Origin of the sequence: Campylobacter sp. RM9334 (assembly GCF_020138145.1) — a bacterium.
In the GTDB taxonomy this organism is placed as follows: Bacteria; Campylobacterota; Campylobacteria; order Campylobacterales; family Campylobacteraceae; genus Campylobacter_E.
The window spans coordinates 1-57,671 of sequence record NZ_JACGAX010000008.1; the positions used below are offsets into that span (position 1 = coordinate 1).

Here is a 57,671-nt window from a genome sequence, read left to right on the forward strand (position 1 = left end):
TTTATTTTATGTAGGCTAGAATTTAAAAACCCACCCATATCACAAATATTTAAATCCATATTTAACTCTCCTTTAACTAAACTTATATCGGTTAATTTTCTTTTTCTTTAAGAGTTTTTAGTAATAATTTACTAAATTTTAAAAAAAGGAGAGATTATGAAGAAATTATTTTCATCTGTTATTTTATTGTTAGCTTTAAGCTCAGTTGTATATGCTGCAGGACACGAATATAAAAAACCAGTAAATCACTGCACGATTACTTGGTATGGCAAATTATATTGCAGCCCACATATCAATGATTAATCAAAAGAATTACGAATTTATTCGTAATTCATATATAAGTTTTACTGCATTTATAAAATACAAAATTATTAAAAATTAAAAGAATTTAAATCTACTTATTTTTTATAAATATGCCTAAACCACAAATTAGCATAATCAATCAAAGCACTTCTTTTATTTTTTGCAAAAAACTCATCATATTCATTGATTTTTACATATACGCTTTTAATGAATTCTCCATTATCAACGCCACCACCAACTCCTACAATATCATCATCACTAACCCTAGCAAAAAATAAATGTTGAGTATTTACCCCACTACCAAATCCTGTATAAAATTTATTAATATAAACTAATTTTTTAGGCTTAAATCCTAATTCTTCTATACATTCATCTAAGGCGATTTCTTCTAAGCTTTTGTTTTTATCAATTATCCCACTACATAATTCAACCGAAAATCCACTCTCATAATCTTTACAATTTTCGTAATAATATAAAGGTGCTCTAAATTGTTTTACAAATATAAAACTATCCTTGCTCTCGTGATATAACATAATACTAACAGAATCAAAAGACTTTATAAAATCCCAATCTACCTTATGCTCGTTTATAACAAAACTAGCTCTTAAAGGTTTTATAAAATCTGATTTTTTAAACTCAACTATTTTAAAATCACTTATATCAATTTTCATTCAAGCTCCTTTAAAACCTTAAGCCCTATTTCATCAAATTGTTTATTTTTATAATGATTTTGCATTAGATTATCAATACTTGCAGCAAAAATCATATAAATATATGACAAATCTTGAGTATTTAATGCTTTATAAAAATACTCATCATCAAGCCCACTAGCTATAATATCTATAGCTTCTTCGTAATTATTAAACTCATAGCCTAATAGTTCTAAAAATCTTTTAGCATTTGAATTAACCACAAAAATAGGCTTTTTTAAAAGAAAATTACTAAGCATTAAAGCCGTATCAAAACCAATGCCTTTAATATCCATAATCCAATCAAAACTAGCATTATTAATAAAGTCATCAAAACTGCTAAAATCATTCACAATTGCCTTTGCTAAATCGCTAATTTTTTTTGCTTTTGTATTATAAAATCCACTTGCTTTTATTAACTCGGCTAGTTCTTTTACATCAATTAAAGCAAGTTTGTTTATAGAATTTGAAATAGGAATTTCAACATTTTTTAATGCTTTTTGAGTGTTTTGCCACTTGGTATTTTGACCTATTAAAAGAGCTAAAAATTTTGAAAAATCATCATAATTTTGCCATTCATAAGAACCTTGTAAATTATGTTTTAATAACGCTTTAAAAATACTAGCTCCATTAATCATTCAAATCCTTTTTTAGTTCATAAAATTGTTTAGCGATACGACCATTTTTTGTGCCTTTTAAATTTGCAAATTCTAAAGCCTTAGCCTTTATCTCATCACTAAATTCATCTTTAAATAATGATTTTACAATGCTTAAATACTGCTCTTGGCTCATTGAATAAAAATTAAGCCATATTCCAAATCTTTCTTTTAAAGCAAATCTATCATCGCTTTCATCTTTAAAATCAGCGTCTTGATAATTTGTATTACTTGATTTTAAAAGATTTTTATAATTTGAGCTTAAAATAAACATTATATTATCACTTAATTTCTCGCATCCACCATCTAAAATCGGCTTTAATGCCTTAAAACTATCATCATTTATACTAAAGCTTATATCATCTAAAAATATTACGAATTTGTATTCTAATTCGCTTAAATCATCAATAATATATCTTAAATGCGATAAATCTTCTTTAAAAACCTCAACTATTCTTAAATCACTTTTAATAAATTCATTAAAAATAGCCTTGATTAAACTAGATTTGCCACAACCTTTTGCACCGGCTAATAAACAATGCTGATAGGCTTTGTTTTGTAAAAAATTATTCATATTATTTTTTAAGATATTAAATTCTTTATCCAAAAACAAAAGGTCTTTAAAATCAACCAAATCAAGGTTTTTAATAGGCTTAAAGCTACTAGTTCTTGCTCTATAACTAGCAGCTTTAAATTCTTTAAACAATGCTATCAAAACTAACTTCTTTTAAATCAGCCACACAAGCAATGTGCTTATAAATGCTATAAACTAATGCTAAGCGATTATTTTTAATCTCTAAATCATCAACATTTATCATAACATTATCAAAAAACTCATCAATGATAGGTTTAAGTGCAAAAATCTTACCTAAATTATCACTCACATCATCACTAAAACTAATATCTTTATAAGCTTTATATAATTTAATCTCATATTCATTACTTAATTTGCTTTCATCACAATATAAATCTTTACTATCTTTTATGATATTTGCAAGTCTTTTAAATGTTGAGATTTTGCTCTCATAATCTTTATCTTTTGCTAGATTTATAAGTGCTTTTATATTCTCATCAATTACTACTAAATCATTATTATTCACATTTAAAACTGCTTTTATAAAAGATGAATTTACGCTATATAAAGCATTAAATCTATCTGTAATAAAATTAAGCAATTTAACTTTATCATAATCTTTATAAAGACCTTTAAACTCGTTTAATAAATCTAATAAATTAAATTTAACGCCTAAATCAATTAGAATTTTAATAATACTTAAAGCTGCTCTTCTTAATGCGTAAGGGTCTTTATTACCACTTGGAAGCTTGTTTATACTAAATAAAGCCATTAAAGTATCAAGTCTAGTTGCTAAGATTACAATTTTACTTAATTTTGTGCTTGGGATAACATCATATAAATATTGCTCTTTAATAGCAGTGCAAACTTCACTAGAATACCCCATATTAGCAGCATAATATGAGCCTACAATTCCTTGTAATTCAGGGAATTCGCCTACCATTTGTGTCCTTAAATCAGCCTTGCTAAGTGTGATTGCATCTTTTATATTTTTTGTATTTTCATAAGCAAATAATTTTGCTAATCTTAAGGCAATTTCTTCTTCTCTTTGCTCTTTTTGTGCTATTGTGCCTAATTCTTGCATATAAATTGTATTGTTTAATAATTCAGGTTGTAAGCCAAGTTTTAAGTCATTTTCCCAGAAAAACAACGCATCGCTAAGCCTTGCTCTTAACACCTTTTCATTACCTTTTTTTATAGTTTCTAAATCAGGATTGAATGAATTTGTAATTGTTATAAAATTATTGCTTAAAGAATTATCCTTATATACTGCAAAATAGCGTTGATTTTCTTTCATTGAAGTAATTATTACTTCAGGTGCAACTTGTAAAAATTCTTTATCAAAACTACCTAAAAGCGCTGATGGATATTCAGTAATTGCTACAACTTCTGCTAATAATTCTTCATCAATTTCAGCTTTTAAATTCCATAATTTTTCAATATTTCTTATCTCACTTAAAATGATTTCTAATCTATCTTTAGGATTTAAGATAACTTTGCCTTCTTTTAAAGTCTTAAAATACTCATCTTGGGTATTAAAAGATATTTTATCCATACTAATATTTCTATGAACGAAAGTACTTTTACTTGAGTTTATATTAAACAAACTTGCATTAATTAATTCATCATCCATCATAACGCATAGTCCAGTAATTGGGCGAATAAAACTAAAAGTATTTGCACCCCAACGCATACTTTTACCAAAATTAAGACTTGTAATAAAGCTTTCTAAAATATCATTTATTAATTCGCTAAATAATTTACCTTTTTCTATTTTTTCTACATATAAACAAACTTTTCCTTTAATTTCTTTAAAGTTAAGTTCGTTTTCACTAATATCTGCTTTTGCTAAAAAACTCTCACCAGCTTTACTTAATTTCCCATCTTTATAGGCTACTTCTTTAGGAGCTCCGATTAACTCTATAACGCTATCGTTTGCTCTTTCGTTTGCTTTAAATGTAAAAACAAATCTTCTAGGAGTGTATAAAAACTCTAAATTACTAAATTCAATATTATTTGCTTTTAAAACCACTTCTAATTTATCTTTTATATTTGGTTCTTCTTTTAAAAAAGGAATTGCAGGTAATTCTTCTGTAGTTATTTCTATTAAAAACTTTCTCATTTTATCTCCTTAAATGTAAAACCTTGCTCTTTAAGAATTTTTCCAACTTCTTCTTGATGAGCTTTGCCTTTAGTCTCAAGTGTGATTGTAATATTTGCATCACCAAAATCAGTGCCTAATCTATCATAATCAACTTTTATTATGTTTGCTTGTGCGTCTTTTAAAGCTTTAGTTAAATCAAGTAATGCCCCTGCTTTATCAATTAAAGTTACGCATATTTGCATTTTTCTATAACTTTTAATAAGACCTTTTTCAATAATATTATTTAGCATTGTAATATCTATATTTCCACCACTTAAAATACAAACTACATTGCCGCTTAGATTAGGAATTTTGCCGTGCATTACAGCAGCTACACTTGCTGCTCCTGCACCTTCAACTACTTGTTTATGTTGCTCTAATAAAAATAAAACCGCATTAGCTATTTCTTCATCGCTAACCATAACCATATCATCTACATTATTTTTAATTATATTAAAGCTATCTTCATTAACATCTCTTACAGCTATACCATCAGCTATTGTTTTTACCTTGTTTGAGTTTATGATTTTACCTTCATTAAAGCTATTTAGCATAGCACTAGCGCCCTTGCTTTGCACTCCTATTACTTTAATATTTGGATTAATTTGTTTTGCTGCACTAACAATACCACTAATTAAACCGCCACCGCCTACTGGAACGATGATATAAGAAATATTGTTTAATTCTTCAATTAGTTCTAAAAATATAGTCCCTTGTCCTGCCATTACAAACGGGTCAGCAAATGGGTGAATAAAGGTTAGATTTTTAGTCTTTTCTAACTCTTTTGCGTAAGCATAAGCTTCATCAAAATTATCGCCTTTAAGTATTACATTAGCACCTAAATTAGCTGTGCTGCTTACTTTATTTACTGGTGTTGATTCTGGCATTACGATATGAGCTGTTATACCAAACTTTGAAGCAGAAAAAGCTACTCCTTGAGCGTGATTTCCTGCACTTGCTGCAACTACTCCTAGTTTTTTTTGCTCTTCATTTAAACTTGCAATCTTATTATAAGCGCCCCTTATCTTATAAGCTCCAATTGTTTGAAGATTTTCACATTTTAAATATATATTATATTTATCATTTGATAAAAATCTTGAATAATTAAAAGGCGTTTTAATTGCCACATCATATACTTTTTCTTTAGCCGCATATATTTTGCTAAGCTCTATCATCTTTCTTCCTTTCTAGGTAAAATCCACACTCTAAATGCTCTGAATTTATAAACTGGTCAAACAAAACAAATCTTTTTAACTCGTGAGTTTTGCATAATTTTTCTAAATCTATTTTAGCCGTTAATGGATTGCACGAAATATAAATTATATTATCATAGTTTTTTACTAAATTAACACATTCGCCTAAACCGCATCTTGGAGGGTCTATTAAAATATGTGAAAAACAAAAATCATCTAAATTTAAATCTTTTAGCCTATTAAAAGCTCTTACCTTATTAAAAGCGTCTTTTACTTCACTATCTTTTAGCCTTGCTGTAAAAATATTATTTACATTATTTAATTTGCAATTTTTATTTAAAAATGCCACATTTTTTTTACTAAGTTCTGTTGCAAAAACTTTTTTAAAAAATGGTGCAAGTGCTAAGGTAAAATTACCATATCCACAATAAAGCTCTAATAAATCATCGCATTTTTTATCTTTAAGACAAGATTTTGCAAACTCAAGCATATTTTCATTCATACTTAAGCTAGGTTGGATAAAACACTCATCATTAAACTCATACTTAATACCATTGCTAAAATGCTCTAAAATATCGCTTGGATATGATATTCTTTGTTTTCTTGATTGCATTATTAAATTAAGCTTTAAATTGGTTAATTTGCTTAATTTTTCGTAATAATTTTCTATTTTAAATTCTTTTATGTCTTTATGATATAAAAGCAAAACATTTAAAGTATAAAAGCTCTTAAAAAATCTAATTTCAAATAATTTATCTTTTAAAACTTCATCTAAAGCCTTAAGTAATTTAGGCATAAATTCTCTTATCTCATCACATATAAAAGAAGTATCAAAATCAGTTATTTTTACCTTATCTTTAAACATAGCATAAGATATTTCGCCATTATTTTTATATAAAGCAAAATTAACCCTAGTTCTTAAGCCATCTTTATAAATCTTCTCGCAAGGAATTTGAAATTCCTTGCAAACTAAGTCAAATTTATTCAACTTTTTTTCCTATTAAGCGAAGTGCTAAGCTCATCATAACAACACCTAAAATAATTGTTAAATACACATTTAAGCCAAGACTTACAGGAATATATCCAAAAACTACGCTAATAGCACATACTAAAAGTGCATAAGGCATTTGAGTTTTAACATGCGCACTTAATTCGCATTTTGCACTCATTGCACTTAAAATTACGGTATCAGCTATCGGAGAACAATGGTTTCCAAAAATAGCACCTGTTAAAACACAAGAAATATTTATAACCATATATTCATGAAGTTCATTTCCACTCATACCAGCTTCAAGACCAACTGCATGTGCAAGTGGGATTGCTAAAGGCATTAAAATACCCATAGTTCCATAACTTGTGCCTATTGCAAAACTCATAGCCGAGCCGATTAAGAAAATTAAACTAGGAAGTAATACATGCGGAGTTGAGCCTGATAGTAATTGAACTATGTATTTATGAGTGCCTAATTCTTTTACAATTGCAGCTAAGCTCCAAGCAAAAAGTAGCATTGCAATTGTAAATATCATACTCTTCCAGCCATGTAGCCAAGTCTCTACTGCTTCTTTGTGATTAATTTTTTTGCGAACTAGACCTAAAATAACTGCAACAACACTAGCAAATAATGCAGCTTGAAATAATGCTAAGCTTGAGTTTGCTTCACCTAAAGTAGTTCTTATCGCATAAAAACTTAAATAATTTTCTTCAATCTTGCTTAAAATGTCTGCTTTATCAGGGTCATCTATAATTGCATTTAAACCACTAAAATAAAAACTTGCTAAAGCTGTAATAATAAGAGTTAAAATAGGAATTAAAGCATCACTAATTTTATGCTCTACTCCATCATTTGGTTTTAATTCACGCTCAAGTTCAGCTCCAACATCAAGTGCAGCTTCACTTACTATTCCTGCACGAGCATTTTTTTCAGCTATATACATTGAGCCAAATTCTCTTTGCTGAATAGCTGTTAAAACAACGAAAATTAGCATAAAGATATTATAAAATCTATAAGGAATTGTTTGCATAAATACTCCAAAAGCATTTACATCGCTAATTCCTACTAAAGAATAAGCAGTTTTAATAAGTCCAACTTCAATACCTATCCAAGTAGAAATTATTGCAATTCCTGCAACAGGTGCAGCGGTGCTATCAAGTATGAAGCTTAATTTTTCACGAGAGATTTTAAACTTATCAGCAATTGGTCTCATAATAGGACCAACGGTTAAACTATTTGCATAATCATCAAAGAAAATACAAAGCCCTATAAGCCAAGTGCTAACTTGAGCTGAAACAGGACCTTTTACAAAGCGAGTAAGCGCAAGTGCAACTGCGTTTATTCCACCCATTTTAGTAATTAATGCAACCACACCACCTATACAAAATACTTGCAAGATTACTCCTGCATCATCGCTATCTATCATAGCATCTAGCAAATGTTTTACTATATTTGAAAATGACGCTAAAAATAAATTTACCCAATCCATAAAAGATGGATTATTATAAGTAAATGTATAAGTATCATTTACAATATTTGCTGTGTAAAAATTAGCAAAAGCTAGAAGAAAAGTCCCCGTAAAAACACCTATAAATAAAGATAAAATTACTTCACGAGTAATAAAAGCTAAAATAATAGCCATTAAAGGCGGTAAAAGTGTTAAAACGCCATATAATTGCATATTGCTAACGCTTGTATCAGCTGCGTTTGCAAATATACTAAAAAACATTAAAAACAAAAATCTCATTTTAAATTCCTATTTTAAATTCTACATTCTTTTTGATACTAAACAAGCCGTAATAAAGGCAACAAATGCTACTAAAACTATATAAGCTCCACCACCGATTTGATATAAAAATGGTGGATTTTCACCAATTGCAACTTTGTTTAAAAACGGCAATAATATAGGAGTTATAAATCCTGCTATTGCGTAAGCTAGGTTGTAGCTAAAGCTAATTCCACTATAACGAATTTTTGCAGGGAAAATCTCAACCATAATTAAAGGCGTAAAGTTCATAAGTCCTGCACTAAGAGTTGCTAATAAATAAAAACTCACAAGTAAATTAATATCCTTGCCTATATACAACTCATAAAAATACAACGCACCAAAAACACCCCAAAGAATGGCAAAAATCTTATAAATCCTACTAATTCCAAATTTATCACTTAAAAATCCTGTTAAAACACAACCAATCATCATAGCAAGTATTCCATACATTTGAAGAAGGGTATTATCAACAGGGTCTAATTTCATAACAGCTTTTACGAAATTTGGAGCAATTAATAAAAATACAACCACACAAGCAGTTAAAACCCAAGTAACTAAAATAGAAATAAATATCCCAAATCTATGATTTTCTATAACATCTTTTATAGGAAGTTTTACTAAAGAATCGCTTTCTTTCATCTTTTTAAATACAGGAGTTTCATTTAAATATCGTCTAAGATATAAAGAGATTATTCCAAAAATACCACCTAAAGCAAATGGAATTCTCCAACCCCAATCCTTTAGCTCTTCAGTCGTAAAATTAAGCTGCATAATAAGTGCAACCAAACAACCAAGTAAAATTCCACCAACAACGCTTGAAGTTAATAAGCCTATAAATAGACCTTTTTTGTTATCTTCACTATGTTCTCTTACAAATACCCAAGCACCAGGTAGCTCTCCACCTATTGCCATACCTTGAAAAATACGAACAAATAAAAGTGCAATAGGGGCTGCATATCCAATTGTCTCATAAGTTGGAATAATAGCAAGTGCAAAAGTAGGAATTACCATAAGCAAAATACTTAGCATAAACATATTTTTTCTACCAAATTTATCTCCAAAATGTGCCATCACAACGCCGCCTAAAGGACGAGCTAGATAAGCTGCTGCAAATGCTCCATAAGTATTTAGCTCTTGCCAAAACGGGCTAAGCGTATTTGGGAAAAAATGATGTGCAAAATAAGATGAAAAAAATACAAATATAATAAAGTCATAAAACTCAAGAGTTCCACCAAGTGAGCTTAAGGCTAGAGTTTTTACTTCTTCTTTGTTTAATTTTTTTGTCATATATCTCCTTTTTCGTAATTTAATTTATCTCTATTAATAGCCAATTCTTCATAAGCTTCGCTAATAAATTTATTTATTTGATAATCAAATGATGAAGTATGAGATAAACCTACAATTACTTGAACTTTAGCACCTTTTACTCCAAAACGATTTTTCATAGCTTCTTGCCTAACTTCATCTATATAACTCTTAACTACAACCTCATCTTCATTAATAATAAAAACTAAAAACTCATTTCCACTCCAACGAGATATGTATTTTTCATAGTTTTCACTATTTTTTCTTAATATATATGCAAATTCTTTTAAGACTTCGTTGCCTAATTCTGTTGTGTATTCTTCGTTAATTTTTCTTAAGTTATTAATCTCTATTACTATTACACTAGCTTGAGTAATTACATCTTCATCAGCATTATGTTCAAGTTTTGCATTCATAATTTCTAAGAAAGAATATTTATGATAAGTTTCAGTTAAGGTGTCAAAACTAGTAAGTCTTTTTAAATGGCTCTTTCTGTTTTCATCATTAACAAATCTAATAACCTGACCTAATTCCATAATAATTTGGGTAAAAAATATAGCACTAACTACGCAAATTATATTGATAATATATATAAATACTTGTCCTGGCTCTTGATACGCCTTGTCGCAATAGAAAAATAAAAATAAATATAACAAGAAATAAACAAAAGGAAATATAAAAATTAAAGCAGAATATTTTCTTAAATTAAGATAATAATAAGATGTAAGCATAATTAAATATAAATCAAATCCATATCCCCAACCAATACTTAAAGAAAAATAAGTAGCTGTAAAAATTGATTCTAATTGAAATAAATACCAAGCATAATGCCTAACGCTTATAAAATTTACTCTTATAATTTTTTTAAACAATGATGATTTAAAAGATTTTTTACCATTTAAAATCTTTCTATATCTATTATAAAAATAATTTTTTTCTCCAAAACTCTTATAAAGTTTTCTACCAACAAACAATAAGAATAAAAAAGCTAAATAATATAAAGATGTTGCAAAAATTTCATAAGAAGTAATTATAAAACCATTGTAATAAAAAATCAAACCAGTAAAAAATCTAGCAAAAAATAAAAATAGACTATTTACTAATATCAAAACTTCATATTTAACCACTTTAAACCTTTTAATTTATATCGTCATATCCACTTTTATACAATATATACTCACGACCCATTGTTTTTGTTTCATATTTTAATTTTACGGTTTCATTTATTTTTTCTAATAAAACTTTAGGTCTTTTTTGAGTATCTATATGCTTGTGGTATTTTGCAACAATTTTTAAATAAATATCAAAATTATCTTTTTTCTTTCTAATCATCTTATCAAAATCTTTGCTTATTGATTCAAGTAAGAAATAAAACTTAGAGCTTTCTTCTTCTAAAATTAATACAAAAGTATTTAAATCCCATTTAATTATAATTTCATCATTAGGATAATAAACTCTTAAAAGACTTAAGAATTCATTCATTACTTTATTTTGGTAGTAGTAATCTATCTTAAAATATGAATCTTGGTCTTTTTGAACAAAAGCTATCTCAAATATACAAACATTAAGATTATTGTATTGATTTTGTTGTCTTTGTAAAAGCAATTGTGTGAAATCTTTTTTATCAATTAGATTGAATTTAGTATGTATTTTTTTAGTTATTTTTATATGACTTTTATTTACAGATAATTTTTCTATATCTTCTATTGATTTTAGACCTACTACATGGTTGCTAAATACTATGCTAGAAAAAACTACAAAAACAGAAATTATAAATAATAAATTAGAAAAAAAACTCTCCTTATAATAAGGATGCCAAAAATAATAATCAATTAAAAATAAAGATATAAATATAGTTAATAGCACTAAATAAGTAATATTTGCTATCAATAATCTTTTTTTAGAATCATTTATAAACATTATATAAATCAAAGTGGCTAGCAAAATAATATATAAATGAGCCCCGCCTGCCATAGAATATAAATATATATTACAACAAATAGCAATGATTATACATGCCCCACCACCCATAAAGCTAAACCAGTCAAGATACCTTGCTACTGATTTTTTCTTTCTATTTAAAAGTAAGGCATAAAATAAACAAGCACAAACAATATATAAACTTGATATAAAAAATTCTTTAGCAAAAAGCATAGTAATACCTAAAAAACCAAATGTAATAATTATGGTTAATATTAAAATTACATAAATTCTTTTTAAGGTAATATTATGATTTCTTATATCTTCATAGGTATCATAAAGCTCTTGTATAAATTCTACTCTTTGACTATCGTATTCTCGCATTATGCCTCGTCATAACTATAATCATCGTCATCATACATATCTTCATCATATATGTTATATTCATCAAGACTGCTTAATTCATCATCAAAATCTTGCTCAAATTCGTCATCAAACTCATCTAACTCATCGTCAAATTCGTCTAATTCATCATCAAAGTCATCATATTCACTAAAGCCATCTAACTCGTCATCTTCATAATCTAAAAACTCATCATCATCGTAAGCCATATAATTTTCCTTAATAAAATTAAAAATGCTAATATACCATTTTATTTATATTATTTGTTAAAATCTAAGCAAAAATAAAGGAAAAAAATGCAACTTACACACATAAACGAGCAAAATAATCCTACTATGGTTGATGTTAGTGATAAACAAATTACTAAAAGAAGAGCTTTAGCAAGTGGCAAAATCACAATGAACGAAGAGGCTTTTAAAGCAGTTTTAAACGGAAATGCTAAAAAAGGAGCGGTAATAAATACAGCTATTGTTGCAGCTGTTATGGGAGCTAAGCAAACATCAAATTTAATTCCAATGTGCCATCCACTACCAATTAGTAAAGTTGAAGTAGATATTGAGCCAATTGAGAATGAATTTGCTTTTAGACTAAATGCAGTGGTAATCACCGAAGGAAAAACAGGTGTAGAAATGGAAGCATTAAATGCTGTTAGTGTAGGCTTATTAACGATTTATGATATGGTTAAAGCAATTGATAAAACAATGGTTATTGATGATATAAAATTATTAGAAAAAGACGGAGGCAAAAGTGGTCAATTTAGAAGAAATTAAAGCTGATTTAAAGATAGAATATCCTTGCAACTGGAGCTATAAAGTAATACTTGATAAAGATGATGATATAAATGAATTAGTAAAAAAGCTAGATATTAAAAATGCAAAAATTGAAAGTTCAAAATCTACAAGTAATTATAAAAGCTATAACCTAAGCCTAGAAGTGCCAAATGAAGCTTATAGATTAGAATTATTTTCTACTCTTAAAAAACATTCTAAATTTGTTTTATAAGGAAAAACTATGAAGAATATATTATTTAATGAAATACAAGAAAAAGCAAAAAAAGAATTTATTAATTCAAACGATGATGGATTAATCGCTAGATTATATACCAAGTATTGTGAAGAGCTAGAGAATTTAGAAGCGCTTACAAATGAGAATAAAAATATAGTTTTAAAAGCCCTTTTAAGAGCAAAAATGTCTATAAAAGAGCAAGAGATTTATACTCTTACAAATGAGCTTGAGATGATTAGAAAAGAGATAAAGTCAAAAGAATTAGAGCTTTATAATATTACAAAATCAAGTTTTAATGAGCTAAGTAAGGTAGTTCAAAATGATATTCAAAAAGAATACCTTGAAGAACTTATGTTAAATGAAGCAAACTCATTACAAATTCTTTACGAAACTTCTCAAAATGCTTTTATAAATGTTCTTGAAACAAATGCGATGATAGAAGAAAGATGCTTTTTAATAAGTAATTTTATGCTAATTAACGCACTTGAATATGCTAAGTTTAATAAGGATAAAATAATTAATGCAGCTGAACTTATCTTAAAAGCAGCACTTGAACTAGCAAATGAATGGCAAAGCTATGCTGAAGAGCTTTTGACTGGAGTATTAAATGGACTTTTAGAAGGTATATTTGCTATCTTAGAAAGGCTTAAAAAGGATTTGGAAGTTAGCTTAAGTGATAATGAACTTGATAATATGAAATTATCTCTTCTAAGTCTTGAGCGTGATTTTATAGCTATGATTAAGACAAATCTAAATAACGATGCTTCTGGTAAGGCTCTTGAAAATATTTTAAACAATAAACTTGATAATAATTTTGCTAAATTTGCAAGATTAGTAAGAGAAAACAAGCAACTACTAAATATAAAATTAATCAAATTTCAAAATAGCGAGCTAAACGAAAAAATCAAAAAAGAATTAAATACTTTAGAAAAAGCTTATAATGAATTTGATGTAAAAAAATTAGCTTCAAATATTTTCACAAAATTTAAGAAGAACTAAAAAAAGAATTTGAAACTCTCGTTTCAAATTCTAAAAATTATTTAACTTTTATATTACTAAAAATTGCTGGAGTATAATTTACACCCATATTAAATACTTTTTCATCAACCTTTTTAGCATATTCATTTTTTCTATCTTGGTCAATTTTTTTGTATTCAACACCATCTTGATAATATTTTCTTAATATTGCGATTTTTTCTTCATCAGTTTTAGCTGTTTTGATTTCATCAAAAATATTAAGCGATTTATCTAAAGCATTCTCGTGCATTGGAAGTGGAGTTAAAACAAATTTAATATTAGTTTTTTTCAAATCTTCTTCTATATTTTTTAAATGTTCTCTACAATAAGGACAATCAGGGTCGCTAAATACTACCATTGCAGTATTGCTATTTTGCTTTCCTAGATTAATAATCATATCAGGATTTTCTTTAACAAAATCTGTTAATAATAAGCTTAATTTCTCTTGTTTTTCTTTTTCTTTTTTAGCCATAAAACTAGCTTTTAAATCTATACTTTCTTTCATATTAAGCATAGTTGGTGTTCCATAAACTCCATCACTAAAGAAAACATCAGAGCCAACTACAACTCCATCTTTTAATAAATTAAACTCTACCATTTCAAATTTTGAATCAGGAACTTTATCAACTTTTACTAATTCTACTTGAATATTTTCTGGTGTAATTGTTTTTACAAATTCTATAACTTTATCACTAATTTTACTAGCACTTAAAGCGCTTACAACCGACATTGCTAATATTATTTTTTTCATACTAATCTCCTTAAAAAAATAAAAGTTTAATTTTGCATTAAATAGCGTTTATTGTCAATATTTTTTACACCCTTTAAAGTGTCTAAATACTCAAGTAAAGCAATGGCATATTTTCTACTTAAGTCATATTCATTTTTAAGTTCTTGCACTCCTACACCTATTTTTAAAATAGGGCTTATGTTTTTTACAAATTCTTCAAGTGCTTGTGTGCTAATAAAATAATTATGAGCTAGTCTTTTTACCTTATTTTGAGAACATAATTTCTTCATAATATCATCACCACTTTTTCTATCTAAATTAAGCTCATCATAGATATTATAAGGAGCTTTTGGGGTTAGGCAATTTAATTCATCATATATTTTTTCTTCATTATTTTCTAATAATTTTTCTAATTTTTCGCCTTTTTTATAAAAAAGACCATTATTAAATTCTAAAAAATCTAAATCTTTTAAAGCCAAATCACACAAAAACTCATCAATTCCTAATGATTTTTCTAAGCTTTTTGCACTTTGTAATGAATAAGGGTTTTTAGTAAAAAGCTCTTTTATATTGTTTTTTGTATCTTCTAGGGCTTTTTTTGCATATACACAAGCACCATTTAAATCTACTATCTCACCTACTTCTTGAGCGTATTCTAAGGCTTTTTGCGTGCTTAGATTAAATCTTTGCGGCGCACAAAAAAGCCCAAAACCTGAACTATGATTTTGATTTAATAAAGCAAAAGCACTTTTAAAATCTTTTTGCTCTAAAGCATTTAATAATTCAATCATTTTTGATTTTTTAAGTGGCTCTGTAAGTGGATTTAACACCACTCCACCAGCAACAGCACGAGCATTTTTTAAGATTATAAAAGGCTCATTAAAACTTAGAGCAATTGGTTTTTTTAATACAAATTTTGCAAATCTATCGTATTGTAAAAATTTCGCTTCAATTTGCTTATTGGCAGCACAAAACAATACATTTTCATCATGCTTTAATTTACCTTCTAAAGTAGTATAAATCTCATTTGCACTTCTTAAATAACCCTTAGAATAAATGATATTTCCTACTTTTAAATTCCCTTTAAATACAAAAGCAACCCTAGCAGGTGCTACTACACTTTCTACATTTTTATGCTGAACTTCAATTGATTTTATTTGAATATTTTCTAATTCATCGCTTAAATAAGTTTTGCATTCTAATTTGCCACTTTTTAAAATACCCGTTGCTACAAGACCAATGCCTTTTACATTAAATACTCTATCAACATTGATTTTTAAAGCAAAATCTTCATAATTTGGAACTTTTAAACTCAATAAATATTTTTTAAGCTCATCTATGCCTAATTTGTTTTTAGCACTTACTAAAAATACTCTAATAGGCGTAAAATCAAGTTGCTTTAAAATCTCTTGCTTTTTAGCATCAATATCTTGGCATAAATCAATTTTATTTAAAACTAAAATTATATTTTTTACACCCATAATTTTTAAGATAAAAATATGCTCTAAGGTCTGTGCTTTTAGCCCTTCGTTAATATCTACAACAAGCATTGCGTATTCACTTTGAATACCACCTATCATTGTCTTAACCAAGCTTTCATGACCTGGCACATCAACAAATGAGATATGCTCTAAGTGTGAAAAGCTCAAATCAATAGTAATCCCACGCTTTTGCTCTTCAGGTGTATTATCTCCATCAAAGTCATTTAAAGCTTTAATTAATGAAGTTTTGCCGTGGTCAATATGACCTGCGGTTGAAATTATTAACATTTATAAAGTCCTTCCTTTCTCCATAGTGCGAAATTTTTTTCATATCCTATGCCGTAATCTTCGTAAAATTTAGGGCAATTAATAGCCATTTCTTGAGTTTTGTTTGGCTCATCGTGTGGATAAATATAGTATTTTTCTTTATCAGGATGATTATTGTCTAAATATGTCGGTATTTGTAAGGCTTCATTGCTATTTACAAATTCTAAGGCTTTATTGATTGCTTTATAAGATGAATTTGATTTTTTAGAATTAGCTAGAAAAACTACGCATTGAGAAAGCGTAATTCTTGCTTCAGGTAAGCCAATGTCCTTACATATTTGCAAACACGAATTAGCTATTACTAAAGCATTTGGATTTGCATTGCCTACATCTTCACTTGCAAATATACAAAGCCTTCTAGCAATGTATAAAATATCAATACCTGCATTTATCATTCTAGCAAGATATAAAATTGCTGCATTTACTTCACTTGCTCTTAAGCTTTTAATAAGGGCTGAAGTTAGTAAAAACTCATCTTCTTTATTACTAATATAATTTGGTCTTAGTGCTTTTAGCTTTTCTAGGCTAATATTTTTAAAAACATTTGCGTATCTTAAAAGATTTAGCATTGCTCTTGCATCGTTTGAGCTTGATTTGATTAAATAATCTTTTATTTCTGTGCTTAAATTAGGTTGAGCTTGTTCTAAAATCTCTTTTAATTCATCATAACTTAATGGCATAAACTCAAAAAACAATAACCTAGAGCATAAAGCCTTATTTAGTGAATACAAAGGATTATGAGTGCTTGCAGCTAAAAAATAAAAATTATTTTCTTCTAAAGGTTTTAATAACACATCTTGAACGCCTTTATTTAAGCGATGAATTTCATCAATAAATACAACAGGCTTAAAAAGGCTATCTTTTTTAATAACTTTTCTAAGTTCTTCAACGCTAAAGCTAGCACCATCAAACTCATAAAAATTAGTTTTTAATTCTTTTGCTATAAATCTTGCAAAAGTGGTCTTACCTACCCCGCTTGGACCATAGAAAACACTATGCGGAATTTCTTTTGCTTTTATAAACTCATCAAAAATTTCTCTTACTTTATCCTGCCCTACCATTACTATCCTTTAAGGGCATTGTAATGATTTATTTTAAAAACTTAGCAAAGCTTAAAGCAAAATTAATATATTTTCCAAATCCAAATTCTTTTAAAATAAACAATGATATTTCTTTTAAAATATCAGGTTTTACTTCTTTAACTTCTACTTCTTTTTTAGGCATAAATTTATTCACTAATTCACTTGCCTTGCTTACAATTACTTGAGTTTTTGTAGCTTTTCTAGGTTTTTTAAAAAGTGCAAAAATTGATTTTGCAATTCTTTTAATAAACGAAAACATTTTCCAACCTTTATTGATAATAATTTTACAAATTATAATTATTTTTGATTAATAAAGTGATATTATTTTTCATAATCTTTATTGAAATTATTTTTAAATTCATTTTTAACTTTAATTTACTAAAATAAGCGTTTTTTTAATTAAGGAAAGTATATGCAAAATAAACTAAAAGAATATGCAAAATTAGTTGGTAACACGCCTTTAGTTGAAGTTGAATATTTATATAAAAATAAAAAATCAAAAAGCTATTTTAAACTAGAATATTTTAATCCAAGTGGCTCTATTAAAGATAGAATGGCATTAGAAATTATGCAAAATGCTGTTAAAAATAATGAATTTAAAGCTGGTATGAGCATAGCCGAAGCAACTAGTGGAAATACAGGTATAGCTTTTTCTGCTTTAGGTGCTTTTATAGGTGCTAGTGTTGAGATTTTTATGCCTTGCTGGATGAGTGAAGAGCGTAAGAAAATAATTAGAAGTTACGGAGCAAAATTAAGAGAAGTTAGTGCTTGTGAAGGTGGCTTTAGTGGTAGCGTAAGACTTGCCGATGAGAGTGCAAAAAATGGCAATGTATTTTTACCTCATCAATTTGAAAACGAAAGCAATGTAAAAGCCCATGAAAAAACTGCAAATGAAATTCTAAACACTCTAAAAAAACACAATCTAAAGCCAGATTGCTTTGTAGCAGGAGTTGGAACAGGTGGGACTATAATGGGGATTGGCAAGGTATTAAGACCACTTGGAGTAAAAATATGCCCATTAGAGCCTGAAGGCTGCGCTAGTATGAGTAATCCTGGAGAAAATTCAGAACATAGAATTCAAGGCATAGGAGATGGTTTTGTGCCTGATATTGTAAAGCTAAATGAATTAGATGATATCATCATAGTAAATGATATAGATAGCGTTATAATGGCACAAAAGCTAGCTAAAATCGGACTTGGAGTTGGAATTTCTAGTGGGGCTAATTTCTTAGGTTGTATTAAGGCTAAGGAGCTTTTTGGAGATTGCGTAAGCGTTAGCGTGTTTGCTGATGATAATAAAAAATATCTAAGCACTGATTTAATGTTAAATATGCAAGATGAAGAAAGATTTTTAAGCAATAAAATTGAATTAATCGGATTTAAAGTATTATAAGGAGAAGATATGAAAAAATTAATTTTACTAAGCATAATTTCAAGTATTGCAATGGCAGATTGCTCTTATAAAATCAACAAATTAGAGCGTGAATTAAGCTATGCAAAACAATATGGCAATTTTAATAGAGTTAGAGGTTTAGAAAACGCTTTAGCAAATGTAAGAGCACATTGTGGTGGCAGTAGTGTTTATAATAATGATTATTACACTAGAAAAAATGAGATTAAAGACACTATTGAAAGATTAGAAGATGAAGCTGAGCGTAAGATTGATAGGATTGAAGACAAGCTTGATGAATTAAATGATATGAAAAATAGTATGAGTAAAGACGAATACAAAAGAAGAAAAGCAGAATTAAAAGCTGAAAAAAATCGTATAAAAGACGAATATAAAAGACAAAAACAAGCTTTAAAAAACTCTTATAAATATTAAAAAAAGCCTAATTTTTTAGGCTTTAATTCTTCAATAATTGTTTAATCGCTAAAGATGATAATAAAAGCCCCATAGAAGCAGTCATTCCCATAAAAGACCCTAGCCCAACACACATTGGCTCTTCTTCGCTATAAGCCATTTTAAATTTACCTTTAAATCTGCGTTTTTTAAGCTCAAGTCTAACGGCTTTTGCTAAAGCACACATTTTAGTCTTATCCCAATTTGCAACCTTTAATTTTAAAGGGTCAATTCTTTTTGCAGCTCCACCACTGCTAATAAAACTAATACCTTTTTCATAAGCAATTTCAGCTATATCGCATTTAGCTTTAACATCATCAATACAATCAATTATTAAATCAAATTCTTTATCTTTTAAAAACTCTAAAAAGCTTTCTTTAGTGATTAATAACTCATAGCAATTTGCCTTATAAAATTCAGCAAAAACGCTAGCCTTACTAAGTCCAATATTTTCAGAATGTAATTGTCTATTTTGATTACTAGCTTCAAAATAATCCTTATCAATTCCACTTACATTAATACCAACTCTAGCAAGTGAGCTAAAGCACATACCACCAACTCCGCCAAGCCCACAAATTAGCACTTTTTTTGAACTCAATTTATCATAATTATCTTGAAATAATAATCTAGCTCTTGCAAATCTCTCACTCATTTTCTAACCATTTCTTTACTTTTTTTAATTCTTTTTTAGCCGTTAGATTTAGCTTAATTGGAGTAATACTTGCATAACCTTGTCTTACATAATCAATATCATCATCTTTTGCTTTTACCTTGCTTAAATCATACAAGCTATCTAGCCAATAATACTCTAATCCTCTAGGGTTTTTACATATTTTACTTGAGAATTCATATCTCATTTTACCCATCTTACAAACTTTATAACCTTTATAATCACTCTCACAACTTGGATAATTTACATTTAAAAATCTTCTTTTTTTAAGTGGATTAAGCTTAAGTAATTTTAAGATTAATTTAACAGCAAGTTTACTTGAACGCTTAAAATCTATATCTTTTTCATAAAGTTGAGAAAAAGCAATCGCATTCACTCCACAAAGCACACTCTCCATACAAGCAGCCGCCGTGCCTGAATAGGTTATATCTTCAGCTAAGTTTGCTCCATTATTAATCCCACTTACTACCAAATCAGGTAATTTATCCTTAAAAATAGTGCAAAATGCAAGATTTACGCAATCACTTGGTGTGCCATCTTTTAAGGCATAATAATTTTTCTTAATTTTTACAAAACTTAGTGGATGATTTAGTGTAAGCGAATGCGCACAAGCACTCTTATTGCTCCAAGGAGCAACTACAAAAACCTCTAAATCTTTAATCTTTTTAAGTCTTTTTCTAAGCGCTAGAAGACCTGGTGCATCATATCCATCATCATTGGTTAATAATATTCTCATTTTTACCTTTTCATATCAAAATCTATAAATAATTTTATTTTTTTATCATTATTAAATAATTCTAATCTATATCTCATAGTGCTTAATAAACAAGTGCTTACCACAAACTCACTTTCATAATCTCCGTTATCAAGTCTAATAAGCTCGGCATTTATAACACCCATATCCATATTAAGCCCATATAATTTAAGATTTAGATTATCGTATTTAGGTAAGCCTTTAATTATTAATTTAGTTTCTTCCATAAATCTTATCGGACGATTAATAATTTCAAAACTAATTTTTCTACCTTCGAAATCTTTTTCGCATATATCTTTATTAATAGAGCATTTAAGTGGAGTGTTTAAATAATTTTCATCAATTTTTTCATCATCACAAGCTATGAAAAATAAAGCTAAAAATATTAACACAACTCTCATTTTAAATTCCTTCTAATAGCAACCAAACTAAAGATTGTTAGGATAATTACGCTAATTATTAGCCATAATGGACTTTCAAAATTGCTCTTTTCTCCTGCGTAAGAATGCTTACCTACTAAATAATAATTCACTCCAAAATAAGTCATCAAAATAACGCCAAATCCCCACATACTAAGAAGCGCGTATAATAGTTTTGATTTTAATTTTAAATGCACCAAAATTGCATATATTAATATACTTATTAAAGACCAAGTCTCTTTGCTATCCCAGCCCCAGTATCTTCCCCAAGACTCATTAGCCCAAATTCCACCCAAAAAATTCCCGCAAATTAATAATAATAAGCCTAAATGATTTGCTAAATATATTTGAATATTTGCCTTATCGTAAGGTTTTTTAAATATTACGCACGATAAATAAGAAAAGCTAATTAAAGCACTTAAGCCAAAAAATCCATAAGAAGCAGCAATTAAGCTTACATGAATACTAAGATAAGGAGAATTTAAAACAGGCATTAGATTTGTAATTTGTGGATTAATATCATTAAGATGTGCTGTAAATAATGTAGCAACGCTAAATAATAAGCATAAGCTAAGTAATAGATTTTTTCTAAAAACAAGTCCAGCAAAAACGGAGCTTAAAGCAATATAAATTAAACTCTCATAAGTATTAGTAAGCGGAGTAAATCCTGCTACAAAACCCCTTAATCCAATGAGAATTAAATGGATTAAAAATAGTATTAAAGTAAGATAAAAAATAATTTTAGTATTTTTATTTATCACAAATAAAGAAAGTATAAAAAGCACTAAATAAGCAAAACACAAACTATAAAAAGCATCATATTTGCTTAAAAATATTTGAGTTTTAATCTGTGCTTGGCTAGGTAAAAAATCAAACTGATTTTGCAAGTTTTTAATCTTAGATAAAATCTCATTAGCCTTGCTATAATCATTAGTTTTTTTAGCAATTACTAAAGAGCTTAAATATTCATTAATTAGCTTTTGATTATCCAAGCTTATATTATTTGCAAATGGGCTTTGCAAGTGGTTTTCATCAGGAATTATCTTAAATAATTCTGCTGTAAAAATTAAATATAAAATATTCACACTCTCATCAACTCTAATCAAATCCTTATCATAATCATTAAAATTCGCTTCTCCTTTAGCATAGGTTTTTTTAATTTCATCTTTTAATTTATAGCTTGAACCATCGTAAAAATCACTAAATTTTGCTTGTTTTTCACAATTTAAAAATTCTCTTAATTTAGGATTTTTGACCCTAATTAATCTAGCTTCATTTACATAAGTAACATCGGTAATTAATCTAAATATTTCTTCACTTGCAGCGTTTTTATTAGGACAACCAATTTTATTGCATAGCTCTAGTGAAAAAGTATAAAATGGCAAACATCTATCATTTAGATCTTGAATAATTAAAGAATTTAATTCATTTATATGAGAGTTAAAATCATTTGCTTTTAAATTTGGACTAAGAATTATTATAAAAACAACACTTAAAGCCTTAAAATATTTTCTAGTTTTTAGACTAAATAAATTTAAAAAACACCCAATAAATAATAAAGCATAGCCAATATAAGTAGGAGTTTTGCCTAAATCTTTATTAGCACTTAAAATCGTGCCTTTTAAATCTTCATCATAAGAATGCTGAAAATACCTAATACCTTTATAATCAAGCACTTTATTCATAGCTATTTTTACATCTATTTTTTGATTATTATCTAAGATTAATAACTCACTTTCATAATCTTTTGCACTCTTGCTACCTGCATAAGTTATTAAATTAAATCGTTTTAGATAAATATCAAAATCAAGCTTTAAGCTCTCTTGCTTCCAAGAAATATCATAATCATTTATCTTAATATTATCGTTTAATGCAAGGATTAGTTGTTCTTTTGAAATTCCTGATTTAAATTCTACTCTAATCGCTTGTAAATTACCCCCACTCATACTAAGTGCGTCTTTTGAATGAACTAAATAATTTAAAGCCGAAAAAGAAAACTCATCTAGCAAATATATACCATCTTTTAATTTAAAATCACTGCTTAGAATTTGATTTAAGAATTTCATTTCTTGATTAGTGTTTATATAAAACTCATTATCTTTTATATAAAAATTAACATAATTAGTGCTTGTTTTGTTAAAGCAAAAATCAATATTAGCAACACTAACGCATTCATTATAATTAATCTCAACATCACTATATCCATTATCAAAATTAAATCTTAATTTTAAATAACTAGGGTCGTTTAAATCATCACTTTTTACCTTAGTAATCCCTGCTTCATTGCTAAAATCAACAAACCTTAAACTTGCATTATCAAGTTTTATAATCTCATTTAAATTACTAGTTTTACTGATTTTATCATTGTGTTTTAAGACTAATTCAGTTTTTGTGCTTTTTATCTCATTTGCTTTATTATCAACCCTTAAATGAATAATGCCTTCAAAACCAAAAAAATGAGTTAAAACAGCACCAATAAATATAAAAATAAAAGAAATATGAATTAAAAATAATGAAATATTTTTATAAAGTTTGTATTTAAAAATCGCATAAATCACACTTAAAAACAATAAAACCATAATCAAGTGAAAATACCAAGCATTATAAACTAAACTCATAGCATAACTTGTGCCTTTTGCACTCTCAATAAATGTAGCAACCCCACAAAAAATAGCAAAAATTAGCATATAAACTAAAGAAATCTTTAAATTTAAAAATTTATTTAAAAACATTATTATTAAAACTACTTTCTTTTAAAATCATTCTTAATTGATAAAATTTATTATCTAAACTTAAAGCTATATTTTATAATAAAAGCCTTAAAAAATAAGAAAATTAATTAAAATTATTTAATACATTTTTTCTCCTTTTTGAATTATTTAAATTATATTTTATTTTTTATATTTTTTTAAGAAATCTTTAAATGAAATTGGATTACACTTCATTGTTGTAATTTTAATTTTAAGGAGAAAGCTATGAAACGCTTGTTAGCACTAGGTAGTGCCTGTATTATGTTATATGCTAATAATATAACACCTCAAGCTGATGGTATCGAGCCTAGAACTCTTCACGATTATGTAAATCAAGAAACTGATTTTATAGAGTTCTTAAAAGACCGCCATCCTATGTTTAAATACGAAAAGGAAGGAAATTTAGTTGGAAAATATTCTATTTCTAATCGCCAAGAAGAATTCGTAGAATTCGGTGGGCATGGAAATTATGAAAAAGACACAGGTCGTTCTGCATCAATTACATATCGTCTAGGTATGGAAAGTATTTTAGATTATCCAAATAAATTCGTAGGACCTAAAAAATGTGGTGAATGTCACCCTGCTCAATATGAAGCTTGGAATCGCTCACGCCACTCAAAAGTTATTCGTTTTCCTGATGAATTAGAAGAAGCTGGAGGAGACCCTAAAAAGCCTATGTATGGAAGCAGCGAAGCTACAATTTTACCAAAAGGTGTTGAAGCTGATGATGTATTTGTAATCGTAGGAACTCCTAGAACAAAATATGGTTTTATTGATAAATGGTTAGTTCGTGGAACTTATCACATTGAAGATGGAAAATTAGCTGATGGAACAGGTAAAATGGTTGCTGGAGGTAATCAATTCTCACGCCTTTGGGTTGAATCACTTACACCTGAAGTTGCGAAAAAAATCGCTGAATTCTCACCTGGCTTTCCTACAAAATTAGAAGATTTTGGCAAACAAACTTCAAGCGTTTGGGGAATAAACTCTTATGGTTCTACTTATAAAGAAAAAATGATGTTTCAACCTGCATCTGCATATTGTGAAGTATGCCATAGCTTTAAATTTGACTTTAAATCTAAAGAAGAATTCTTAGCAGCAATTGGAAATAAAGACGAGCTTAGAAAACACGCAATTTCTAAAGGAATTAGCTGTGAAGAATGTCACGGAGCTGGAGCTCACCTTTATGGAGCAAGGGGTGCTGGTATGCCAAGTAATTGCGAAAGATGCCATCAAAGATTTGCTTATGATAGCGAAGATGCGAAGATTGACCCAAGAAAGCCATTTAATAGCTACTTTAAATCAGCGTGTCCATCTTGTGGAACTGAAGGCTCACAAATGTATAATACTATGCACTATGATAAAGGTATGAGATGTTCAACTTGCCACGACCCACACGAAGTTACTGCAAATGATTGGAAAGACCCTTATACAAAAGTAGGACTTAAAAAAACTTGTAGTGATTGTCACGAAACTCAAGCTGAAATGTTTAAATACGGCGGAGCACACGCTAAAGATAATTGCACAGGCTGTCATATGCCAAATATGATGAGTTGTGAAAACTTTGCAAGCGTTCAAAACCCTGATAAAGGTGGATTTGACAATGTTCGTGCAAGTCATATATGGAAAATCTATGTAGATAAAGACGCAAAAACTCTAAACCCACCAGAAGGAAAACCAAGAGACCCACAAACAACTAAAGGTTGGACAATTGCTAGAAAAGATGGCAAATTCTTTGTGGATTTAATGTGGAGTTGCGGAAGAACTAGCTGGAGTGATGTAAATCTAGTAGGACCTGGGGCAAGTGGATGCCATAGTGCTGTGCAATCAACTTTACCAAAAGAATTACACTTCACAGACCAAGAGCAAATCTATGATAAAGTTATGGAATGGCAATTACCTGTTAAAGAAGGCTTTAAAAAACTAGAACTTGCAATTCGCAAAATTGATAGAGAACAAGCAAAAATGGATAATCTAAGCACAAAAACTAAATCAGAAATTATCCTACTTACAAAAGAAGCAAGAGCAATTTATGAAAAAATTGAAAAAGATGGAAGCTGGGGCGTTCATGGTCCAAAATATGCTCTAAAACTAATAAATGAAGCATTAGTTTATGTAGCACAAGCTCAAGATTTATTAGATGGTAAGAAATAATAAAAGGTTAGGAAAAATCCTAACCTTAGTGAAAGGATAAAATATGTTGCTAAGACTTATTTTTGCCATCTTTTTAAGCTTTAACCTTTTTGCATCGGAAGGCGATTTTGCAGTAGTTGAAGGAGTAATTCCTATATCTATGGCTGATGTAGAAAAAGAATTAGGTAAAAAAGATGTATATATATTTGACGCAAATACAAAAGAAGAAAGAATAAAATACGGCTATTTAAAAGGCTCTATTTTTATTAATACACCTGAATGGGTAAGTTTATTACCTAGCAATAAAGACGCTAAGATTATTTTTTATTGCTTAAATAGAATGTGCTATGCAAGCTCTGATGCTGCATTAAAAGCACAAAAACTAGGATATACAAATGTTCGTGTAATGCTAGATGGAATTGAAAGCTGGATTCTTAGTGCAAGACCTATTGAAAAAGGCGGCATAAAACCACTTGTAAAAAGCCATGATATTAATAGTTGGCACGAAGGAAATGAAGTAAGTAGTTTTAAAGATGAATTACATAAGAATTTAAGATTTGGTAATCTTCCTGCTTGTAGAGATTGTCATGGTGCTAGCGGAATTATCAATGATTTAGCAAACGATAAAGACAATGTAAATGCAAACTGCACTAGTTGTCATAAAGAAGTTAAGGCTGAATTTAGCGGAAGTGTGCATGATAAATTCACAAATCCAAGAGAAAAATCTCCATCATGCTCGGATTGTCATAATGTGCATGATAAACAACAATTAACCTCTTTAGCTGTTAAAAAATTAAGCGATGTAAAATGTGGAAGTTGCCATGAAAAAGAGCAAAAACACTATCACGAAACTTTCCACGGAAAGGCTATGGTTTTAGCAAAAGATGGTGAAAGCAAAAAAATAGCTGCTTGTTTTGATTGTCACGGGGCTCATAATATTCATAAACCAAAAGATGAAAAATCAACTTTATATGGTGAAACTAGAATAAAAACTTGTGAAAAATGCCACGAAGGAGCTAATGATAACTTTAGTGATTTTATAGCTCATGCTGACCATACTGATAAAGAGAATTTCCCTTTACTTTATTGGGCTTATGTGTTTATGACAGGGCTTGTAATATCAGTATTTGCATTCTTTGGCTTACACACATTCTTGTGGAGTATGAAACTAATTTATATGAGTATTAAATATAAAGATGAGTGGCGTGCAGCAAAAGAAAAAATGCATAATGACAAGGTAAATATTAAACGCTTTAGCACCTTGCATAGAATTCAGCATTTCTTTGTAGCTTCAAGCTTTTTAGGGTTAAGTTTTTCTGGCTTACCGCAAAAATTCTATACCGCTCCTTGGGCTCAAACTATGATTGATTTAATGGGCGGAATTGTAATGGCTACTAAAATACACCATTTTAGTGCGTTTATTATGATTGCAGTATTCTTAAGCCACATTGCTGAAGTAGTTTATAATTCTTGGACTAAGCGTGATGCTATTCGCGATAATAATGGAAAGCTAAGCTTTAAATTATTCTTAGCAAAATTATTTGGACCTGATAGTTTAATGCCTAGAATGCAAGATTTAAGAGATGTTGTAGCTCATTTTAAATGGTTTATTGGAAAAGGCGAAAGACCTAAGTTTGATAGATTTACTTACTGGGAAAAATTTGATTATATAGCAGTATTTTGGGGTATGTTTATCATTGGCTTTAGTGGTTTAGTATTGTGGTTTCCGGTTGAATTTACGAAGATTTTACCTGGCTTTATGCTAAATCTTGCAACGCTTGTGCATTCTGATGAAGCACTTTTAGCTACAGGATTTATTTTTGCGGTGCATTTTTTCAATACTCACTTTAGAGCTGATAGATTCCCTATGGATATGGTTATCTTTAGTGGAGAACTAACCGAAGAAGAGTTAAAGCACGATAGACCTGAATGGTATGCAAGGCTTAAAGCTAGTGGAAAATTAGACGAACTTAAAAACGAAAGCAATTCTTTTGCTAAGTATTTTTATTTTGCAAGAGTTGTTGGATTTTTAATGTTATTTACTGGACTAATTTTTCTGTTCTTAATAATTTATGCCTTTGCTGATATGTTAATAGGATAAGAGTATGAAAAATAAAGATGCTAATATGATTTTAAGTTTTACGGCATCAAGTTTAATTGTTGCAGCACTAATTCTTAGTGCTTGCGGCAATGAAGCTAAAGAGCCTGAAGCTGTGGTTAAAGACTTTGTGCTTTTATGTGAAGCTGGGAAAATGAGTGATGCTGCTAAATTACTTGCTAGTAAAAATAATGTGGATTATTTTAAGAAGTTTCAAGATAAAGGTAAGGATATGATTTTTATAGATTATGATTATAAAGGTAATGATGATACTATAGAAATGAACTTTACTAAAAAGAACAAAAGTAGCGAAATAGCAATAGTTCAAGTAGATACAAACTACAAAATCCAGCAACATAAATTCAGTAAAGATGTGATTTTACACAACGAAAATGGCGAGTGGAAAATCTATGAATACCCAAGCTTATATCCTGTAAAGGTCAAATAAGTCTAGTTAACTAGACTTATTTAAATTCTTTTTAATTGCTTTTAAAATTACTTGAAAAAATGAAAATATCAAAATAAAAATATCAAAAAAACAATCATTTATATTATCAATACTTAAGATAAAAGATATTGCTAAAGATAGCAAAAATAAAATTGATAGAATTTGATTTAGCAAATACGAAATTATAAAAATTACAAAAATTATTAAATAATTTAAAAAACCATTTTCATAATAAATATCAAAAGTAATAATATTTAAAAATGATAGAAAAAATAAAAGATTGATAACAAAAATATAAACATAAGCCCTAAAATCAAGCAATTTGCCTTGATTAAAAATTATTAATAGCAAAATTAAAACACTAAAAATACTAAGATTAGAAAATATACTATAAGTATAATCATTCAAACTCAAACCATTAAATATAGATATATTTGTCAAAAAAATTATCGCTAAATATATAAAAATTTTCTTCTTAATTGTAAGTTTTTGAAAAATACTTGCAAAAATTGATAAATAAAGTAAAGTATAAATAAAGTGCATTTTTAATCCTTTTTGTTAAATAAAAATTGTTTGTATTGAATAAAATCACGATTATGTGTGTATGTAATATGAGCTTTATTATCGCTAATGAATACACTTGCGTAGCTCATTTCTTTACCTTTATCAATATCTAAAATCCTATGAAAATCATTATAATCTTTCATAATAGCAAGGCTTAAAGTATTTCTTGAGCCATCTTTATCGCTATTAAAAAGCAAGAAAATATCATTATTTACTTTGAATAAATTAATAGAATTATCATAATTTTTTAGATTTGTTTTTGTTAAATCATTGCAGTTTAAAAGATTATCACAAGTCATAGTATAAAAATCATAATTAGCACTTTTGCTAGACCTAAAAGCAAATAAAGCTAGTTTATCATTAATAGCAACGACACTTGGCTGAAATAAATCTTTAGCATTAGTGAGTTTTTTGATTTTTAAAAGTTCGCCTAAATTATTAAATACTAAAGCTAAGGGATATTTATTGGCTAATTCGTGATAAATCGGGAGTAAAAAGCCAAATTCTTTACCTAAATTAACATAAATAGCATTGGCTCTTACAAGATTACTAATATTTGCAAAAGGGCTTAAATGAAGGACTTTTTGGAATTTAAAATCAATAGTATCAATACTGCTAATATAATGATATATTTTGCTATTTGCCCAGCCGCCAAAACTAACTCCTACAACAAATAAATGGATTTTATTATCTGTTTTGACTAAGGTTGGATTTCCGATTTTTTTAATATATTCTTTGCTATCTTTCATAAGCTTTTCTCTAGTAATTAATGCAAAAGGCTCTAAATAATTTGTGCCTTGATAAATACTCGCATAAATTGCTACATCTTTTGCACCTTCTTTAGAACCTGCAAAAAATACGCTAAGCAAATAATCATTATTAAGAGATATTGTGCTTGAAGAATGTGCTGATAATACACCTTGTTTCATTGGTATAGAAATGCTTTTTAATTCTTGGATTGTTTGGGTTTTGTGGTTGGTTGGTTTGGTTAAATAAGTAAAATTTATATCTTTGTTATTTAATAAATACCCCCCCCCATAAAAATAAACTAAATAAACATAATGTGAGTTTTTTCATCTTTGTCCTTTGTGGTTTTTAAAATCATAACTAATATTCATAAATTAATAATTTTGAAGTTTTATTTTTTCTGAAATTAAATCATTGAACCATTCAATATTTTTTTGTATATCTACTTTTCCATTTGTTATTTTTGCAATTAATTCATAATTTTTAGTGTTATCATAAACCAAAATCTCATCACACAACGGCATAATTTTTAAAAGATTTTGCATACTTTCGTAATATCTTTTATCTATTAAATGCGGTTCTATATCATGCCCACCTTTACTAACTCGTATTTTTACACGCTCTTTTGCTGTTTGTGGGCTATCAAGCCCTACAAAGCGTAAATTTATTTTGTAATTATTCTCTTTTAATTCATCAAATAGATTTAATATAGATTTTCCACAAAGTGTAGTTTCTTGATTGAAATTAAGTTTATCATCTATGTAAACCTTACGCATTTTTATAGCTATTCTTGAGGCACGAACTTGAGTTTGTCTATCTCTATAGTCTCCAATACTTTGAGCTATTTCATCTACATTTATACGATAGCCTAAATTTATTCCTTTTTCTAGTGTTAAAAAATATAAAGTGGTTTTTCCTGCACCATTTACACCAGCAAAAATAGTAACTATAGGTTGATTTATCATAAATTTTCCTTATATAGATTTTAAGTAATTATAATAAAAATTAAATAATTTTATTAATATAAAAAACTAAAAATATTTTATATTTATTTATATCTTTTTTATAAATTTTTAAAAACAATTGCTAACCCGAATACTTAAAATTTAAAACAAATCAAATTAAATTCCAAATCCAAAAAAATATCAAAAATAATAATTTATACCTATTTTAAATGTTTCGTTTTTGTGAAAATATTTTTGAAATTCAGCAAAAATCGCAGTGTTTTTATAAATCTTAAAATGAGTTTTGATACTTAAAATATCTTCTAATAAGCCGTGCTTATAAAAATTCTTATGATAACTTAAACTAAGCTTATTTGCTTTATAAGATAGGCTTGTAATTATTTGATTATTAAAGCTCAAACCATCTTTATAAGCTCTAAAACCACTTAAAAACGATAATAAAAAATACTCATTAACAAAACTAATCCCACCTAAAAGCTCCATATTTGCTAATTTATCATCTAATACATCATCATAAGCTAATTTAAACAAAAAACTTGGCTTATGATTTATATAGTTAAAATCACTTAAACTTGCAAGCCTTAGCAAGATTAGCTCATCTAATTTAGGCTTTTTATCATAATTAATAGTAGTGCTTAAAAATTCTATCCCTATACCTTTATCAAAACCCAAATCATCTTCATAAATATCGTGCAAGGCTGGTCTAATTGATAATAAAGCTTTCTTTTTTGTATCATAAGCAAATGATATTTTGCTAGGATAATTAGCCTTAATTATGCTTTCCTTTGGAGTTTTTAAAGGAAGCTTTGCTATTTTGCTTTGAGATAAATTACTAGATATTTTATGAGTTATTTTTTTGTATTCATCTACACTAAGCTCATTTTTACTAGCATAATACTGACTAAGCTCGTTCGCTAAGGCTAAAATAGAATAATCATAATTTGGCTCAATTTTACCTAAAGCTATATTTTTTGCTAGATTTATCTCATCAAAACTCAAATCTTTTGCTTGATTTAAAATAGTATTTAACTTTGATGCTCTATAGTAATAATCGCTAATTAGATTAATATCGTTGATTTTTTGTATAGTATTGCTTGGAATTACGCTATAAATAAATTTATTTCTTAATTTAATATCAGGATTTGCATTCTCAAGTAACCACAAAATATTATAAGAGCAATTTTTATCAAAAAACAAATAAACCGAACTACTATCCTTAATCTCCCATAAATGTAAAATCAGTCTATTTACTTCTTCTTCATTTAATTTTAAATCATACTCGTAAAGGTCTCTATTTTCGCTATCTTTGTATGTTTTTAACATATCATAATAAGGCTTTAAAGAGTACTTGCCAATGTATCCGCCAAACAAACCTTTAAAGGCAAACATTAAGCCATTTTCATCTTGCTCATCAACATCGGCAGCATAATTAATAGCGTAAGATAAAAGCCTTGAATTGTAATTAGAATTAATTAGCAAAAATGTATGCCCAAACATTGACGCTGGGGAATTTAAATAAGCAGCTGGAAAAACTATGCTAATTGATTTAGGGCTAATATATTCTAAGAAATTATTCAAATCAGAACAATTTAAATCATGATTTTTAGTAAGTTTTAGAGATTTTTCTATGTATTTTGCCCTTAAAGGAAACTTGCAAATAAAGTGCAAATTATCATTATCGTTGCTAAAAGTTATAGCAGAATCTTTTTGATTTAACTCTTCTTTTTTGCCTAAATATATTTCTTTTTTTAAAAAATACATATATAAATTAAGCTCAAATTCTGATTTTAAATTCCTTTGATTTGAATAAAAAAATTCTTTATTAATTATCTCGCTTTTGTTGTTTGTAAAGTGAAGGAGATTTTTCCATTCTATTGTGTTAAAAACTTGTTTTTGATTAGCTTGTTGAATAATTTCTAAAAACTCATCTTTAGAAATACTTAATTTAGAAAAATCAAGATTTAATAATTCATTATCTTGTGCCTTTGCAAAAATACAAAAGCACAATAAAAATAAAAACTTTTTCAATTATAAAGCAGAAGCTCTATCTAAAACTTGAGCACCTACAACATTGCTTGAATTGTAAATAGCTAAGTAATTTGCTCTTAAATTAGCTTTAAATAAATCAGCGTCTTTTACTTCTAAAAGTTCAGCTAAAGTATCTAAATGCTCGCCCATTCCTAAAGCAGCTTCATTTGATAAAGCGTCAAGATTTGCATTTACGAAATTAATTGCTTTTTCATTATGAACTAATCTTGTTTCTTGGCAATTTAGTGTTCCTGTAGTAATACCAAAAGTTTGATTACCTGAAGTTCCGTTTGTAGTAGCTTGTAAAGCATACATAATTGCTGAATCAGGGTTTTTAATAATTATAGTTCCAAGTCCGCAACCTGTTTGAGTATTTGCACCTGCAAATAAAGAAGTGCTAATCGCACCAACAACTACCAATGAAGAAAGTAATTTTCTCATTATAACTCCTTTTAAAGTATTAAAAAAACAAATTATAAAACTATATATTAACAATGAGTATGAATGGTGCGCCCGAAGGAATTCGAATCCCTGACCTTTTGAACCGCAATCAAATGCTCTATCCAGCTGAGCTACGAGCGCATAAAATAAGTTTTTGAAATAAAGTGGCGGACAGAGAGGGATTTGAACCCTCGAGCCCCGATTAAGAGCTGCACCCTTAGCAGGGGTGTGGTTTCAGCCACTCACCCATCTGTCCAATAAGTAAAACGCATATTATATATTTTAAAAATTAGATTTAGCTTAAATTATTCCAAAAGTTGTAATTTTTCATCACATAAATTTTTCCAATCACCACTTTTGCATTCTTTTAAAGTTTCTTTTGCTTTTTCAAATTCTTTATTTTTAATTAACATACTAGCTTCTAAATATTTTGCATTGCTGTATTCTTCTTCGCTTAATTTTAATTTATATAAATCTATAAATATTTCTTTAGCTTCTTTTATATTATTTTTATTAATTAAAGCATTTAAAGTAATTAACTCTATCTTAGGACTATATAAATTAATACCTAAATAATTTTGTATATTAATTGCTTTTTTACCATAAGTAATAGCTGAAATATCAAGATTATTATTTTTAAAGTAATTTAAAAATTCGTCATAAACTTCAACCAATCTTAATCCATTGCCGTATTTTTCAAGCTGTTTTAATGAAAAAATAGCATCATTGTATTTGTTTTGCTTAATTAATGATAATGATAAATAATAATATATCTCAAAATATTCTGGTTTTTTAATATTAAATCGTTTATTTAAAATAGATTTGATTATATTTTCCACATCTTTATACTGCTTATTTAAATATAAAAGTTTTGCTTGTTTGATTTTATAAAACACCAAATCTTCATTTTCAAACTTAATTGCAAAATCTAAAGCTAATTTATTTTCTTTTTTTCTTTCTAAGCACTCTAAATATTTCATTTTATTAATGACTTTTTCATCACTTATAAAATTATTATTTTTTATGTATCCTAAAACTTCATCGCAATCATCATCATCTAATGCAATATTTAATAAATTAATCAAGCTACTATCATATAAAGAAATTAGCTCTTCATTTTCACTATCTTTTATTTTCTTTTCTAGTTTTAAAATCTTTTCATAATCTTTTTCTTTATACAATAATTTAACTTCTTCATAAAGAGCTCTTTTTGATATGTTATTATCATATTTAGCCATTAAAAAATTATAATATTCGTGCAATTTAAAGCTATCTTGTTCATCTTTTTCAAAATATAAACTATCAATAGTTTCATCAATAATATTCATATATTCGCCATTAGGAAATAGCTTTTTATATTCATTTAAATATTCATCAGCCTTTTTATAATCATTATTTTTAGCTAAAGAAACCCCTAAATTTTTTAATACCCTTTCATAATAAGGGTCTAATTTATTTGAATTTTTAAATAAAAACTCATAAATAGGAGCACTAATATCATACATTTTTTCCTTGAAAAAATCATCAGCTAAACCCAATGTTTTATCCTTATCTTCTAATAAATATTGCTCATTTGCATTAAAGACTTTTAATACAAATTCCTTAGCTTCCTTTGCTTTATTATGACTAATATTGATTTTTGCTAAAGATATTGCAGCTTTACTAGCCAAAATCGCATCATCTGAACTAAATAAAATATTATTATAAATAATAGTAGCAGCATCTCTTTTGCCATGAGATAGTAAAAAATCAGCATAGTTTAAACTTGCCAATTTTGTGTAATAAGAATTTGGATGCTCGTTATTTAAAATATCTATAAAATATTCAGCATCACTTCTTTGTTCTAATTTTAAATAAGTTTTTACCATCATTTGCAATATTTCAGTGTAATTCTCATCACTTGGAAAAACCCTTACATAATCTTTTGCACTTGAAATAATTTCTTCGCTTAAAGTGGTATTTTCATTTAGCAAATTAAACATAGCTCTAATTCTATACAAATAAAACTCGCTTATAAAAATACTATTTTTATATTTTTCTAAAGACATATTGCATAAATCTAATAGCTCTTTATATTGCTTATTATCGTAATATTTTTTAATACTCAAATAAGAATTAATATCACTATTATCGCTAATATTTACAGGATTTTGGTCTAAATCAAGCCCTTCTATAAAAGGAGTTTGCAAATCAGGAAAAATCACATCAAAATCAAGTCCATTAGGACTTAACACTCCTTGAGTATATGGAAAAAATATAAAAGTAAAATTTTTAGAAACTTTTTTGCTAGATGCAAAAACCACATTAGTATCATATAATTTTTGCTCGCTATCAACAATACTAACATTTGTTTTAGGGTAAATATATATATCTAAAGTATCTTTTGAATTTTTAAATTCTAATTTGAATAAGGTTAAATCTTGATTTGATAATAACCTTGATTTACCCTTCACACTACATTTAAAATAAGGTTTTAAATTCTCATCTTGTAATTTATCACAAGTTATATCAGTATTGTTTTTAATATGTAAAACTGATATATTTTTATTTATTTCCTTGCCAGAGTTTATATATAGTTCAAAAGAATATAAATAAACGTAAAAGCAAAGAAATAATATTTTTTTCATTATTTAATATAATCTAATCCAACGCTTGCAACAAAAGAAGCAATAACTGCTAAAATTAAAACTATTTTTTGAGCGTTATTAAAATATAAAAATCCTATTTCTTTATCTGCAAAAATTGCTTTTATAAATCTTAAATAAGCAAATAGCATAATAATTGAGCTAAGTGCCATACAAATTGCTGCATAAATATTAACATTTAAAGCTATATTAATTACACCAACCTTAGCAAAAAATACACCAAATGGTGGCAATGCTGCAAGATTTAACAATAATACAACAATACAAATTCCTAATAAAGGATATTTCTTAAACACCCCTTTTAAATTCTCATAATTTGTGTCTTTAAACGCACCTAAAAACATAAATAATGCGATATTTACAAATGCAAATGTTAAAAAATAATATAAAAACATTTGGCTTGATAAATGAAAAAATGCAAGGGTTGAATAAGCAAAAGATGAATGCGAAACAGAGCTATATACTAACATTGATTTTGCATTATCTTGCTTTAATGACATAACACTAGCAAAAAGCATAGAAGCACAAGCAATAATTAAAATAATCTCACTTACATTGAAGAAATTTTCAAATGAAATCATAAATCTATATGCAAATACCATCATAGCTATTTTTGGAACTATTGAAATAAATCCAGCTAAACTTGAATCAGCCTTTAAATACACATCTTTAAGCCACATATGAAGTGGTGCTACTGATAATTTAAATAATATTGTAATTCCTATCATAACAAAGGCTAAAATACTAGCCGTGCTAATTGTAGCTAATGAGTTTAGTTCTAAACTTGCACTATCAAAATAATACATTGCAGAACCCATAGCAAAAAATGCTGAACCTAACATTCCGTAATTAAAGTATTTAATAGCACCTTCAATTGCTTTTTTCTTAAACGCTATTAAGCTATAAAGTGCTAAAGAAGAGCCTTCAAGAGTTATAAAAGCTACTATTAAATTATTAGTGCTTACCATAAAATTTAAACAAGCTATCATCATTAAAAATAATGCAAAAAACTCACCTTCATCAGCTCTTTTATTAGCAAGTAGAAAATAAATAGCTGATAGATTGATTAATATACTTGAATATTTTGCTAAATTATCAAATATAAATAAATCAAAAAAACTCTCATCATAAGGGCAATTAAATTGGCAAATAATAGCAATTATTAAAGCCACAATACTAAGCCCTTTTAAAGCTCTTAAATCAAATTTATAAAATAAATTAGCAACCAATATAAAACAAGCAAAAACTATCAAAGCAAGTTCAGGTAAAATAAGTAATACATTTAAATCAAGTTGCATTCTATCTCCTTATACCGCAAAGTTGATATAATCTAAAATTATATTAGGATTTACTCCAAATACAATTATAATCAAAGCTATGAAAGATAAAATTATTATCTTAGATAAACTAACCTTTATGTCTTTAGCTTCATTTTCTTTACTTAAAAAGCTATTTCTAAACATATTGAGCATATAAACAGCTCCAAGTATCACAACTAAAGTAGCAAAAACTCCAGCCATCTTACTAGCTGCAAATACTCCATAAAGAACCAAAAACTCACCTGCAAAGCTTATAGTAAGTGGTAAAGAAATTGATGAAAATAATAAAACTCCAAAAATAAATGTCAAATAAGGCATATGTTTAGCTAAGCCCTTTAACTCACTTAGATTATAAGTTTTGTAATTATCTTTTAAAATTTCAGCGTAAAAAAACATTGCCCCACTTACAATAGCATGAGCTACCATATAAACAACAGCTCCACTTAAAGCAATTGGATGCATAGAAAAAATACCTAAACAAATAATTCCTAAGTGTGATATTGAACTCATTGCACTTAATTCTTTATAATTTTTCGCATTGCTTGCTAGAAGCGCTGCATAAATTGCTGAAATTATACATAATGTATAAATTATCCCACTAAATTCATTAATACTAACAGCAAATAAAGGAAGGCAAAACTTAATCATTCCAAAAGGCGCCATTTTAAAACTTGCAAGCATTACAGAAACAAAATTAGGTGCTTTTGAATAAGTTTTAATAGCCCAACTATGAAATGGAAAAATAGGAGCTTTTATAGCAAATGCTAAGAAAAATCCTATAAATAATAAAGTATTTTCAATAGGACTTAAATTTGTAGTTGAGAAATAACTAATATCAAAATTTAAAATCGCATCATTAACTCTTGCATTATAAGCTAGATAAATCATAGCAAGTAGCATAAAAATTGAGCCTAAAAATGCAAATACAAAAAATGACCTAGCTAGTTTTGCTTCATTGTTTTTAACCATTAAATATAAAAGTGGAAATAATGAAACTTCCCAAAAAATATAAAATAATAAAGCATCATTTGCTAAAAATAAACCATTCATACAAGCACTTAAAATCATAGCACTTATTAAAAAGTCTTTTGTTTGTTTAGAAAAAAAGCACATTGACAAAAATAGCATAAGATTTGCCACAAAAGCTAAAGTAAATGCTATCTCATCAGCTTTTAAATTAATCCCAAAATTAAAAGCTTTTATTAAAGTATAATTAAATGTATGAATTTCATCAATTATCACATAATAATTAAGGCATAAAATTATAAAAGAAAATAAAATTCCGCTAATTTTAGAAGCCTTATCATTTATAAAATATGCACTAACCCCAAAAATTAAAGGTAAAAATATCAATAAACTAAGCATATATCACCACCATTGTTAAAAGTAAAAACACACAAAATGCACAAATAAACACAATGTGAAGAGTTAAGTTATTGTTTTTGTTCTCACAAGAAACAAGACTTAAAAGCTTTTTAGGACATTCAAAAATAAATGAATATAGACCTTCTTCAAATCCTATTAATACTTTAGCTAAACATTTATAAGGTTGTATGAAAATAATCTCATATAATTTAGGTATGTAATATTCATTTTCTAAAAGCTTTTTATATTTACAATTGCAAGTTTCTTTTGCACCATTTTTATAAACTACTATAGCTAAAACAATTCCTACTATAGCAACCACTAAAGAAATAGCAATTAATACATAATTATGGTGTAATTCTTGCATAGGAATTCTAATAAATTCAAAGAATTTACTATCCCAAAAACCTGCAATAATTGCTAATATTGCTAAAGGTAGCATTGCAATTAATGCTATAGGTTTTGCTTCGTGTGGATGGATTGTGTGATTTTTTGGAGCAAAAAATACCATCATTAATAGTCTAAAACTATAAAACGCTGTTAAAAACGCTGTAAATAATAAAACAGAATATAAGCCAAAATGCTCTGTTACAAATGCAAAATCTAAAATCTTATCTTTTGAGAAAAATCCTGCGAATGGATAAATACCACTTAAAGCTAAACTTGCAATTATCATTAAAACTGCTGTAACTTTCATAGGTTTATACAATTTACCCATTTTGTAAATGTTTAATTCATCGTGCATTGCGTGCATAATATTTCCAGCACCTAAGAATAATAATGCTTTAAAAAATGCGTGAGTTACTAAATGAAATAATGCTATTTTATAAGCTCCTAAACCACAAGCTACGAACATATATCCAAGTTGAGAAAGTGTAGAAAATGCCACAATTCTTTTTAAATCTTTTGCAGCAATTGCCATTGAAGCAGCAAATAAAGCTACAAAAGCACCTAAACAAGCTATAAAATAACTTACATTTGGAACTTGCGAAAATAAATCGTGAGAGCGAATTACCAAATAAACACCAGCAGTTACCATCGTAGCAGCGTGGATTAATGCTGAAACTGGTGTTGGACCTGCCATCGCATTTGCTAGCCAAGTATGGAATGGAAATTGAGCTGATTTACCCATAGCACCAACAAATAATAAAGCAGCAATTAAAGTTAATAAATTAGGATTTAACATTTCGTGAAAGCTTAATATAGCAAATACTTCTTTATAGCTTAAAGTTCCGAAATTAAAATATATTAAAAATATTCCTAAAAGCATTGCAAAATCGCTTATTCTATTCATAATAAAAGCTTCATTTGCTGCTAATGAGAATTTTTCATTTTGATACCAAAAGCCGATTAATAACCAAGAGCATAGACCAACGCCTTCCCATCCAACAAATAATAATAAGAAATTATCACTCATTACTAAAATTAGCATACAAAATACGAATAAGCCTAAAAATGCAAAGAATTTATTAAAACCTTCATCGTGCTCCATATAATAAATACTATAAAAATGCACACAAGTAGCAACTAATGTTACAACGCACATCATAGTAAGGCTAACAGAATCTATTAAAAAGCCGAAATTAACATTTAAAATTCCTATCCAATGACCCAAACTAATATACAAATTCTTATCTGCTAAATAATATAAAGATATAAAAGCAAAAATACAAGCTAAAAGCATTAAATAAGAACAAAAATAACCTATTACTTTATTTTTTGGAGAAAAAGAATAAATTCCTGCAAAAATTGCACTTAATAATGGTAAAAATAAAACACATAATAAACTCATTTGCACTCTCCAAAATCTAGACTTTTATCGCGTCTATATTTAATCACACAAAAGCTAAGTCCAATAGCTACTTCGCAAGCTGCTATTGCCATAATAAAAATAGCAAAAACTTGCCCATCTAAAGCATTGTGCATTTTTGAAATTGCTACAAAAGCTAAATTTGCAGCATTTAACATTATTTCAGTAGATATAAAAAACATTATTAAATTCTGTCTTTTTAATACTCCTACTAAACCAATCAAAAACAATACAATTGATAATAATAAATAATTCATTGTTCTTCCTTTATCTTCTTTGCTACTAGCACAATAGCTGCTATTATTACCATTAGTAAAACCACTGCAACTATCTCAAAAGCTAAAAGGTATTTTGTAAATAAAATAATCCCTAAACTACGAGTATTTTCAAGCTCTTCACTAACCAATAAACTTGATTGAGATAAATTTAACTTAAATCCTAAAGTCATAATTATCATAAGAACACTCGCTAAAATACTTAAACTAAAAAAAGTTTTTTTATGTTTTAGCTTTTCTTTTAATTCTTTGCTTAAATCAAAAAACATCATAGCAAAACTATAAAGCCCTAAAACAGCCCCACTATATACTATAATTTGAGCAGCACCCAAAAACTCTGATCCTAATAAAAAATAATGAGCGCTTAAAAATACCATTCCACAAGCAAGAGAGCTAAGAGAATATAAAATATTTTTAGAACTTACCGCAATTATAAAAAATCCCGCAACTAAAGCAGCGAAAATATAAAATATAATTAACTCAAACATCTTTTGCCTCTTTATTCGTTTTATCTTCTTTTGTATCGCTAGAATTTGAAACTGAAGCTTCACTTTCTCTTGCCTTCATTACATCATAATAATTTGGCGTAACTTTTACAAAATCATCAGCATCAGCTCTTAAACTTCCAGCACCTTCAAATTCAACTTGATTAATTAGATTATCAATTGGAGTTAATATATCTTTTTTATGTGCAAAATATGACCTTTGCTCTGCTGCATTTTCATATTCAACACCATGCACGATAGCAAGTTCAGGACAAACTTCAGCACAAAATCCACAATAAATACAACGACCAAGATTAATAGAATAATTACTTACTAATTTTCTACCATCATCGCCTAATTTTGTCTCCATTCTAATACAATTTGAAATACAAATTTTTTCACACAACCCACAACCAATACAGCGTTCATTTTCGCTTTCAATAAATCTTTGCAATCTATGCACAGCACGATAACGATTATCTAATTTGATTTTTTCCATTGGATATTTAATAGTTGCTGAATTACCCCTTTTTAAGGTTTCATTAATTATAAATGCTAAACCGCTGATTAAATCAGTATTTAAACATCTTTTAACACTTCTTATAAATTTTTCATAAGGAGTAAGAATTAATTTTCTTTTTTCATCTACTACATAATATTTTTTCATATATTCTCCTTATAAAGCCAATAACGCAGTTATAATTAAATTAGCACCCGCAACAGGTAATAATATTAAATAACTCATTCTCATAACTTGATCAGCCCTTAAATGTGGGAAAGTCCCCCTAGCCCAAAAATACCAAGAAAATACAAAGCATATTTTTAAAATCATAGCAATAGCGCCTGGTATGAAATAAAAATCGTTATATCCACCTAAAAATAATAAAGTAATCAAAATTGAGCCTAAAATCATACTAGCATATTCGCCTATAAAAAACATTCCCCAGCGAAGACCACTATATTCAGTGCCATAACCTGCAACTAATTCAGGGTCGTTTTCTGCTAGACATAAAGGAGTTCTGTTTGTTTCAATAAAAATTGCTATTGTAAATAAAACAAATGCAATTGGTTGTTTAAATACTAACCAAGATAAAATTCCACCTTCTTGATAAGCGTTAATATCAACTAAGCTCATAGAACCAGTTAATAAAACAACAGCTAATAAGCAAAGACCACTAACACCTTCATAAGATATGATAGTAACAAGCCCCCTAGCACCACCTATTAAAGGATATTTACTAGAACTTGACATACCACCTAAAAATATAGCATAAGCACAAAGTGATGAGCATCCAGCAATGTATAAAACCGCTATATTTACATCAGCAATAATTGGTTTTATCGTATGCCCAAATAATGTAAATTCAGGAAAAATCGGCACAGCAGCAAAAGCCATAAAAGCACAAATTGCTGATACTAAAGGAGCTACTTTAAATACTTTACTATTTGTCATATATGGGATTAAATCTTCTTTTGTAAATAATTTAATCATATCAGGAACAATTTGTAAAACACCAGCAGGTCCTACCATATCAGGCCCAAGTCTTCTATGAACATAACCTAAAACCTTTCTTTCTAAATAAGTTGCAAATCCAGCTAATGAAGCAAAAATTGCAATTACTAAAAGACATTTAATCAGCGTAACGATTATAAAAAACATAGTCTCACTCATAGCTAATTTCCTTTATATTTAACGCATAGTAGCGTCTTGTTTTAAAGAATTTATAAGGATTAATCTTATCATCAAAAGTAGGTAAATAAGCACCATTTTCAATATTCTTATCTAAAACTACTTTTATAATAATTTCATCTTTATCATCATAAATCTTAACCATAGAATTTTCTTTTAAATTATGTTTAGCTAGATAATCTTTACTTGCGTAAAGTGAAGCACATTCGTTAAAAAAGCTTGATTTATTGGTGTATTTTGATAAATTTCCAATTGGATTTGCAAGTATTACAATATCATCTTTTTTACATTCGCAAGTTGATTTTATATTTTGTGGAATTTGATTATCTTGTTTTAAATTCTTTACAAACTCACAAGTATCAATTAAATACCCACGATGATTATTTCCTGCATTATCATAATGATTTGTCAAATCATCAAAAGCAATATTTAAAAAGCCTTTATCTTTAGGTAATTGCTCTGTATATTCAATCGTATAAAGTGCATCTAATCCAAGAGCATTTGCTAAATCATTTAAATAATATCCTTTAAATTTAAGTGCAGCATTCGTAGGAACAAGCCTTTTATCATAATTTACAAATGTTCCTTCTTGCTCAAGTAGATTTGAACTAGCAAGATTATTATGCTCATCATTTGAAAACGAAAAATCTCCACGCTCATTATATCCTAGAGTAAAACCATCACTAGCTTTACTTAATTTACACAATAAACTTACACCTAAAGTATTAGTGCGTGGTGGGATTAACATAACTTTAAAATCAGTTAATTTTTGAATATTTGCAAGTAAATACGCTAAATATTTTGCATTTTCATGGTAAAAATAATCATTTCCGATAATTAAAGTAAAATTAGCTTTTTTAAGTAATAAATCTTTTAATTTATCTTCATCAAATCCTAATTCTTTAGCTAGGCTTGATTTTTTGATTGTTTCTTGCTTTTTCTCTTTAATCTCATTGCCTTCAGCATCTTTACTTTTAACTTCTACTTCAATTTGTTCTTCATAAAAAGCGTCTTTGATATATGCTAAATCCTGCGGCAAGTCTTTTGCAAAATATTGTAAAATAAATTCTAAAACTTGAGCTTCTTTACCATAATCACAATTTACACTTACGAAATTCTTAGCAATTTTTGAAAATTTTGTATCTTTAATAGGATGAAAATAAAGCCCAGCACCCTTATTCATAACAATTGCATTATTTACTTTATAAGATAAAGTAGGATTATCGTGTCTTAAAAAACTTCCTGCAATTACGATAAAATCAGATTTTTTAACATCATCACTACTTGCATTATAAAAACTACCTGAATGAGCGCAAAAAGTCTTTAAGAAATCTTGAAAACATAAAGCTTCATTATTTACTAAATTAAAGCCATATTTTTGTCTAAGTAATTCTAAAATATATGCTTCTTCATTTGTTATATAGCTATTAAATTTCACATTTTTAATTTTATTATCTTTAAACAACGATACTAAGCGATTAAACTCTACTTCATCTTTACCTTTACAATCGCTTGCTATATCATAAGCAAATCTTGCAGCCTTATTTAAAGTAGTAAAATGAAAATCATTTGAAACTCTATAAACCATCTTAGTATTATCTTTAATACTTTTTTGTTTAACATCATAATACATAAGCTCACAATCACTACTATGTGGATTACTAGCAGGTATGCGAGTAAGTTCCCAAGCATTTGAGCGATATTGAAAATTCTTATTAATAATTGCACCAGTCGGACAAACGCTAACACACTCAGCACATTCTTGACAATCTAAAGTCGTTCCATTTTGTGGAGCTATTAGTGATTTTTGAAATTTTGTCCAAACTGCATAAGCATCTTTACTCATAGTATCTTTAAAATCTTTATCAGGTGCATCTCCACCACGAGCTATAGTTTTTAACTCACTATCTCCGATTTTGTCCTTACATACGGTAATACATCTTTCACAAACTATACAAAGACTTGGGTCATATTGTAAAGCACCCCAATCTTGATGTCTTCTATCTATTTCTTTTATCCAATGATTTTGAGTATCTACTTGTGCTTTATGCGTGAAATTCTGTAATTCACATTCTCCACTTTTATCACAAACTCCGCATTGTAATGGGTGATTTATGCAATAAGTTTGCATAATAGCATTTCTTTCGTCCCATAATTCTTTAGTATTGCTTAATACCTGCATTCCATCTTTTACTTTAGTATTACAAGCGTATGAGCGTTTGCCATCAATTTCAACCATACACATTCTACAAGCTAAAGTTGGGCTGCAATCATTTAAATAGCAAATTGCAGGTATGAAAATATCATTAGCACGAGCAACTTGTAAAACATAATCGCCATCATTAGCTAAGCATTCTTTACCATTAATGTTAATTTTCATTGCTTACTCCTTTAACCACACAAGGACTAAACGCATAAGCATTATCTTTTTTACTTAATGCAAATAATCCTTTTAAACTATTATCAATTTTTACTTTCTTTTTTAATGTTTTAGTTTTTGTTTTAATTTCTACTAAATCAAATTCTTTAATTTTTGCAAGATTTGCAAAAGCTGGACTTACTATAAAATCATCATTATCTAAACATTCATATAAAATAAGCCCATTATTATCATCTAATTCAACCAACTCAACATCTTTTAATTCATAATCAAACATAAGTTTTAAATCAAAATGTTTAGCCAATTTACTTGCAAAATAATATATATTTTTGTCTTTATGATAAAGCAAATTACTATCTAATAAAATTAAATCAGCACTCTTTAAAAATTCTAAAATCTCACTAGCTTCTTCTTCTCCAAAACAACTCTCAGCACTAAGTTCGCCTATATCAAATTCGCTTAAATTAAGCATAGTGCAAAACAATGCTAAAACATAGCTTTCGGTTCCTAGTTCGCATTTATAAAATTTTTGTTTTAATCTCTCATCGTAAAAACTACCGATATTTACTATTTCATCTTGGCTAAAATGACTTAAGACTTCTTTACTTGCATAATTTAAGAAGCTTAATATTTTCATTTTGCTTCCTTTTTAATAACTATAGTCCAATCACTTTGATTAAACTTAAGTGAGTTCATCATCTTACAATTATTATTAGCTACAAATTCATAAGATTTATCAATATTAGAAAAATCTCCGATTTCAAATAAAACAACCAAAACTTCATTAGCTTTAGCATTATCAATATGAGTTTTTAAATCAGCAAATAAATCTTTACTTTTTCTAAGGTCAATTCTTCTCATCTATCAATCTCCCCTAAAACAATATTTGTTGAACCCATAATAGCCACAACATCAGCCACATAAGTTCCAACCAAAAGCTCTTCATAAAACGAACAATGCCAAAAACTAGGAGTTCTAGCTTTAAGACGATAAGGTCTAGTTGAACCATCACTTTTAATAAAATATCCAAGCTCTCCTTTAGGACTTTCTGTTGGCACATATACATCTCCAACAGGTGGGCGAAGACCTTGAGTAACTAATACGAAATGCTGCATTAAAGAATAATTTTGGGTCATAATTTGTTCTTTACTTGCACTTACAAATTCTTTATTGTTGCAAATTAATTCAGGAGAACTCTCTCTATACATAGGCACTAATTGTCTAAGTATTTTTACACTCTCACGAAACTCTTGCATATAGCATTTATATCTTGCGTAAGTATCTCCTTGGTTTGCAACGGGAACACCAAATTGAACTTCATTATAAAGTAAATATGGCTCTTCTTTTCTAATATCCCATTCAATTCCACTTCCACGAAGCATTACGCCACTACAACCCCAGCTTAATGCTTGTTCTTTTGTAACAACCCCAACGCCTTCTGTTCTAAGACGCCAAATTCTATTATCATCAAGTAAGGTTTCATAATCTTTTACATCGTTTAAGAATTTATCACAAAATGCTAATAATTCTTGAGTAAAATTAGCTGGTAAATCAAGCATTGCACCACCTATTCTCATAGATGAATGTGTAAGTCTTGCACCACAATATTTTTCTATTAAATCCATAACATATTCACGCTCTCTAAAGCAATATAAAAATACAGTCATTGCTCCAATATCAAGTGCGTGAGTTGCAAGCCATAATAAATGACTAGCAAGTCTATTTAATTCTAATAACATCATTCTAATGATTTGAGCTCTTCTAGGAATTTCTAAACCACAAAGCTTCTCAACAGCTGCTACATAAGCATAGTTATTTGCACTTGCTGCTACATAATCCATTCTATCAGTAGTTGGAATAAATTCTTGATAAATCATATTTTCAGCCATTTTTTCCATACCACGATGCATATAACCAATCATTGGAGTGCATTTAACTACTTTTTCCCCATCAAGCTCTAACACTAATCTTAAGTTTCCGTGTGAGCTTGGGTGCTGAGGACCAAGATTTATAATCATTCTGCCATCTTCTTTACTAAAGGCTACATTTTCATAATAAGGTTTTAACTTTGATGGTATTTGCATTATCTTCTTCCTTCTATGAATTTTGAATCAGCACGCTTAACTTTCTTAACAAACATTACGCCTTCATCTTCTTGATATTCTTGTTTATAAGCAATACTAATAGGCTCAGCTCCTTTTGGAACTTCGTGATAAATTCTAGAAAAATTATTTGTATCATTACAATCAACTCTTCCTGAATCACGATTTTCAGGCCCTACAACTTCACGATATTCCTTACCAAAAATTCTATCTATTTCATACCATTTGGCAAATTCATCTCCTTCTAAAGGATAAGATTTTTTAAGTGGATAATCAAACCAATCATCAGGCATTAATAGTCTTTTTAAGTTAGGGTGATTAATAAAATTTACACCCAACATATCATAAGCTTCTCTTTCAGACCAATTTAAACCCTTAAATACACAAACTCCACTTTCAATAGTTTCATCTGCTTTACAGGTTGTAACTATTCTAAGCCTTTGCTTTTTATTCATATTTAATAAAAGATATTGAACTTCATAAGAATTATCTTTAGCTAAATAATCAGAACAAATCAATTCAGTAAAAGTTGTAAAACCTAAATCTTTAGCCTTTCTTAAAGCCTTTAAATTATCTTCTTTATTGATTATAAAAACTGCAATATCAAGCTCAATAAAAGAATTTAAAATAGAAAAATTATTATTAAACTCATCAAATAAATATTCAAATTCACTACCTTTTATATCAATTTTAGTAGTTTGTGGTGCGTGATAAAATCTATCTTTGTAGTAGTCTTGCTTTTGCGCATTAATCTTGTCTTTATATTCTCTCATTACACCAACCTTTTTGCTGCTATTTTTTTAGATATTTTTTCTTTTCTAATTTTCTTTTGAAGTATCATTAAAGCAAACTGAAAACTTTCAGGACGTGGAGCACAACCAGGAACATAAATATCAACAGGAACTATCCTATCAACACCTTGAACCGTTGAATAAGTATTAAACATACCACCAGTGTTTGCACAACTACCAACAGATATAACCCACTTTGGATCAGGCATCATATCGTATAATCTTCTTGTAAATTCTGCATGTTTTTTACTAAGAGTTCCAGCTACAAGCATTACATCGCTATGTCTTGGACTTGCTCTAAAAATAGTTCCAAATCTATCAAAATCATACCTTGAACCACCACCAGCCATCATCTCAATAGCACAACAAGCAAGACCATAAGAAAATGCCCATAAAGAGTTACTTTGACCCCAACCAACTAACTTATCTACCGAAGTTAAAGCTATTGGCATTCCATTTGTGTTTAATTGATGCTCTGCCATTGTAACGCTCCTTTTTTATACGCATAGATAAAACCAACTAAAAGTAAAACAAAAAAACAAACCATTTCAATCAATGCAAAAAGTCCTAATTGCTTATACATTAAAGCCCAAGGATACATAAAAACAACTTCTATATCAAATAATATAAAAATTAAAGCAAAAATAAAAAATTGTGAATTTATTTTAACTGCTTGTTTTTGCGGTAAAGGTCCGCACTCATAAGGTCCTAAGCCTAATTTTTTTCTATTTTTTCTAGCTAAAGAATTTCCTATTGTTTTTGCTAAAAAAACTAGTCCAAAAAATAAGCCTGTAGCAATAACTAACATTGCTAAAATGCCGAAATACTGAATATCCACATCTGAACTAGACATTTTAATTCCTTTCAAAATTTTTTTGGATTTACTAAAAAATAATTCGTAAATGATAGTGAAAAAAACTTAATTATTTCTTGTTCTCAATTAAGGTTAAAAGTATTAAAACTTTTTTAAGAAAAATATTATATAATCACGACTTTTTAATAAATTTTTTGAAAGGATGAAACGTGCCTACCATAAATCAATTGGTTAGAAAAGAACGCAAAAAAGTGATTGTTAAATCAAAATCACCAGCGTTAAAAGATTGCCCACAAAGACGTGGCGTTTGTACAAGAGTTTATACTACAACTCCTAAAAAACCTAACTCAGCGTTAAGAAAAGTTGCAAAAGTTAGATTAACAACAGGATTTGAAGTTATTAGTTATATTGGTGGTGAAGGACACAACCTACAAGAACACAGCATCGTTTTAGTGCGTGGCGGAAGGGTTAAAGACTTACCAGGTGTTAAGTATCACATCGTTCGTGGTGCTTTAGATACTGCAGGTGTTGCAAAGAGAACAGTTTCAAGATCAAAATATGGAACAAAAAGACCAAAGCCAGGTCAAGCAGCAGCTCCTACAAAAGGCAAAAAATAAAAACGAGTTTCACAGATTTGCAGCTTAGATATGCGGCATAATTTGAGTAAATTATAATTTAAAGTTGAAGAGGAAAAAATGAGAAGAAGAAGAGCACAAGTTAGAGAAGTTCTAGCTGATCCTATTTATGGTAGTAAAGTAATTACAAAATTTATTAATTCATTAATGTATGATGGTAAAAAATCTGTTGCTACTGAAATTTTATATGGTGCGATTGATTTAATATCGTCTAAAAATAGCGAAATTAAAGGTATAGATATATTTAATGATGCTATTGAAAATGTAAAACCTGTTTTAGAAATTAAAGCACGCCGTGTTGGTGGTGCAACTTATCAAGTTCCTGTTGAAGTTCGCCCTGTTCGCCAACAAGCACTAGCAATTCGCTGGATTATTCTAAACGCTAGAAAAAGAAGCGAAAGAACAATGATTGAAAAATTAGCAGGTGAGTTAATGGATGCAGCAAATAGCAAAGGTGCAGCATTCAAGAAAAAAGAAGATACTTACAAAATGGCAGAAGCGAACAAAGCATTTGCACATTATAGATGGTAAAAAGGAGTTAAAATGGCAAGACAAACTCCTTTATCTCGTGTTAGAAATATTGGTATTGCTGCGCACATTGACGCAGGTAAAACTACAACATCAGAAAGAATTTTATTCTTTACTGGTATGAGTCATAAAATTGGTGAAACTCACGAAGGTACAGCTACAATGGACTGGATGGAGCAAGAAAAAGAGCGTGGTATTACAATTACTTCAGCTGCTACAACTTGCTTTTGGAAAGACCACCAAATCAACCTAATTGACACCCCAGGCCACGTTGACTTTACTATTGAAGTTGAGCGTTCAATGAGGGTTTTAGATGGTGCTGTATCAGTATTTTGCTCTGTTGGTGGAGTTCAACCACAAAGTGAAACCGTATGGAGACAAGCAAATAAATATCATGTTCCAAGAATAGTATTCGTAAATAAAATGGATAGAGTTGGAGCAAATTTTTATAATGTTGAAGCACAAATTAAAAATCGTTTAAAAGCTAATCCAGTTCCAATTCAAATTCCAATTGGTGCTGAAGACACATTCCGTGGTGTAGTTGATTTAGTAAAAATGGTTGCTTATGTTTGGGATGATGATAAAAAACCAACAGATTATACAGAAATTGAAATTCCAGCTGACTTAAAAGAAAAAGCTGAAGAATATAGAACAAAATTAGTAGAAGCAGTTGCTGAAACTAGTGAAGAACTAATGGATAAATACCTAGGTGGAGAAGAATTAACAAACGATGAAATCTACAAAGGTATCAAAAAAGGTTGCCTTGACTTATCAATTATTCCTATGTGCTGTGGAACTGCATTCAAAAATAAAGGTGTTCAACCACTACTAGATGCTGTTGTAAAATACTTACCAGCTCCTGATGAAGTTGCAGATATTCGTGGTCAATATGAAGACGGCACAGAAACAAGTGTTAAATCAACTGATGATGGCGAATTTGCAGGATTAGCATTCAAAATTATGACTGACCCATTCGTTGGACAACTTACTTTCGTTCGTGTTTATCGTGGAAAACTTGAAAGTGGTAGTTATGCTTACAATGCAACAAAAGATAAAAAAGAAAGAATTGGTCGTTTATTAAAAATGCACTCAAACAAGCGTGAGGAAATTAAAGAACTTTATGCTGGAGAAATTGGTGCTATCGTAGGTCTAAAAGATACATTAACAGGTGATACTTTAGCAAGTGAAAAAGATAAAGTAATTTTAGAAAAAATGGATTTCCCTGATCCTGTTATTAGTGTTGCAGTTGAGCCAAAAACTAAAGCTGACCAAGAAAAAATGGGTATCGCACTTAATAAACTTGCACAAGAAGACCCAAGCTTTAGAGTTTCAACTGATGAAGAAAGCGGACAAACTATTATTTCAGGTATGGGTGAATTACACCTTGAAATTATCGTAGATAGAATGCTTAGAGAATTTAAAGTTGATGCTGAAGTAGGTAAGCCACAAGTTGCTTATCGTGAAACAATCCGCCAAAGTGTTGAGCAAGAATACAAATATGCAAAACAATCTGGTGGTCGTGGTCAATATGGACATGTATTCTTACGCCTTGAACCACTTGAGCCAGGTAAAGGATACGAATTCGTTAATGATATTAAAGGTGGGGTTGTTCCAAAAGAATATATTCCTGCAGTTGATAAAGGTATTCAAGAAGCATTACAAAATGGTGTTTTAGCTGGATATCCTGTAGAAGACGTAAAAGTTACACTATTTGATGGAAGTTATCACGAAGTTGACTCAAGCGAAATGGCATTTAAATTAGCTGCTTCAATGGGCTTTAAAGAAGGTGCTAGAAAAGCTGGTGCTGTAATACTTGAACCTATTATGAAAGTTGAAGTTGAAACACCTGAAGATTATATGGGTGATGTAATTGGAGATTTAAATAAACGCCGTGGTCAAGTAAATAGTATGGATGAGCGTGGTGGAAATAAAATCATCGCAGCATTCTGCCCACTTGCTGAAATGTTTGGATATTCAACTGACTTAAGAAGCCAAACACAAGGTCGTGCTACATATTCAATGGAATTTGACCACTATAGTGAAGTTCCAAGAAATGTTTCTGAAGAAATCATCAAAAAAAGAAATATGTAATATCTAAACTAGGGATTTTAATCCCTAGTTCTTCAAAAAAATAATAATCAAATCTTTTAGTCCTCATAGCTCAGCTGGATAGAGCGTAGAATTCCTAATTCTAAGGCCACAGGTTCAAATCCTGTTGGGGACACCACTTAATATTTATTTGAAAATATATTTAAGCTTCTAAAGTATTTTTTATAATTATTATATATTTTTATCTTTACTTATAAAAACATATAATAAGACTTAAAATATTTAAAAAATTACTAAGAAACAATCATAAATAAATAGCGAGTGATAAAGCATAAAACCTAAAAGGCACAAAGAAAGCGTTTCTATTGTATATATGTAAGAACAAACTATAACCAATCTAATAATTTAACTAAATGTATAAGTGATTTTGCATTCTCTTTATTAATTATTATTAAAAAATACTCTTAATATTTTAAAATATTAATTCTAATATATTTAATCGATTTTAAGCCTAATATATTGATTTGTATACTAAAATTGCAAATGCTAATGCAGTATAATTTATGTATTTTAATTCTAAAATGTTTAAATATATCATTTCCAATTAACTAAACTTGCGATTATCAACAATCTTAAATATTCACGGATAATACTATGATTATTAAATGTAAACAAGATAGAGAAAATAATATTGTAATTATTAGCATATAGATTAAAGCTTTATACCATAAGTTTAAATAAATATAAGAGCAGTTGCAATACTTGAAATAAAAAAAGCTTTTATTACCAATAAAAAACATATATTATAAATTAAATACTACAAACCCTATCATTATTTTATAATACTATCGCTATACTTTTCTAATTTATAACATATACTTAAAATAATCATCTATATATTATTTATAAATAATTTAAAATAATACTTTTAAAATTTTATAAAATAATATATAAAAAATATATATTTGTTTAAATTAATAGTATGAAAAACTATATTAATTTATTTTAATAAAATTAATAATTTAGGTAATTAATTAATAAATATTATTAAAAGATAATATATTTTATTTAATTATTAATATTAGTTAGTATAATTCAGTTTTAATTTATTTTTAAGGAGATTTTATGACTTTTACAAAACCTAGCGATAGGCGTTTGACTTTATCTTTTTGGATTGGAATTCTAGCTGGAATATTCGGTGCTATTGTTAAATGGGGCTGGGAAGTGCCATTTCCACCAAGAAATCCTAATTTTGTTTGGCCTCTTGATGCATTAGAAAGAACCACTCCACCTAAAATATTTTTAGAACAAATTGGTATGCCTACTGATTTTACTTATATGTTTTCAGGTATGGATATGCCTTTATCAATTTTCATTGTTCATGTTGGATTTTCAATCGTATTTGGTGTTATGTATTGTATGATTGCAGAAATTTGGCCTCGTATTAAAATGTGGCAAGGTGCTGTATTTGGATTCTTCGTATATTTATTCGCGCATGTAATTGTAATGCCTTTAATAGCACAAGTTCCTCCTTTATCACAAATTCCATTTGATGAACATTTATCAGAAATATTTGGACATATTGTATGGCTATGGGGAATGGAAATAGTAAGAAGAGATATAAGAAATAGAATTACAAAATCACCTGATATTGAATAAACTTTACACACCTTTTTTAGGTGTGTAAATTAATTTTTACTTGCACTAGCTTTTATAGCTTTTATAAAAGCACTTCTAACAGCTTCATCTTCTAAAACATTAACACCTTTTATACTAACTCCAGCAGGAGAACATACGCCTTCTTTAATTAATGCTGGATGATTATTAGCAATTAAACTCTCAAAACTGGCAAATAATGATTTTACCAACTCATAAGCTTTATCGTTTTTAAGCCCTATGCTAACTCCACCATTAGCTAAAGCTTCAGCAACTAATGCTAAAAACGCAGGGGCACAACCATTAATAGCCATAGCTAAATTAAGCTCATTTTCATTCTCACATTCTATTGCCACCCCAAAACCTTTAATAATATTTAAAGCTAAATCAAAATATTTATGAGTTTTATCTCCTACATAAGTAGTGCAAGATTTATTGTATTCAGCAGCAATATTTGGCATAATTTTTAAATAATATTCAGCTGAAATTACTTTTAAACTATCAATACTAATTCCTGCTAAAGGACTAATGATAATTTTTGCAGTTTTACCTAAAAATTTTTTACTAACTTCATCTAAATTATATGGCTTAAAGCATAAAATACAAATCTTATTAGCAATATCAAATTCTTCATAAGAAATACAATTTTTAATACCTACATTTAATTTATTTCTTACTACAAAAACCACATTAAAATTTGAATTCTCTAATCCTTTAGCAATAGCTTTCGCCATTTTGCCATTGCCAAGGATATAAATATTTTCATTCATTGCTTTAGTTCATTCATATTTTGTTGTAAGAAATTTTTAATCTTTTCTGTTGGATGATAGAATGGATATTGAGTTGGGTCTAAAATAATTTGTGCCATAGTGTTATTATCGTGGTTTAAAATCACCGGAGCTAACATATTTATAGTAGATTCTTCAACACTTTTATTTAAAATCAAAATATTATAAATTTCAATATTTGAACTAGCTGTAACTTCAAGTAAAGCTTTGTAAGAAAGTGGCATATCAAATTCGTATTCTTTACAAATAGCATAAGGATTTAACATAGTAAATGTAAAACCTCTACCATCAACACTCTTTAATCTTGCGAAACAATCATACATTTTTTCTAACTCTACTTTTGTAGTATCTTCAAAACCTAATATAGGAAACTTAACTTCAAATATCATTATTTCTCCTTTAAAAAAATATCCTAAGTATATAATAAATATTTAACATTAGAACTTATAATCGCCTTTTTAAAGGAAAATAAATGAAAAAACTTAATATTTTTTTACTAATTTTAACGATATTTTTTAGCGCTTGTGCTAGCAATAAAAAAGATATGTTTGATGATTATAATTTAAGCGATAGTGCTTGGTTAGAAAAAATCATTGAAAGCGTAAAAAAGAATGATTTAGAAAAAGCAGATAGTGATTATATATCTTTATATAGTGAGCATATAAATAGCCCACTTTTAGCAAGTGCTATGTTAATTTTATCACAAGCACACGCAAATGAGCACGAGTATTTGTTAGCAAATTATTACATAGATGAATACATAAAATTATATGGTAATAGCCAAAATTACGAATGGCTAAATTATCTTAAAATTAGAAATAATTTTTATGCTTTTTCATTGCCTAATAGAAATCAATATTTGCTTTTAGACTCAATTAAAGATGCTGATATTTTCTTATCTACTTATAAAAATTCAAAATATACGCCTTTAGTAAATAGCATTAAGACTAAATTAAATCTTACTCAAATTATGCTAGATACTGATATTAGGAATTTATATAGAAGAATGGGACACGATATAAGCGAAGAAATCTATGATAAAAAGATTAAAGATAGTGATTTAAATGATATTAAATATATAAAACCAAGACTTCCTTGGTATAGAAGATTATTTGAAAGCAGCTATGCACTTTGATTTAGGAATTTAATTCCTAAATTTTATTTAATTAAAATTCCTTAACACAAAATCATCATTAAGTCTATCAAAATCAATCGTTTTAATGCTTTGCTTTAGATTAGCAATATTTGGCACTTCTAGGAATTTTTGCAAATAATATTTATTTTTATAACCTTTTTTTCTTAAATACTCATTCATCTTAAGCACTTCATCAACACTAAGCAAATCAAAATGCCAAGTAGTTCTTATTTCAAATTCTGCTTTAAAATCTAGCAAAATATCTAAAGTCTTATCAAACTCATCAAAATAATCAAGCCCCGTAAGAGCTTTTAGTTTCTCTTTAGGGGCTTTAAAGTCAATAGCAAAATAATTTGCTAAATCATTTTCTAAAATATTTTTAATTACATTAGGATTTGAGCCATTGCTATCAATTTTGATTAAATAGCCTAAGCTTTTTGCTAATTTTATATAATCTAATAAATTAGAAGAATTAGTGCATTCTCCACCACTAAAAACAACCCCATCAACCAAACCTACCCTACTTTCTAAAAAGCTTTTTAATTGATTCTTACTTACATTAGAAAAACCATTGATAATATGCTCGTTATAGCAATATTTACACCTTAAATTACAACCTGCAATCCACACTATGCAAGAGATATAATTAGGATAATCAATCACACTAAAAGGGGTAATATCATAAATCATTTGATAACAAACATTTTCCTTTCTTTATGTTCGCCTTTTTTGCCTAGATTAAAGCTTTCTACGGGTCTGTGATAACCCATTACTCTAGTATAAACCATACATTTTGTTCTTTTGTCGTTATTTTTCATTCTTTCTCCTTTAATAATTCATCACATTTAGGGCAATACTCATGCTCTCCTGCAATATATCCATGTATTGGACATACGCTAAAAACAGGCGTTATCGTAAAATATGGCAAACGATAATTATTCGCTATTTTTTTAACCAATCTTTTACAAATTTCTTTGTTTTCTAATCTTTCTTTCATATAAAGATGAAGAACAGTTCCACCCGTATAAGCACACTGCAAATCATCTTGCATATTGAGTGCAAAAAATGGATCATCAGTGTAATTTACAGGTAGTTGTGTGCTATTTGTATAATAAATCTCATCGCCATTTCCTGCTTGGATAATATCTTTAAATCTTTTTTTATCTTCTTTAGCAAAACGATAGGTCGTCCCTTCTGCTGGAGTGGCTTCAAGATTATATAAATTACCTGTTTCTTTTTGAAATTGCTTAATTTTTTCTCTAATATAATTTACTAATTTAATGCAAAAATCTTTTCCTATTTCTGAACTTATATCATAAGCATCATTGCTAAAATTCCTAAGCATTTCATTAGCCCCATTTATCCCTATAGTTGAAAAATGATTATTAAAACTTGGCAAATACCTTTTAGTATAAGGATAAAGCCCCCTATCATACATTTTTTGAATGAAAGCCCTTTTTAATTCAAGACTATCACGGGCTAAAATTAATAGCTCATCTAAGCGTTTATAAAGACCCTTTTCATCTGCTTTATACAAATACCCCAAACGAGCTAGATTGATAGTAACTACACCAATACTTCCTGTCATTTCAGCACTTCCAAAAAGCCCACCGCCACGCTTTAACAATTCTCTTAAATCAAGCTGAAGCCTACAACACATAGAGCGAACCGCATTTGGTTTATAAGCATTTTCATCTTCTACTTTATTGCCAAACTCATCTAATTTATATTGTGAGCCTAAGAAATTTTGAAAATATG

At 28.3% G+C, this 57,671-nt stretch carries 58 protein-coding genes and 3 tRNA genes (1 of these 61 running past the window's edge); 15 read left to right on the forward strand and 46 right to left on the reverse strand.

Annotation, left to right across the window (positions count from 1 at the left end; translation table 11 throughout):
• The first annotated feature begins 156 nt into the window (after positions 1-156).
• Entirely contained in the window at positions 157-303 is a 147-nt protein-coding gene (locus AVBRAN9334_RS04795) for a hypothetical protein (protein WP_214149657.1), read from the forward strand.
• Positions 304-398: 95 nt separating this feature from the next.
• On the opposite strand, the gene AVBRAN9334_RS04800 is transcribed toward AVBRAN9334_RS04795, so the two are convergent.
• The 11 genes from AVBRAN9334_RS04800 to AVBRAN9334_RS04850 are packed head-to-tail and all read right to left on the reverse strand — an operon-like array spanning position 399 to position 12,153.
• The gene (locus tag AVBRAN9334_RS04800) at positions 399-974 is read right to left on the reverse strand and encodes an NUDIX domain-containing protein (protein WP_442862246.1); all 576 of its coding nucleotides are present in this window, start codon (positions 972-974) and stop codon (positions 399-401) included.
• On the reverse strand, positions 971-1,630 hold the full coding sequence (locus AVBRAN9334_RS04805; RefSeq protein ID WP_214149658.1) for a hypothetical protein: 660 nt from the start codon (positions 1,628-1,630) through the stop codon (positions 971-973). The genes AVBRAN9334_RS04800 and AVBRAN9334_RS04805 overlap by 4 nt, the downstream gene beginning before the upstream one ends.
• On the reverse strand, positions 1,623-2,363 hold the full coding sequence (locus AVBRAN9334_RS04810) for a DUF815 domain-containing protein (protein ID WP_214117442.1): 741 nt from the start codon (positions 2,361-2,363) through the stop codon (positions 1,623-1,625). Before AVBRAN9334_RS04810 ends, AVBRAN9334_RS04805 begins: the two co-directional genes overlap by 8 nt.
• Entirely contained in the window at positions 2,347-4,344 is a 1,998-nt protein-coding gene (gene glyS / locus AVBRAN9334_RS04815; protein ID WP_336607158.1) for a glycine--tRNA ligase subunit beta, read from the reverse strand. The genes AVBRAN9334_RS04810 and glyS overlap by 17 nt, the downstream gene beginning before the upstream one ends.
• Positions 4,341-5,540: a threonine ammonia-lyase gene (ilvA, locus tag AVBRAN9334_RS04820; RefSeq protein WP_214120479.1), complete on the reverse strand. Its 1,200-nt coding sequence runs from the start codon at positions 5,538-5,540 to the stop codon at positions 4,341-4,343. Before ilvA ends, glyS begins: the two co-directional genes overlap by 4 nt.
• A complete protein-coding gene (locus tag AVBRAN9334_RS04825) occupies positions 5,527-6,546 on the reverse strand; it encodes a tRNA (uridine(54)-C5)-methyltransferase TrmA (protein ID WP_336607159.1) in 1,020 nt (339 codons plus the stop codon). The genes ilvA and AVBRAN9334_RS04825 overlap by 14 nt, the downstream gene beginning before the upstream one ends.
• Complete coding sequence (locus AVBRAN9334_RS04830; RefSeq protein ID WP_336607160.1) at positions 6,539-8,296, reverse strand: Na+/H+ antiporter NhaC family protein; 1,758 nt, start codon at positions 8,294-8,296, stop codon at positions 6,539-6,541. Before AVBRAN9334_RS04830 ends, AVBRAN9334_RS04825 begins: the two co-directional genes overlap by 8 nt.
• Positions 8,297-8,317: 21 nt before the next feature.
• Complete coding sequence (locus AVBRAN9334_RS04835; protein ID WP_336607161.1) at positions 8,318-9,604, reverse strand: MFS transporter; 1,287 nt, start codon at positions 9,602-9,604, stop codon at positions 8,318-8,320.
• Positions 9,601-10,749 (reverse strand): GGDEF domain-containing protein, encoded by a 1,149-nt coding sequence (locus AVBRAN9334_RS04840; RefSeq protein WP_214117448.1) that lies wholly within the window; start codon positions 10,747-10,749, stop codon positions 9,601-9,603. The genes AVBRAN9334_RS04835 and AVBRAN9334_RS04840 overlap by 4 nt, the downstream gene beginning before the upstream one ends.
• Before the next feature lie 10 nt (positions 10,750-10,759).
• Entirely contained in the window at positions 10,760-11,926 is a 1,167-nt protein-coding gene (locus tag AVBRAN9334_RS04845) for a hypothetical protein (RefSeq protein ID WP_214117449.1), read from the reverse strand.
• The gene (locus AVBRAN9334_RS04850; protein WP_214117450.1) at positions 11,926-12,153 is read right to left on the reverse strand and encodes a hypothetical protein; all 228 of its coding nucleotides are present in this window, start codon (positions 12,151-12,153) and stop codon (positions 11,926-11,928) included. Before AVBRAN9334_RS04850 ends, AVBRAN9334_RS04845 begins: the two co-directional genes overlap by 1 nt.
• Before the next feature lie 87 nt (positions 12,154-12,240).
• On the opposite strand from AVBRAN9334_RS04850, the gene moaC reads away from it, so the two are divergent.
• From moaC to AVBRAN9334_RS04865, 3 genes are read left to right on the forward strand one after another with little or no spacing between them, the layout of a single operon-like run.
• On the forward strand, positions 12,241-12,714 hold the full coding sequence (moaC, locus tag AVBRAN9334_RS04855) for a cyclic pyranopterin monophosphate synthase MoaC (RefSeq protein ID WP_214117451.1): 474 nt from the start codon (positions 12,241-12,243) through the stop codon (positions 12,712-12,714).
• On the forward strand, positions 12,692-12,946 hold the full coding sequence (locus AVBRAN9334_RS04860) for an HP0495 family protein (protein ID WP_214117452.1): 255 nt from the start codon (positions 12,692-12,694) through the stop codon (positions 12,944-12,946). Before moaC ends, AVBRAN9334_RS04860 begins: the two co-directional genes overlap by 23 nt.
• A 9-nt stretch (positions 12,947-12,955) precedes the next feature.
• Positions 12,956-13,948 (forward strand): hypothetical protein, encoded by a 993-nt coding sequence (locus AVBRAN9334_RS04865; protein WP_214119763.1) that lies wholly within the window; start codon positions 12,956-12,958, stop codon positions 13,946-13,948.
• A 37-nt stretch (positions 13,949-13,985) separates the two neighbouring features.
• On the opposite strand, the gene AVBRAN9334_RS04870 is transcribed toward AVBRAN9334_RS04865, so the two are convergent.
• From AVBRAN9334_RS04870 to AVBRAN9334_RS04885, 4 genes are read right to left on the reverse strand one after another with little or no spacing between them, the layout of a single operon-like run.
• Positions 13,986-14,717 carry a thioredoxin fold domain-containing protein gene (locus tag AVBRAN9334_RS04870; protein ID WP_214117454.1) on the reverse strand — a complete coding sequence of 244 codons (732 nt, stop codon included), beginning with the start codon at positions 14,715-14,717 and terminating at the stop codon, positions 13,986-13,988.
• A gap of 26 nt (positions 14,718-14,743) precedes the next feature.
• Positions 14,744-16,465, reverse strand: coding sequence for a selenocysteine-specific translation elongation factor (selB, locus tag AVBRAN9334_RS04875; protein WP_214117455.1), 1,722 nt, complete (start codon positions 16,463-16,465; stop codon positions 14,744-14,746).
• Entirely contained in the window at positions 16,459-17,565 is a 1,107-nt protein-coding gene (locus AVBRAN9334_RS04880; protein WP_214149663.1) for an AAA family ATPase, read from the reverse strand. Before AVBRAN9334_RS04880 ends, selB begins: the two co-directional genes overlap by 7 nt.
• A gap of 28 nt (positions 17,566-17,593) precedes the next feature.
• The gene (locus AVBRAN9334_RS04885; protein ID WP_336607162.1) at positions 17,594-17,845 is read right to left on the reverse strand and encodes a hypothetical protein; all 252 of its coding nucleotides are present in this window, start codon (positions 17,843-17,845) and stop codon (positions 17,594-17,596) included.
• Between the two features lie 153 nt (positions 17,846-17,998).
• Between AVBRAN9334_RS04885 and AVBRAN9334_RS04890 the strand changes: the two genes are divergently transcribed.
• The gene (locus tag AVBRAN9334_RS04890) at positions 17,999-18,979 is read left to right on the forward strand and encodes a PLP-dependent cysteine synthase family protein (RefSeq protein ID WP_214119760.1); all 981 of its coding nucleotides are present in this window, start codon (positions 17,999-18,001) and stop codon (positions 18,977-18,979) included.
• 9 nt (positions 18,980-18,988) lie between these two features.
• A complete protein-coding gene (locus AVBRAN9334_RS04895; protein WP_336607163.1) occupies positions 18,989-19,411 on the forward strand; it encodes a DUF1090 family protein in 423 nt (140 codons plus the stop codon).
• 22 nt (positions 19,412-19,433) lie between these two features.
• Here AVBRAN9334_RS04895 and AVBRAN9334_RS04900 read toward each other — a convergent pair whose 3' ends face one another.
• From AVBRAN9334_RS04900 to ccsA, 4 genes are read right to left on the reverse strand one after another with little or no spacing between them, the layout of a single operon-like run.
• The gene (locus AVBRAN9334_RS04900; RefSeq protein WP_214117460.1) at positions 19,434-20,081 is read right to left on the reverse strand and encodes a tRNA threonylcarbamoyladenosine dehydratase; all 648 of its coding nucleotides are present in this window, start codon (positions 20,079-20,081) and stop codon (positions 19,434-19,436) included.
• A complete protein-coding gene (gene surE / locus AVBRAN9334_RS04905; protein ID WP_214117461.1) occupies positions 20,074-20,835 on the reverse strand; it encodes a 5'/3'-nucleotidase SurE in 762 nt (253 codons plus the stop codon). Before surE ends, AVBRAN9334_RS04900 begins: the two co-directional genes overlap by 8 nt.
• Before the next feature lie 2 nt (positions 20,836-20,837).
• Entirely contained in the window at positions 20,838-21,254 is a 417-nt protein-coding gene (locus tag AVBRAN9334_RS04910) for a hypothetical protein (RefSeq protein ID WP_336607164.1), read from the reverse strand.
• A complete protein-coding gene (gene ccsA / locus AVBRAN9334_RS04915) occupies positions 21,251-24,004 on the reverse strand; it encodes a cytochrome c biogenesis protein (RefSeq protein WP_336607165.1) in 2,754 nt (917 codons plus the stop codon). The genes AVBRAN9334_RS04910 and ccsA overlap by 4 nt, the downstream gene beginning before the upstream one ends.
• 243 nt (positions 24,005-24,247) lie before the next feature.
• Between ccsA and AVBRAN9334_RS04920 the strand changes: the two genes are divergently transcribed.
• The 3 genes from AVBRAN9334_RS04920 to AVBRAN9334_RS04930 are packed head-to-tail and all read left to right on the forward strand — an operon-like array spanning position 24,248 to position 28,701.
• Positions 24,248-26,176: a multiheme c-type cytochrome gene (locus AVBRAN9334_RS04920; protein ID WP_214117464.1), complete on the forward strand. Its 1,929-nt coding sequence runs from the start codon at positions 24,248-24,250 to the stop codon at positions 26,174-26,176.
• 43 nt (positions 26,177-26,219) lie between these two features.
• Positions 26,220-28,256, forward strand: coding sequence for a rhodanese-like domain-containing protein (locus tag AVBRAN9334_RS04925; protein ID WP_214119755.1), 2,037 nt, complete (start codon positions 26,220-26,222; stop codon positions 28,254-28,256).
• 4 nt (positions 28,257-28,260) lie between these two features.
• Positions 28,261-28,701, forward strand: a complete 441-nt coding sequence (locus tag AVBRAN9334_RS04930) for a DUF4878 domain-containing protein (RefSeq protein WP_214149670.1) — start codon at positions 28,261-28,263, stop codon at positions 28,699-28,701.
• A 6-nt stretch (positions 28,702-28,707) separates the two neighbouring features.
• Here AVBRAN9334_RS04930 and AVBRAN9334_RS04935 read toward each other — a convergent pair whose 3' ends face one another.
• The 22 genes from AVBRAN9334_RS04935 to AVBRAN9334_RS05040 form a co-directional block, all read right to left on the reverse strand.
• A complete protein-coding gene (locus tag AVBRAN9334_RS04935; RefSeq protein ID WP_336607166.1) occupies positions 28,708-29,244 on the reverse strand; it encodes a hypothetical protein in 537 nt (178 codons plus the stop codon).
• A gap of 2 nt (positions 29,245-29,246) precedes the next feature.
• A complete protein-coding gene (locus AVBRAN9334_RS04940; RefSeq protein ID WP_336607167.1) occupies positions 29,247-30,194 on the reverse strand; it encodes a sialidase family protein in 948 nt (315 codons plus the stop codon).
• A 192-nt stretch (positions 30,195-30,386) separates the two neighbouring features.
• Positions 30,387-30,977 (reverse strand): zeta toxin family protein, encoded by a 591-nt coding sequence (locus tag AVBRAN9334_RS04945; protein ID WP_239803322.1) that lies wholly within the window; start codon positions 30,975-30,977, stop codon positions 30,387-30,389.
• A gap of 180 nt (positions 30,978-31,157) precedes the next feature.
• Positions 31,158-33,005, reverse strand: coding sequence for an Lnb N-terminal periplasmic domain-containing protein (locus AVBRAN9334_RS04950; RefSeq protein ID WP_336607168.1), 1,848 nt, complete (start codon positions 33,003-33,005; stop codon positions 31,158-31,160).
• On the reverse strand, positions 33,006-33,446 hold the full coding sequence (locus AVBRAN9334_RS04955) for a DUF3015 family protein (protein WP_214119749.1): 441 nt from the start codon (positions 33,444-33,446) through the stop codon (positions 33,006-33,008). It abuts the gene before it with no gap.
• Positions 33,447-33,510: 64 nt separating this feature from the next.
• Positions 33,511-33,587 (reverse strand) — tRNA-Arg (locus AVBRAN9334_RS04960).
• Between the two features lie 24 nt (positions 33,588-33,611).
• Positions 33,612-33,702, reverse strand: a tRNA-Ser gene (locus tag AVBRAN9334_RS04965).
• A gap of 49 nt (positions 33,703-33,751) precedes the next feature.
• The gene (locus AVBRAN9334_RS04970) at positions 33,752-36,073 is read right to left on the reverse strand and encodes a tetratricopeptide repeat protein (protein ID WP_336607169.1); all 2,322 of its coding nucleotides are present in this window, start codon (positions 36,071-36,073) and stop codon (positions 33,752-33,754) included.
• A complete protein-coding gene (locus AVBRAN9334_RS04975) occupies positions 36,073-37,389 on the reverse strand; it encodes an NADH-quinone oxidoreductase subunit N (RefSeq protein ID WP_214117473.1) in 1,317 nt (438 codons plus the stop codon). The genes AVBRAN9334_RS04970 and AVBRAN9334_RS04975 overlap by 1 nt, the downstream gene beginning before the upstream one ends.
• Before the next feature lie 9 nt (positions 37,390-37,398).
• Positions 37,399-38,775 carry a complex I subunit 4 family protein gene (locus tag AVBRAN9334_RS04980; RefSeq protein ID WP_214117474.1) on the reverse strand — a complete coding sequence of 459 codons (1,377 nt, stop codon included), beginning with the start codon at positions 38,773-38,775 and terminating at the stop codon, positions 37,399-37,401.
• Entirely contained in the window at positions 38,768-40,573 is a 1,806-nt protein-coding gene (gene nuoL / locus AVBRAN9334_RS04985) for an NADH-quinone oxidoreductase subunit L (protein ID WP_442862418.1), read from the reverse strand. The genes AVBRAN9334_RS04980 and nuoL overlap by 8 nt, the downstream gene beginning before the upstream one ends.
• A complete protein-coding gene (gene nuoK / locus AVBRAN9334_RS04990) occupies positions 40,564-40,842 on the reverse strand; it encodes an NADH-quinone oxidoreductase subunit NuoK (protein ID WP_214117476.1) in 279 nt (92 codons plus the stop codon). Before nuoK ends, nuoL begins: the two co-directional genes overlap by 10 nt.
• Complete coding sequence (locus tag AVBRAN9334_RS04995; protein ID WP_336607171.1) at positions 40,839-41,348, reverse strand: NADH-quinone oxidoreductase subunit J; 510 nt, start codon at positions 41,346-41,348, stop codon at positions 40,839-40,841. The genes nuoK and AVBRAN9334_RS04995 overlap by 4 nt, the downstream gene beginning before the upstream one ends.
• A complete protein-coding gene (gene nuoI, locus AVBRAN9334_RS05000; RefSeq protein WP_336607172.1) occupies positions 41,341-42,012 on the reverse strand; it encodes an NADH-quinone oxidoreductase subunit NuoI in 672 nt (223 codons plus the stop codon). Before nuoI ends, AVBRAN9334_RS04995 begins: the two co-directional genes overlap by 8 nt.
• A 9-nt stretch (positions 42,013-42,021) precedes the next feature.
• Positions 42,022-43,017 (reverse strand): NADH-quinone oxidoreductase subunit NuoH, encoded by a 996-nt coding sequence (gene nuoH / locus AVBRAN9334_RS05005; RefSeq protein WP_214117479.1) that lies wholly within the window; start codon positions 43,015-43,017, stop codon positions 42,022-42,024.
• The gene (locus AVBRAN9334_RS05010) at positions 43,010-45,415 is read right to left on the reverse strand and encodes an NADH-quinone oxidoreductase subunit G (protein ID WP_214117480.1); all 2,406 of its coding nucleotides are present in this window, start codon (positions 45,413-45,415) and stop codon (positions 43,010-43,012) included. The genes nuoH and AVBRAN9334_RS05010 overlap by 8 nt, the downstream gene beginning before the upstream one ends.
• Positions 45,405-46,052, reverse strand: coding sequence for a hypothetical protein (locus tag AVBRAN9334_RS05015; protein WP_336607173.1), 648 nt, complete (start codon positions 46,050-46,052; stop codon positions 45,405-45,407). The genes AVBRAN9334_RS05010 and AVBRAN9334_RS05015 overlap by 11 nt, the downstream gene beginning before the upstream one ends.
• Positions 46,049-46,276 (reverse strand): NADH-ubiquinone oxidoreductase subunit E family protein, encoded by a 228-nt coding sequence (locus AVBRAN9334_RS05020; RefSeq protein WP_214117482.1) that lies wholly within the window; start codon positions 46,274-46,276, stop codon positions 46,049-46,051. Before AVBRAN9334_RS05020 ends, AVBRAN9334_RS05015 begins: the two co-directional genes overlap by 4 nt.
• Positions 46,273-47,499 carry an NADH dehydrogenase (quinone) subunit D gene (gene nuoD / locus AVBRAN9334_RS05025; RefSeq protein WP_214149680.1) on the reverse strand — a complete coding sequence of 409 codons (1,227 nt, stop codon included), beginning with the start codon at positions 47,497-47,499 and terminating at the stop codon, positions 46,273-46,275. Before nuoD ends, AVBRAN9334_RS05020 begins: the two co-directional genes overlap by 4 nt.
• Positions 47,499-48,290 (reverse strand): NADH-quinone oxidoreductase subunit C, encoded by a 792-nt coding sequence (locus tag AVBRAN9334_RS05030; protein ID WP_214149681.1) that lies wholly within the window; start codon positions 48,288-48,290, stop codon positions 47,499-47,501. Before AVBRAN9334_RS05030 ends, nuoD begins: the two co-directional genes overlap by 1 nt.
• Positions 48,290-48,790, reverse strand: coding sequence for a NuoB/complex I 20 kDa subunit family protein (locus tag AVBRAN9334_RS05035; RefSeq protein WP_214117485.1), 501 nt, complete (start codon positions 48,788-48,790; stop codon positions 48,290-48,292). The genes AVBRAN9334_RS05030 and AVBRAN9334_RS05035 overlap by 1 nt, the downstream gene beginning before the upstream one ends.
• The gene (locus AVBRAN9334_RS05040; protein ID WP_214117486.1) at positions 48,772-49,161 is read right to left on the reverse strand and encodes an NAD(P)H-quinone oxidoreductase subunit 3; all 390 of its coding nucleotides are present in this window, start codon (positions 49,159-49,161) and stop codon (positions 48,772-48,774) included. Before AVBRAN9334_RS05040 ends, AVBRAN9334_RS05035 begins: the two co-directional genes overlap by 19 nt.
• A 170-nt stretch (positions 49,162-49,331) precedes the next feature.
• Here AVBRAN9334_RS05040 and rpsL point away from each other — a divergent pair, with 170 nt between their 5' ends.
• The 5 genes from rpsL to AVBRAN9334_RS05065 all read left to right on the forward strand — a co-directional run bounded on the left by rpsL (position 49,332) and on the right by AVBRAN9334_RS05065 (position 53,993).
• Positions 49,332-49,739, forward strand: a complete 408-nt coding sequence (gene rpsL, locus AVBRAN9334_RS05045) for a 30S ribosomal protein S12 (protein WP_214117487.1) — start codon at positions 49,332-49,334, stop codon at positions 49,737-49,739.
• Between the two features lie 78 nt (positions 49,740-49,817).
• Positions 49,818-50,288: a 30S ribosomal protein S7 gene (rpsG, locus tag AVBRAN9334_RS05050; protein WP_336607174.1), complete on the forward strand. Its 471-nt coding sequence runs from the start codon at positions 49,818-49,820 to the stop codon at positions 50,286-50,288.
• Positions 50,289-50,300: 12 nt separating this feature from the next.
• The gene (fusA, locus tag AVBRAN9334_RS05055; RefSeq protein ID WP_214117489.1) at positions 50,301-52,376 is read left to right on the forward strand and encodes an elongation factor G; all 2,076 of its coding nucleotides are present in this window, start codon (positions 50,301-50,303) and stop codon (positions 52,374-52,376) included.
• A gap of 59 nt (positions 52,377-52,435) precedes the next feature.
• A tRNA-Arg gene (locus AVBRAN9334_RS05060) sits at positions 52,436-52,512 on the forward strand.
• A 947-nt stretch (positions 52,513-53,459) separates the two neighbouring features.
• Positions 53,460-53,993, forward strand: coding sequence for a YagU family protein (locus AVBRAN9334_RS05065; RefSeq protein ID WP_336607175.1), 534 nt, complete (start codon positions 53,460-53,462; stop codon positions 53,991-53,993).
• 29 nt (positions 53,994-54,022) lie between these two features.
• Here AVBRAN9334_RS05065 and AVBRAN9334_RS05070 read toward each other — a convergent pair whose 3' ends face one another.
• Positions 54,023-54,760 carry a pyrroline-5-carboxylate reductase gene (locus AVBRAN9334_RS05070; RefSeq protein WP_336607176.1) on the reverse strand — a complete coding sequence of 246 codons (738 nt, stop codon included), beginning with the start codon at positions 54,758-54,760 and terminating at the stop codon, positions 54,023-54,025.
• Positions 54,757-55,167, reverse strand: coding sequence for a flagellar assembly protein FliW (gene fliW, locus AVBRAN9334_RS05075; protein ID WP_214117492.1), 411 nt, complete (start codon positions 55,165-55,167; stop codon positions 54,757-54,759). The genes AVBRAN9334_RS05070 and fliW overlap by 4 nt, the downstream gene beginning before the upstream one ends.
• 83 nt (positions 55,168-55,250) lie before the next feature.
• On the opposite strand from fliW, the gene bamD reads away from it, so the two are divergent.
• A complete protein-coding gene (gene bamD / locus AVBRAN9334_RS05080; protein WP_214117493.1) occupies positions 55,251-55,913 on the forward strand; it encodes an outer membrane protein assembly factor BamD in 663 nt (220 codons plus the stop codon).
• Positions 55,914-55,940: 27 nt separating this feature from the next.
• On the opposite strand, the gene AVBRAN9334_RS05085 is transcribed toward bamD, so the two are convergent.
• The 3 genes in view from AVBRAN9334_RS05085 to AVBRAN9334_RS05095 are tightly spaced (each overlapping or abutting the next) and all read right to left on the reverse strand, a layout consistent with a single transcriptional unit that may run on beyond the window.
• Positions 55,941-56,603 carry an anaerobic ribonucleoside-triphosphate reductase activating protein gene (locus tag AVBRAN9334_RS05085; RefSeq protein WP_336607177.1) on the reverse strand — a complete coding sequence of 221 codons (663 nt, stop codon included), beginning with the start codon at positions 56,601-56,603 and terminating at the stop codon, positions 55,941-55,943.
• Complete coding sequence (gene nrdD, locus AVBRAN9334_RS05090; RefSeq protein WP_214149684.1) at positions 56,600-56,731, reverse strand: anaerobic ribonucleoside-triphosphate reductase; 132 nt, start codon at positions 56,729-56,731, stop codon at positions 56,600-56,602. The genes AVBRAN9334_RS05085 and nrdD overlap by 4 nt, the downstream gene beginning before the upstream one ends.
• Positions 56,728-57,671, reverse strand: the 3' end of a protein-coding gene (locus tag AVBRAN9334_RS05095) for a ribonucleoside triphosphate reductase (RefSeq protein WP_442862360.1). The gene runs 1,126 nt beyond the window's last position; only the last 944 of its 2,070 coding nucleotides appear in the window; its start codon lies beyond the right edge, outside the window; the stop codon is at positions 56,728-56,730. Before AVBRAN9334_RS05095 ends, nrdD begins: the two co-directional genes overlap by 4 nt.

Coding starts and splice junctions, on each gene's coding strand:
- AVBRAN9334_RS04795 (WP_214149657.1), top strand. CDS start 157: ATGAAGAAATTATTTTCATCTGTTATTTTATTGTTAGCTTTAAGCTCA.
- AVBRAN9334_RS04800 (WP_442862246.1), bottom strand. CDS start 974: ATGAAAATTGATATAAGTGATTTTAAAATAGTTGAGTTTAAAAAATCA.
- AVBRAN9334_RS04805 (WP_214149658.1), bottom strand. CDS start 1,630: ATGATTAATGGAGCTAGTATTTTTAAAGCGTTATTAAAACATAATTTA.
- glyS (WP_336607158.1), bottom strand. CDS start 4,344: ATGAGAAAGTTTTTAATAGAAATAACTACAGAAGAATTACCTGCAATT.
- ilvA (WP_214120479.1), bottom strand. CDS start 5,540: ATGATAGAGCTTAGCAAAATATATGCGGCTAAAGAAAAAGTATATGAT.
- AVBRAN9334_RS04830 (WP_336607160.1), bottom strand. CDS start 8,296: ATGAGATTTTTGTTTTTAATGTTTTTTAGTATATTTGCAAACGCAGCT.
- AVBRAN9334_RS04835 (WP_336607161.1), bottom strand. CDS start 9,604: ATGACAAAAAAATTAAACAAAGAAGAAGTAAAAACTCTAGCCTTAAGC.
- AVBRAN9334_RS04845 (WP_214117449.1), bottom strand. CDS start 11,926: ATGCGAGAATACGATAGTCAAAGAGTAGAATTTATACAAGAGCTTTAT.
- AVBRAN9334_RS04850 (WP_214117450.1), bottom strand. CDS start 12,153: ATGGCTTACGATGATGATGAGTTTTTAGATTATGAAGATGACGAGTTA.
- moaC (WP_214117451.1), top strand. CDS start 12,241: ATGCAACTTACACACATAAACGAGCAAAATAATCCTACTATGGTTGAT.
- AVBRAN9334_RS04865 (WP_214119763.1), top strand. CDS start 12,956: ATGAAGAATATATTATTTAATGAAATACAAGAAAAAGCAAAAAAAGAA.
- AVBRAN9334_RS04870 (WP_214117454.1), bottom strand. CDS start 14,717: ATGAAAAAAATAATATTAGCAATGTCGGTTGTAAGCGCTTTAAGTGCT.
- selB (WP_214117455.1), bottom strand. CDS start 16,465: ATGTTAATAATTTCAACCGCAGGTCATATTGACCACGGCAAAACTTCA.
- AVBRAN9334_RS04880 (WP_214149663.1), bottom strand. CDS start 17,565: ATGGTAGGGCAGGATAAAGTAAGAGAAATTTTTGATGAGTTTATAAAA.
- AVBRAN9334_RS04885 (WP_336607162.1), bottom strand. CDS start 17,845: ATGTTTTCGTTTATTAAAAGAATTGCAAAATCAATTTTTGCACTTTTT.
- AVBRAN9334_RS04890 (WP_214119760.1), top strand. CDS start 17,999: ATGCAAAATAAACTAAAAGAATATGCAAAATTAGTTGGTAACACGCCT.
- AVBRAN9334_RS04895 (WP_336607163.1), top strand. CDS start 18,989: ATGAAAAAATTAATTTTACTAAGCATAATTTCAAGTATTGCAATGGCA.
- AVBRAN9334_RS04900 (WP_214117460.1), bottom strand. CDS start 20,081: ATGAGTGAGAGATTTGCAAGAGCTAGATTATTATTTCAAGATAATTAT.
- surE (WP_214117461.1), bottom strand. CDS start 20,835: ATGAGAATATTATTAACCAATGATGATGGATATGATGCACCAGGTCTT.
- AVBRAN9334_RS04910 (WP_336607164.1), bottom strand. CDS start 21,254: ATGAGAGTTGTGTTAATATTTTTAGCTTTATTTTTCATAGCTTGTGAT.
- ccsA (WP_336607165.1), bottom strand. CDS start 24,004: ATGTTTTTAAATAAATTTTTAAATTTAAAGATTTCTTTAGTTTATATG.
- AVBRAN9334_RS04920 (WP_214117464.1), top strand. CDS start 24,248: ATGAAACGCTTGTTAGCACTAGGTAGTGCCTGTATTATGTTATATGCT.
- AVBRAN9334_RS04925 (WP_214119755.1), top strand. CDS start 26,220: ATGTTGCTAAGACTTATTTTTGCCATCTTTTTAAGCTTTAACCTTTTT.
- AVBRAN9334_RS04930 (WP_214149670.1), top strand. CDS start 28,261: ATGAAAAATAAAGATGCTAATATGATTTTAAGTTTTACGGCATCAAGT.
- AVBRAN9334_RS04935 (WP_336607166.1), bottom strand. CDS start 29,244: ATGCACTTTATTTATACTTTACTTTATTTATCAATTTTTGCAAGTATT.
- AVBRAN9334_RS04940 (WP_336607167.1), bottom strand. CDS start 30,194: ATGAAACAAGGTGTATTATCAGCACATTCTTCAAGCACAATATCTCTT.
- AVBRAN9334_RS04945 (WP_239803322.1), bottom strand. CDS start 30,977: ATGATAAATCAACCTATAGTTACTATTTTTGCTGGTGTAAATGGTGCA.
- AVBRAN9334_RS04955 (WP_214119749.1), bottom strand. CDS start 33,446: ATGAGAAAATTACTTTCTTCATTGGTAGTTGTTGGTGCGATTAGCACT.
- AVBRAN9334_RS04970 (WP_336607169.1), bottom strand. CDS start 36,073: ATGAAAAAAATATTATTTCTTTGCTTTTACGTTTATTTATATTCTTTT.
- AVBRAN9334_RS04975 (WP_214117473.1), bottom strand. CDS start 37,389: ATGCAACTTGATTTAAATGTATTACTTATTTTACCTGAACTTGCTTTG.
- AVBRAN9334_RS04980 (WP_214117474.1), bottom strand. CDS start 38,775: ATGCTTAGTTTATTGATATTTTTACCTTTAATTTTTGGGGTTAGTGCA.
- nuoK (WP_214117476.1), bottom strand. CDS start 40,842: ATGAATTATTTATTATTATCAATTGTATTGTTTTTGATTGGTTTAGTA.
- AVBRAN9334_RS04995 (WP_336607171.1), bottom strand. CDS start 41,348: ATGTTTGAGTTAATTATATTTTATATTTTCGCTGCTTTAGTTGCGGGA.
- nuoI (WP_336607172.1), bottom strand. CDS start 42,012: ATGAAAAAATATTATGTAGTAGATGAAAAAAGAAAATTAATTCTTACT.
- nuoH (WP_214117479.1), bottom strand. CDS start 43,017: ATGAGTGAGACTATGTTTTTTATAATCGTTACGCTGATTAAATGTCTT.
- AVBRAN9334_RS05010 (WP_214117480.1), bottom strand. CDS start 45,415: ATGAAAATTAACATTAATGGTAAAGAATGCTTAGCTAATGATGGCGAT.
- AVBRAN9334_RS05015 (WP_336607173.1), bottom strand. CDS start 46,052: ATGAAAATATTAAGCTTCTTAAATTATGCAAGTAAAGAAGTCTTAAGT.
- AVBRAN9334_RS05020 (WP_214117482.1), bottom strand. CDS start 46,276: ATGAGAAGAATTGACCTTAGAAAAAGTAAAGATTTATTTGCTGATTTA.
- nuoD (WP_214149680.1), bottom strand. CDS start 47,499: ATGCAAATACCATCAAAGTTAAAACCTTATTATGAAAATGTAGCCTTT.
- AVBRAN9334_RS05030 (WP_214149681.1), bottom strand. CDS start 48,290: ATGAGAGAATATAAAGACAAGATTAATGCGCAAAAGCAAGACTACTAC.
- AVBRAN9334_RS05035 (WP_214117485.1), bottom strand. CDS start 48,790: ATGGCAGAGCATCAATTAAACACAAATGGAATGCCAATAGCTTTAACT.
- AVBRAN9334_RS05040 (WP_214117486.1), bottom strand. CDS start 49,161: ATGTCTAGTTCAGATGTGGATATTCAGTATTTCGGCATTTTAGCAATG.
- rpsG (WP_336607174.1), top strand. CDS start 49,818: ATGAGAAGAAGAAGAGCACAAGTTAGAGAAGTTCTAGCTGATCCTATT.
- fusA (WP_214117489.1), top strand. CDS start 50,301: ATGGCAAGACAAACTCCTTTATCTCGTGTTAGAAATATTGGTATTGCT.
- AVBRAN9334_RS05065 (WP_336607175.1), top strand. CDS start 53,460: ATGACTTTTACAAAACCTAGCGATAGGCGTTTGACTTTATCTTTTTGG.
- AVBRAN9334_RS05070 (WP_336607176.1), bottom strand. CDS start 54,760: ATGAATGAAAATATTTATATCCTTGGCAATGGCAAAATGGCGAAAGCT.
- fliW (WP_214117492.1), bottom strand. CDS start 55,167: ATGATATTTGAAGTTAAGTTTCCTATATTAGGTTTTGAAGATACTACA.
- bamD (WP_214117493.1), top strand. CDS start 55,251: ATGAAAAAACTTAATATTTTTTTACTAATTTTAACGATATTTTTTAGC.
- AVBRAN9334_RS05085 (WP_336607177.1), bottom strand. CDS start 56,603: ATGATTTATGATATTACCCCTTTTAGTGTGATTGATTATCCTAATTAT.
- nrdD (WP_214149684.1), bottom strand. CDS start 56,731: ATGAAAAATAACGACAAAAGAACAAAATGTATGGTTTATACTAGAGTA.